We start from the raw sequence: 56648 nt of genomic DNA, 5'->3' as shown, positions 1-56648 counted from the left end.
GAATTCGATCCGCCTCGTCGTTTACGAACGCGCGAGCCGCGCGCCGTTGCCGGTCTTCAACGAGAAGGTGCTGTGCGGGTTGGCACGTGGCCTCGATGCCACCGGGCGTCTCAATCCCGAAGGCGTCGAGATGGCCCTGGCCAACATCGACCGCTTCGCGACCCTGGCGCACAACATGAAGGTCAGTTCGCTCGACTTGCTGGCGACCGCCGCCGTGCGCGACGCCGCCGATGGCGCCGATTTCATGCGCGAGCTGGCCAGCCGTCCCGGGATCGTGGCCCATACGGTGAGTGGCCAGGACGAGGCGCGCTTCGCGGGTTATGGCGTGATGTGCGGCATGCCCGATGCGGATGGCGTGATGGGCGATCTGGGCGGGGGCAGTCTCGAACTCGCTTCGCTCTCCCAGGGTCGTCTAGGCTCCTCCAGCACGCTGCCGGTCGGTCCTCTGCGCCTGATGTCTTCGGGCAGAGGCGATCCCCGCAAGACCGTCGTCGATGCCATCGAGGGCGTGCGCTGGTTGCGCGAGGAGCAGGGCAAGACCTTCTATGCGGTCGGCGGCGCGTGGCGCGCCTTCGCGCGCCTGCACATGGAGCAGGCAGGATATCCGCTGCACATCATCCATCAGTACGAAATCCCGGCCGACGAGGCACGCGCGGTGGCGCGACTGATCGCCGTTCAGAGCCCCAAGTCGCTGGAGAAGATGCCGGGAGTGTCGCGCCGCCGCGTCGACACGCTGCCGCTTGCGTGCCTTGCCCTCGACAGGCTGCTGGCGGTTCTGAAGCCCAAGACCATCGTCTTCTCGGCCTTCGGTCTGCGAGAGGGCTTCTACTATTCGCGGCTGAGCGAGCAGGAGAGGGCGCGTCATCCGCTGATCGCTTTCGCCGAGGAGCAGGGCGAGAGCTGGCACCGTTTCGACCTCTCGCCGAATGAAATCTTCGACTGGCTGTCGCCTGCGTTCGCCGGCGAAACCGACAGCGAGCAGATCCTGCGCAGGGCCGCCTGCCATCTCAGTGACATCTCGTGGGACGACCATCCCGACTATCGTGCCGACCAGGCGTATTTCCGCGTGTTGCACCTGCCCGCGCCGGGGATGAATCACCGCGAGCGCGCCGTCCTCGCGATGACGCTAACCTATCGCTACAAGAGCGAGCCCAAGGCGGCGATGATCGACACGGCCTTGCGCCTGACCGACACCAAGGGGCGCAGTTTTGCCCGATGCCTCGGCGCCTGCCTGCGGCTTGCCTACAATCTGAGCGGTGGCGCTCCGGGCCTCCTGCCACAGCTGCAGCTTCGCCGGACCGAGCGGGAACTTCGGCTGCTGGTGCCGACGGCGCTCAAGAGGAGCCTTGGCGATGTCACCGCACGGCGGCTCGAGGCCGCTGCGCAGGCCTTCGAACTCAAGCCGGTGATCGTATCCGCCTAGCCAGGGGCGACTATGAGCTCGGCGTCAGCTGGACGAGTTTCGGTTGATCGCCGTTCAGCGCCAGCGCCAGACGACCCTCGATCAGGTCCACTGCGTCCGCCCCGAACACTTCGTGACGCCAGCCCTTCAGGGCTGCGATGTCGCGCTTTCCCGCGGCCAGCCGGTCGAGTTCGTCGGCGCTCGCCACCAGGCGGCCTGCCACGCCGGCCTGCTCGGCCTTGAGCCGCAGCAGGGTGCGTAGAAGGTCGACGATCGCGCCGGGCGCCCGGATCTGCTCGGGGGTCTTGTCGCGGACCGGCAGCTCCGCTTCCGGCAAGGCCCGCGCCCGCTCGATGGCTTCCATCAGCTCCCGGCCCTGCCAGCCTTCGGCAAAGCCGCGACCGAGGCCGCGCGTCCCGGCGAGTTCCTCGATCGACTTGGGCGCGTGGGCCGCGATCTCCAGCAGCTGCTCGTCCCGGATCAGGCGCTGACGGGGAATGTCGATGCGCTGCGCCGTGCGCTCGCGCCAGGCCGCGGCCTCCTTGAGGATCGCCATCACCCGCGGGGAGGCCCCCCGCGGCTTCAGCCGGCGCCAGGCCTGCTCGGGATCGGCGCGATAGATCGCGGGATCGTTCAGAACCGACATTTCCTCCGCAATCCAGGAGAAACGGCCGGTCTTGTCGAGCTGGCGCTTCAGCTTCTCGTAGACGACGCGCAGGTGGGTGACGTCGGACAGGGCGTAGGTGATCTGGCGCTCGCTGAGTGGCCGGCGGCTCCAGTCGGTGAACCGGCTGGACTTGTCGATCTTTGCCTTGGCCAGTTTGGTGGCAAGCGATTCGTAGGAAGCGGCCTCCCCGTGACCGCAGACCATGGCGGCGACCTGGGTGTCGAACAGGGGCCCCGGCACCTTCTGGAGGCGCAAGTAGAAGATTTCCAGATCCTGGCGGGCGGCGTGGAAGACCTTGAGGACCTTGGGATTGAGCATCAGCTCGTCGAGTGGGGCGAGGTCAATGCCCTCGGCCAGCGTGTCGATCGCGGCCGCGTCTTCGGGACCGGCAACCTGGGCCAGGCAGAGCTTGGGCCAATAGGTCCGCTCACGCATGAACTCGGTGTCGACTGCAATAAATTCAGTATCGGCGAGGGGCTTGCAGAACGCCGCCAACTCGTCAGTCGTTGTGATGAGCTTCATTGGGGACGATCTATAGACCCCGCAGCGGCTCCGGCAAAGTTGCCGTGAACGGAAAGCGGCCATTCCCTTGACTTGCCTCGGCTTTCGGTGCCTTTTGCCGGGCCTCCAAACCCGGAAAATACGTAATGTCTTCAGTCTACCGAACCCATACGTGCGGCCAGCTGCGGCCCGAACATGTCGGCCAGCAGGCCCGTCTTTCAGGCTGGGTGCAGCGCAAGCGCGACCACGGCAACCTGCTGTTCATCGACCTGCGCGACCACTATGGGGTGACCCAGGTGGTGGTGGACGTCTCGAGCCCGGTCTTCAAGACCGCCGAGGCCGTGCGGACCGAGAGCGTGATCACCGTTTCGGGCAAGGTCGTGGCCCGCGAGGCCTCGACGGTCAACCCCAGGCTGGCGACCGGCGCTGTCGAGCTCGATGCCGCCGAGATGGTCGTCCAGTCGATGGCTGATCCGCTGCCGATCCCGGTCTACCAGGAAAACGACACCACGCCGGAGGAGCTGCGGCTCAAGTACCGGTTCCTCGACCTGCGCAAGGACAAGCTGCACAAGAACATCATGCTGCGCAGCCAGGTGATCGCCAGCCTGCGCCGGCGCATGATCGACCAGGGCTTCACGGAGTTCCAGACGCCGATCCTGACCGCCGACAGCCCCGAGGGCGCGCGCTCCTACCTCGTGCCGAGCCGCCTGCATCCCGGCAAGTTCTACGCGCTGCCGCAGGCGCCGCAGATGTTCAAGCAGCTCCTGATGGTGTCGGGTTTCGACCGCTATTTCCAGATCGCGCCCTGCTTCCGCGACGAGGATGCCCGCGCCGACCGTTCGCCCGGCGAGTTCTACCAGCTCGATTTCGAGATGAGCTTCGTCACCCAGGACGACGTGTTCGAGGCGATCGAGCCGGTTCTGGGCGGCGTGTTCCAGGAATTCGCCTCGTTCAACCGCGATACGCCGCGCAAGGTTTCGGCCTTCCCGTTTCCGCGGATTCCCTTCGCCGAGGCGCTGCTCAGCTTCGGTACCGACAAGCCAGACCTGCGCAACCCGCTGCGCATCTTCGAGGTAGGCGAGGTCTTCGCCGGCTCCGACTTCAAGGTGTTCGCCGGCATCGTCGCCAAGGGCGGCGTGGTGCGCGCCATCCGGGCGCCCAAGGCGGCCAGCCAGCCGCGCAGCTTCTTCGACAAGTTGAACAGCTGGGCCCAGGGCGAGGGCAAGCCGGGCCTGGGATACATCACGCTGGAGAACGGCGCGGGGAAGGGGCCGATCGCCAAGTTCGTGGCCGACGAGCGGCTGGCCAGGCTGAAGGCGGTGACCGGCGCCGAGGACGGCGATTCACTGTTCTTCGTGGCCGACGCGGCCGAGACCGCGTGGAAGTTCGCGGGCCAGGCGCGGACCAAGATCGGCCAGGAGCTGGGCGTGATCGCCGAGGACGAGTTCGCCCTGTGCTGGGTCGTCGACTTCCCGATGTTCGAGTACGACGACAAGCTGAAGAAGATCGACTTCAGCCACAATCCGTTCTCGATGCCCCAGGGCGGCCTCGAGGCGCTGGAGACGCAGGACCCGCTCACCATCAAGGCGTGGCAGTACGACATCGTCTGCAACGGCATCGAGCTGTGCTCCGGCGCGATCCGGAACCACAAGCCGGAGATCATGTACAAGGCGTTCGGGATTGCGGGCTACAGCAAGGAAGAGGTCGAGGCACGCTTCGGCGGCATGCTGAATGCCTTCAAGTTCGGCGCGCCGCCGCACGGTGGTGCGGCCCCGGGCGTCGACCGCATCGTCATGCTTCTCGCCGACGAGCCGAACATCCGCGAGATCATCACCTTCCCGATGAACCAGTCCGCGGTCGACCTGATGATGGATGCACCCGCCGAGGTGCCGGTGGAGAAGCTTCGCGAACTCCACATCGGGCTGCGCCTGCCTCCCAAGAAGGACTGACTCAGACAGGAAGAGTGCAAATTGACTGGACCTACAAGGTCCAGTACTCTCAATGGGTTATAGTCTTTTTATAAAGAAGATTATGAGCTCATTTCAGCTCTCTTCCTGGCTCCTGCTGCCGCTGGTGGCGGGACTGGCGCTCCTGACAAGTGCCTGCGGTGTGCCCGTTGCCGTTTCGGCGGCGAGCTACGCCGCCGATGGAGGGCTGCTGGCGACCTCCAACAAGACGTCGACCGACCATATCGCTTCCGTGGTGACCAAGAAGGATTGCGCGATCTGGCGAGTCTTCCGCGGCCGCCAGATGTGCACGCAACGTGCGGACGGCGAGGACCCCTATGACACCGACTATACCGAGCCCCAGCGCTCGGTGTCGGAGAGCGGCGTTTCCTATTCCTCGCCGCTCCGGCCCACGGCCGACAGCCCGGCCGTGAGCTGGAATGCCGCGGCCTACGACACGCCCGCGCCTCCGGTGCCCGCGCCTGCCGCACGGCAAGCCCCCAGGACGGCGACCGTCGAGCCGGTCCCGGAGAGGTCCGCGCCCGCGCCGGCCGTCTCGTCGGCTCCGGCCAAGTCCAAGAAGGCGAAGACGGTTCAGCGTTCGGCTAAGAAGCCTTCACGAGGTCCGGTGGCGTCTGCCCCCTGAGCAGGAAGGCCTCGAGATTGTCGAGCGCCTTGAAGCCCATCGCATTGCGGGTCTCGACCGTGGCCGAGCCCATGTGCGGCAGCAGGAACGCGTTCTCGAGACCGTAGTAGCCCTGATGGATGCGCGGCTCGCCGTCGAACACGTCGAGGCCCGCAGAGGCGAGGTGGCCGCTCTTGAGGGCCGCGATCAGGGCCTCGTCGTCCACCACCCCGCCGCGGGCTGTGTTCACCACGATGGCGCCCTTGGGCAGCTTGGCGATGCGTTCGGCGTTCACCCACTTGGCCGTCGCTGGCGTCATCGGCGCGTTGATCGACAGGAAGTCGCAATGGGGCAGCATGTCGTCGGGATTGGCGTGGAAAACGGCACCCTTCTCGAGATCCGGCGCGAGGCGGCTTCGGTTGGAGTAGTGGATCTGCATGCGGAAGGCGCGGGCGCGGTCGGCCGTGGCCTGGCCGATGCGGCCCATGCCGAGAATGCCCAGTCTCTTGCCTGTGACATGGGTGCCCATGAGCTGCGTGGGCGTCCAGCCGACCCAGTTGTGGGTCCGCAGCATGGTCGCGCCCTCGTGCGCCCGGCGGGCCGCGCCCAGCAGGCAGAGCATGGTGATGTCGGCAGTGGCGTCGGTCAGCACGTCGGGCGTATTGCTCACGACGATGTTGCGCCTGGCTGCAGCCGCCACGTCGACATGCTCGTAGCCGACCGAGAAGGTGGCGATCATGCGCACCGAGGCGGGCAGGGTGGCGATCGTCGCGGCATTCAGCGCGTCGCCGGCGGCGCACATTATGGCGTCGAAACCAGCCGAAGCCTCGGCCAGTGCCGGTCCGTCATAGAGCCGGTCGTCCGGGTTGAGCTGGGCGTCGAAGTTGGCCGCCAGACGGGCCTCGACGTCGGGCGGGAAGTGACGGGTGGCGATGACCCTGGGCTTGCCCTTGTTCATTGACGATTTCCTCCCTGTGCAGCCCTGACGCAGGCGATCATTCTGGTATTCCGCGCGCATGGATATTACGCTTGCCAGCCCGGCTACAAGGCCTGGCCCTTCAAGCCATCGTCAGTTGACCACGTATAGTATTCGCCGTTCTCGCATCCAAACAGCGGTCGTCCTCGCCACCGTCGGCGTTCTCCTGTTGCTGGGTCTGTGGATAAACCACGCCGACGCGCAACAGAAGGACCAGCCGCTGGCGCCGCATCGGGCGACCTACGACATGAAGCTGGCTGTGTCGCGCCCCAACAGCGGGATTGTCGAGGTCGGGGGCCGCATGGTGCTGGAGACCGTCGAGGCCTGTGAGGGCTGGGAGGTCAAGCAGCGGATCAAGCTCACCTTCCTGCGCAACGATGGCGACGAGTTCACGACCGATTCGAGCTTCACCAGCTACGAGACCAAGGACGGCCTCTCCCTGCGGTTCAGTGTCCGCAACATTCAGGACGACGAAGTCGAAGAGGAATTGCGCGGCCATGCCGATCTCGAGGCGCCGGGGGCGAAGGGCCGGGCAAGCTTCACGCTTCCGGAGGCGCGCAGTTTCGAGCTTCCGGCCGGAACGCTGTTTCCGACGACGCACCTCACCCTGGTTCTTCGCCATGCCCGCGACGGCGACAAGTCGGCCTCCTATCTGGTGTTCGATGGCGCCCGCCTCGACGGGGCCTTCCAGGTGAATGCCGTGATCGGCCGGCCGCCGCGGCAGACCGGAGCGCCTGTGGTGCGCGGAGACGTGGCGCTCCTGCGCAATCAACCCGCATGGAGCGTGCGGTTCGCCTTCTTCGCCACCGGTGACCAGGGGGCCCCTCCGGAGTACGAATTGGCCCTCGACTTGCTGGGCAACGGTATCGCCCGTTCGATGCTGTTGGACTACGGTGACTTCGCCGTGGATTCCCGTCTCGTTCAACTCCAAGCCCTGCCGAGGCCACGATGCTGATTCGCCGCCTGCTTGTGCCCGTTGCCGGCCCTCTCGTCCTCGCCGCCCAGGCGTCGGCGCAGGAGATGGTGCCCCATCGTGCCGTCTACGAAGTCGGCGCGATCGAAAATGGCAAGCCGACCGGCGGCACGCCCGGCACCTACGCCTACGAGTTGAAGCTCACGTGCGACGGCTACGTCATCAACCAGCGCCTGCGCCTGGAGACTGCCGGCCAGCGTTCCGCGGTGGTGAGCGAGCAGCAGACGCAGATGACCGAGAGCAAGGATGGCCGGAAGCTGACCTTCGAGCATCGGTCCGTCACCGGCGGCAAGCAGACCAGCCTGATGAAGGGCGAGGCGACCATGTCCGACGACGGCACCGGGGAGGCACGTTTCAGCGATCCGCCGAACCAGACGGTGGCGCTTCCGAAGGGCACGATGTTTCCGGTCGCAATCGCGCGCGCGACCATCCGCGCCGCCAAGGCGGGCGACAACGGCATCGATGCGCGGTTCTTCTTCGGCGACAAGGTGAAGCCGCCCCAGCAGGTCAATGCCATCATCGGCAAGGTGCCGAGGCGGCTGGCCGACGTGAAGATTCCGGAGGGAGCCGAGGAACTGGTCGACGGCCGCAGCCGCATCTACTACCGGGCTGGGTTCTTCGATACCGAGGCGAAGGGCGCGGGCGAACCGGCTTTCGAGATGAGCAGCGTCACGCTGGACAACGGCATCGAACTCTACGGCACGCACGAGCAGGGCGAGGGCGGTATCGAATACCGCATCACCCGCCTTGAGCCGATCCCCAAGCCCGTGTGCAAGTAGGCAGGCGGGGACCCTAGAAGCGGACGCTGAAACCGATCAGCGGGCCATGCAGGATCAGGTCGGTGCCCCTGGTCTCCAGGCCCGAGCCGGTCGTATAGCTTGTCGAGAGCGCGCGGTAGCCCAAGGTAGCGCCCAGGGCATAACCCTGACGCTGCCACGAGTAGGTGTAGGCCGCGATGGCCTGCCAGGCGAAGACGCTGCCCAAGCCGAACCCGCCGACGTCGCCACGGACGAAGGCGTTCTGACCCGGTGCAAACTGGTGACGCAAGCGCAGGCCGACGACCGGATCGATCCAGTCGAGAGTGCCGGAGCGGGCGGTGGCCAGTCCGAACGACCGCTCGAAGCCCATGTTGTAGAGATCGGCGGTGAGCGTCGCGCCGACGTTGGCGGTGACGGAGTTGTTCCAGTATCGGAATCCCAGCAGGGCATCCAAGGCCGTGAAGGAGCCCTCGCTGGGCGCCCAGCGCTTGAGTTCGTAGAGCCCGCCCACCTCGACGATGGTCATCGTATAGCTGGCCTGGGCGTTGGCGACGCCGGAGACGGTGAGCTGCGGCAGCGGATTGCGATAGCGCGCCGCGGACTTGGAGAAGCCGAGACTCGACCAGACGAGATCGCCATAGACGCCGACCGGTCCCTTGCGGGCCTCCAGGTAGCCGTTGAAGGCCGCCACGGAGCTGCTGTTGTTGATGACGTCGACGAAGCCGGCATTGATATCGAAGGTCTGGCCCTTGGCCGTTACGTTTCCGCTTACGCTCGTCAGCCAGCCATAGGCGGTGGCATTGAACTGCCACCCGTCAACTTCAGCATCGTCGGCCTGCGCCCCGCCTGACGGGAGCAGACCGAAAAGGACCCCGGCAAGCGCCATGGCAGCGCAACGCCGGAGGTCCGGCAGTGCGCGGCGCTCTGTTGCTGTGATCATTCGAGACACCTTCTCTGGAAGAAAGTAGCCTACCTGGGTCGGCCTCCGCCTCAGTCCCTGCCGCGTCGTGGACATCGCCCCTGCGCCCGCCTCAGCTTGCGGCAACCTTCGGGGTGTCCGAGGCCATTGCGTCGGCGGGGGCGTCGGAACCCGGCTGGACGACCTGGCCCGGGTTGACGGTGGCGGTCGTCGTGTGGAGGACCACCGCAGCGCCGTCCGTGGCGAACTCGATCCCCAGGCTCGGCAGGGTATTGAACATGCGCTTGATCGCTTCGCGTTGTATGGCGGCCGGATTGCCCGGCCTGGCCGTGAACTTGAAGCGAATCAGCAGGGCGCTGCCGGTGATGTCGGCCACGCCCTGCATCTTGAAGGGCGCAAGGACCTCCGACTTGATCGCCGGCATCTCCATCATGTCGGTTCCGATCTTCTTCGCCGCCTTGCGCAGCTTCTCGATATCGGTGTCGCGGGCAAAGCGGAGGTTGAACTTCACCGTGATCCAGTCGCGGCTGAAGTTGGTGATCTGGCCGAGCTGGCCGAACGGGATGGTGTGGACCTGACCGTTCTGGTGGCGCAGCTTGAGCGAGCGCAGGGTGAAGCCTTCGACCGTGCCCTTGGCTTTGCCGCAGTCGATGTACTCGCCGACCCGGAAGGCATCGTCGGTCAGGTAGAAGATGCCCGAGACGATGTCCTTCACCAGCGTCTGGCTGCCGAACGAGATGGCGATGCCGAACACAGAGGCGCCGGCGATCAGCGGCGTGATGTTCACGCCGAAATCGTCGAGCGCGATCATGACCGCCACCAGGGCGATCAGGACGGCCGCGCTCCGGCGCAGCAGCGGCATCATCGTGCTGATGCGCGAGGCGGGCGAGGCGGCCGCGTCTCCGTCGGTGATGGCTTGGGCCGCGCTCTTGTTCTTCAGACCCATGTAGGGGTCGGTCACGAACTTGAGCAGTTCCCACAACACGAAGGCGAAGAAAAGGGTGAAGCCCGCGGTGCGCGAGGAGGTCGTTATGTGGGCCCACTCGTCTTCGCTCACGAGGGCGAACACTTCGACGACCCAGCTCTGGGCGATCACCACTGCGGCGGCGATGATGACGGCCACGCGGACGCAGCGCGCCACGATGTCGGGCAGGGTGGTCGTCGTTCTGCCCGCCTTGTGGCTCGCGATGAGCGAATCGAGCCGCCGCACGACGGCCTGCATGAATGTCTCGAAGATCAGGATGCCGACCACGACGGTGAGCGTCAGCAGCATCGCGCCGGCAACGTGCGCCCGTTCCGCGATGGCGCCATAGATCTGCGTGGCGCCGAGCGCCAGGAAGAACGCCGTAGCGAGGGGCACCCACTTGCGCCCGATGGCGCCGATCAGCGGTGCGAGCGCGCCGAGGCCGACGAACCATTGCCGCGCGGCCTCGCGGGATCGCAGGACCAGCCAGAGGAACGCGCAAAGATAAGCCGCGGCCCCGACGACCTGATAGGCAGTCATCGCTTCGTGCGGCGTGCCGATCGCAACCAGGACCTGGCCGAGAATGCGGCCGAGGATGATCAGCAGCATGACAGCCGCGATCCGCAGGTACATACCCCGTGCGTCCTGGTCCAGAACGTCACAGAGCCGCGCCGCCTTCAGGTTCGGCTGCAGGATGATGCGGAACACCAGCATATACAGGCGCCAGGAGAAGATTCCCGTCAGCACCGCCGCCGCGAGCTTGTCCTGGCCGGTCGGACCGGTGAACCAGGCACCGACGGCGCCATGGCAGATCACCCAGACGGCGAGGACACCGAGCCCGTCGATAAGGGCCAGGCCCGAGACATGCGCCAGCGAACGCAGCCCGAATTCGGGACCAGCATCGCTCGACAACCTGGTCCGAAGCCCTTGCGTCAGCAGCCTAAGGACGGCCTCCGCAGCGAGCGCGGCGACCGCGACAGCTCCCAGCAGGAGCAGGAAGACGGATGCTCCTCGGCCGCCGTGAGCGCTGCGATCGAGCAGGGTGGGAATACTCGCGATCTTCGCCCCGAGCACGGGCAGGGCGGCCGGCAGGTGGCTGGCTTTTTCGAGGAAGATGCCGAATTCGTCTGGCCGATCCTTGATCGGTGTCACGATGACCTTGGGGCCGGGCGGCGGGCCCTTGCTCGACTTGGGCTTGCTGGCGGCGGGAGGGGGCGCCGCGGCAGGCGGTGCGGCCGGAGGGCTCGTCACGCCTTCTGCCTTCAGCTTCTCCGTCACGGAATCGCTGATCGCGTCCACCAGGCTCTTGAACTGCTCCTGCGTCATTCCCGGCGGAGGCGCCGTTGGAGTCTGAGCACCAGCAATGGTGCAACTGGCGATCAGGGCAGCAAAGGCCAATCCAATGGAGCGAAACAGGTACATTGAAATACTCACGCGACGAAAAACAAAAGGCACGAGCCTATGTTCGGCCCATAACACTAAGGCGGCAGTAAATCAGTAGACTTTCGCCTTAAAGGTTGCACTCGTGTGGCAATATCCTGAGGCTTGCAAAGTCTTCATGCCCGATAGCCTGCGGACGACTGCAATGCTGGACCGATGAGACGAATTGGAATTCAGAGCGGCCAGAGCCAGGCGGCGCCGCGCACGCCGCTGGAATCGCCATGCCGCGGCGGTACCAATCTCGTCGCGATGCTATCTCGCTCGGAGAAGACGTAGTCCTTCCAGAGTTCGGGAACGCGCTCGTAGAGTTGCGGGATCTTGGAAAGTCCGCCGCCCAGCACGATGACGTCCGGATCGAGCAGGTTCACGACGCTGGCGAGCGCCCGGGCCAGACGATCACAGTAGATTTCGAGGCCTTCCAACGCGAGGGCATCGCCTGTCGCAGCGGCCTCGGCGATGCCGGTCGCCCGCAGGTCGCGGCCGGACGCCAGCGCGAACTGCTTCTGGAAGGCAGGGCCGCTCAGCCAGGCTTCGATGCAGCCATGCCTGCCGCAGTAGCAGCCAGGGCCGGGCCGCTCGTCGTCGCGCGGCAGGGGCAGGGCGTTGTGGCCCCACTCGCCTGCTATGGCATGGGCACCAATGAGTGGTTTTCCATTGATAACGATACCGCCGCCGACTCCCGTGCCCAGGATGACGCCGAAAACGACGGAACTGCCGGCCCCGGCGCCATCCGCGGCTTCGGAAACGGCAAAGCAGTTCGCGTCGTTCGAGAGGCGCACTTCGTCCCGGCCGAGGGCGCTTTTCAGGTCGAGGTCGAGCGGGTGGCCGTTCAGCCTGGTGGAATTGGCATTCTTTACGAGACCCGTGGCGGGCGAGATGGCGCCGGGATGCCCTATGCCGATCCGGCAACGGGCGCCGACCTCGCGCTCCAGGTCACGCACCACGGAAACGACGGCCGCAACCGTCGCCTCGTAGCTTTCACGCGGCGTCGGGACGCGCAGGCGTGCGCGTTCCGAGCCATCATCGTCCAGGACGAGGCCTTCGATCTTCGTTCCACCGAGATCAATGCCTATCCGCATCGCTTCAGGGCGTTGCCGGCAGGAACTTGAAGGGTTCGGCCGCCTTGAACGCGCCCGCCGTCTCGCCGGAGAAGACTTCGCCATCCTGGATGGTGAGCTTCTTCACCGGAGCACCCGCCTTGAGGTCGAGCTTGGAGAAGGACACCCAGAAGGTGTTGGGACGCGTAGCCGAATCGAAGAAATAAACCAGGTTCTTCTGATCGGACACGGTGCGCCAGATCGTCGACGAGATGTTGGGCTGGTCCGGGGTCGTGATGCCGAGGGGCACGCTGACCGAGCGCATCACACCCATGACACTCGCGACGGCTTGATTGGAGAACGACTGCTGGGGGACACTCTTGATGTAGGACGGGTCGGCCTTCCGCGGGATCGCGTCGAGGAGGAACGACGCCCGCGCGAAGCGGTCGGCCGCGCGATTGGTGCCCGGCAGAAAGACGAGACCACCGATGCTCTTCCAGTATTCGTTCAGTGCCAGCTGCTGGTCGTAGATCGGCGAGTTGGTCATCACCGTATATTGCTTGCCGTGATGCACCTGAAGCTTGCCGCCGACATATTCGAAGATCGCCGAATCGCCCGTGGCGTCGGAGATGGCGAGATGCAACGTGGAGGCCTTGCCGTTGGGCAGATCGGGGGCAAGCAGGTTGAACGGCGTCTTCTGCAGCGCGTCGACCGTTTCAGACACGGTGGCGTAGGTATCCAGAACGTACTGAACCCACGCCGAGATCGAGAGATAGGGCTTGCCCGGCACGGGCTTCGCATACTCCGACTCCGCCAGATAGAGCAGGTTCGCCACGAGGCCCTTTTCATTCATGCCGTCGGCGGTACCGACCTCATAGCTCGAGATGATGACGCTGCCGTACTTGGAGGTCCAGGTGATGGATTGCGGGCCAGCCGCACCGTTTCGTGCCATGCCGGCGGGAAAGGCCCAGAGGTTCGAGCCCATGTCCTCGGCCCAATCCATGTTTCGGCCGGTCAAGACGGTGTTGTCGGGGGCCACGTAGAGCGTGCGCGTACAGGCGAGCGCCGTGCCGGCGGCGGCAATGAGAGCGACGGAGAGCGCGAAGGTCGAAATCTTGGACAGGCGCAACTTCATGGCATTCCTTTCGAGGCTGAGACGTCCGTATAATCGCATTGCCTGTTCACATAAAGCGCGCGCGGATGTCGATGCTATTCTCGACGCCGACCTTGTCGAACGTCGCGGCCAGCCACGCGGTTGCAGAGGCGCGGCCGGCCTTGAACAGATGATCGAGGAATTCCGGCTCGATGTTGAACTTGCTGACCGCGCCGAGGGGCGCCAGAGTTGCGGGATCGCCGATCGAGTGGATGAGCAGCTTCTTCAGCCGGTCGCTGAACTCGCCGGTGACAGCGCCGTTGTCGATCAGTTCCTGCACGAAGGCGATGGCCCGCATCTCCGCCATCAGCGCGCCGCCGAAGGTGATCTCGTTCAGCCGGTCGGCGATCTCGGCATTGGAGCGCGGAACGCCTTCGCGGCCGGGCGGGTCGACCTCGACGATGACCACGTCGGCGCTCGCGCTGTTGTAGATGAACGGCCAAATCGGCGGGTTGCCGCGGAAGCCACCATCCCAATAGGGCTCACCGTCGATCACCACGGCTTCGTGGATGCTGGGCAGGCAGGCCGATGCCAGCAGCGCGTCGATCGACAGCTCCTCGCGCGTGAAGATGCGCACCTTGCCGGTCGCCACGTTGGTCGCGGCGATGAACGCCTTGATCTGGTGGCAGGCCCGGACGGACTCCTGATCGAAGTGCCGGGTGAGGAGGTCGCGCAGCGGATCGAACTTGAGTGGATTGCGCTGCCAGGGTGTGAATGTGCGCTGGATCAGGTCGGCCCACAGGGCGCCGGGTGAATCGTCGAGGTTCCAGTTGCCCTGCAGGCGATCGAGCGGCGTGCGGCGGATCGGGCTGGCGATCGACATCTGGCCGAGTTCGCCCCAGAAGGCGGCCAATGCGGCGCGCGCGCCGGCCGGGCCACCCCTGGCCCAACCCTGCAACAGGATCGCGGCGTTCATCGCGCCGGCGCTGGTGCCGCTGACCGCTTCGATTTCGAGGCGGCCGTCCTCGATCAGCGCGTCGAGCACGCCCCAGGTGTAGGCGCCGTGGCTGCCGCCGCCCTGCAGAGCGAGGTTGATGCGTTTGCTGTCGGTCATGCGTCTATCCTCGCGGCCCGTGTGGCGTTAGGGTCATCGTTCTGTAAGGAAGTGGGTAGAGCAGGCGGCATTATGGCGAAGGACGCAGCAGGAGGAGCGTGGCGAAAACGCCCGTCGACCATCTTGTGGATGCTCTCGCTGGGCCAGCTCGTGACCTGGGGCATCGTCTACTACACCTTTCCGCTGTTCGTCGTGCCGATGAGCGAGGAGCTTGGCTGGTCGCGAAGCGCGATGTTCGGCGCTCTCTCGGCGGGGCTGCTCACCGCCGGCCTCTGTTCCATCACCGTCGGCTCCTGGATCGATCGCGGCCACGGGCGCCTGCTGATGACCGGCGGGTCGCTGCTTGCGGCCGCGCTGCTGTTCTTGTGGTCGAGGGTCGAATCGCTGCCGGTCTTCTACGCAATGTGGATCGGTCTCGGCGCCTGCCAGGCGGTGACGCTCTATGAACCGGCCTTCGCGGTAATCACCCGCGTCTACGGTCCGCGCTACAAGCAGGCGATCCTGCTGATGACTTTTCTCGGCGGCCTGGCCAGCACCTTCGGCATTCCATTCACGCAGTTCCTCGTCGAATGGATCGGCTGGCGGCCCGCGCTCGATGTGCTGGCGGTCATCGTTCTGGGTGTCGCGCTGATGCACTGGCTGATCGTGCCGGGGCCCGAGGTGAAGCCCGTGCCGATCGCCGCAGCCAAGCCGCCCACCGAGGGCGTCGTGAACCGGAGTCCGCTGGCCACGGCGGTCCGCGTGCCGGCCTTCTGGGGGCTCGTCGTGGCTTTCGCAGGCTACGGGCTCGCCTTCTCGGCCATGAGCTTTCATCTCATCCCGCTGCTCGACGATCGCGGCGTATCGACGGGGGTGGTCATGGCAATCATCGCCCTGATCGGACCCATGCAGGTGGTGGGGCGGGTGCTGCTGATGGTCGGGCAGCGGCACATCACGACCATCCAGCTGGGTGCGCTGATCTACTTTGCCTTTCCCCTGGCGATGGGCTTCCTGGCGACCGGCATCACCGACGTCTATCCATTGATCCTGTTCGCCGTCGTCTACGGCGTTGCCAACGGCCTCGTGACCATCCTGCGAGGGATGGCCGTCCCCGAGTTCATCGGTCCCGAAGGCTACGGTGTCGTCTCGGGGGCCCTCACCATGCCGACCAACGTCATGCGCGCCGCCGGACCGGTCCTGGCGTCCCTCGCCTGGGGAGCGTTCGGCGGCTACGCACCCGTCCTGTGGGGGCTGGCCGGCATCATGCTGGTCGCGGCCCTGGGATTTGCGGCGGCAGCGTTTTTATCGAAACGACCCTGAAACTCCCGCTTTTGCCACAATTGCACATCATGTGACCTCGCAACTAAATCAATGAGGCGAGGCGTTATGTTCGATGCGAAGCGGTTGCTGGAACAGTTCATGGGTGGCCAGGGCGGTGGCCAGGGCGGTGGTCAGAGTGGCGGCCAGGGCGTTGGCCCAACCGGCAGCCAGGGCGGTCCTAGCGGCTTCCTGAGCGGGGCCGGCGGCGGAGTGCTCGCCGGTGGCCTGGCGGCGCTGCTGATGGGCAGCAAGACCGGCCGCAAGATCGGCGGCGAGGCTCTCAAGCTCGGCGGCATGGCCGCGGTCGGGGCGCTCGCCTACAAGGCGTACAACGACTGGCAGGCCGGCAAGCAGGCAGCCCCGGTCCCGCAGGCGCCGCAGGCTCCGGTACCGATGTTGCCGGCGCCCAGCGGAACCCCGTTCAACCCGTCGACCGAAGCCGGCCAGCAGGCGCTGGCGCGCCACTTGTTGCGCGCCATGATCGCCGCCGCGAAGGCCGACGGCCATGTCGATGCCCAGGAGCAGGCGCGAATCTTCGCGGAGATGGACAAGCTGCCGCTCGGCGCCGACGACAAGGTGTTCGTGATGGACGAGCTTCGCGCCAAGCTCGATGTCGACGCCGTCGCGGGCGCGGCGGCGACGCCGGAAGAGGCGGCCGAAATCTACACCGCTTCCCTGCTGGCCATCGACGTAGACAATGCCGCCGAGCGCGGCTACCTCGCGATGCTGGCCGCGCGCCTCAAGCTCGACGACGCCCTGGTGGCGCATCTTCACGGCAGCGTCGCCTCGGCGACCGGCAAGAGCGTGCCGGTCGCGGTATAGCAAGACGGCGGGCGGCAGAGTTACTCTGCCGCCAGTTTCGCCATCCCGGGCTTGAGGTGCTGCACCTTGGGCATGACTTCCTTCGAGAGCAGCTTGAGGGAGCGGCGCCAGGCCTGCGGGTTTTCGACATAGTCGAAACCGAAGACGAGGAGCTGGCCGAAGCCGCCGACCTCGTCATAGATTTTCTCGATCTTCTCGACGACCGTCTTCGGCGAGCCGACGATCCAGTTGTGCTTGGCGCAGTATTCCGGCGTGACGTCGGAGTCCGCCGCGCCGGCATCGTGCTTCAGGTATTCGAAGAAGCCGAACTGCGAGAGCAGGGGCAGGAAGTACTCCCGCATCATGCGACCCATGTGCGAGCCGACCGACAGGCGCATCGCCTCTTCGTCGGTGTCGGCCACAAACACCTCGCGCACCAGGCGCCAGTCATTGCGGTCGGGTGTGCGGCCCGACTTGGCGGCGCCGGTCTCGACCGATTCCCAGTGGCTCTTCACGTAGGCCGGATTGAGGTTGAGGCTCATCGGGATGTAGCCCTTCTCGCCCGCGAGCTTCAGCGTGTCGGAGCCCTTGGAGAGACCGGCGACGCCGATTGGCGGATGAGGGGCCTGCAGCGGCTTGATGTGCGGCTTCAGGAACCCGAACATCGTATCGGGCTTGGTGACGTGCCAGTACTTGCCCTTGTAGTCGAAAGGTTCGGTCGAGGACCAGAGCTTGAGGATGATGTCGAGCGCCTCGCGCGTCATGTCGCGGTTGGCACCCGACATGCCGTCGACGTTGAACATCGCCCAGTCGCTCGGCAGGCCCGACGCGGCAATGCCGAAGTTCAGGCGCCCGCCGGAAATGTGGTCGAGCATGGCGACCCGGTTCGCGAGCTCGGCCGGGTGGTGATAGGGCAGCAGGAAGCCGCCGGGCCCGAGGCGGATGTTCTTGGTCTGCATCAGCGCCTGCGCCACCAGCAGGTCGGGCGAGGGATGGGGCTCCCATGGCGCAGTGTGATGTTCGCCGATCCAGGCCTCCGAGAAGCCGAGTTCGTCGAGCCAGCGGATCACCTGGAGATCCCATTCGTGTCCGTCCTTGAGGGAACGCTCGGGCGGATGGGAGGGCATGGTGAAATAGCCGAACTGCATCGTTTCCTCCTGTTCTGGTTGAGGACAAGTCCACTACCATTGCGCGTACGGCGCAAGAGGCTAGGAACGCATGGCTAACGACGTTCTGGTCGTGATCGACCAGCAGAAGGCGATGGATCATCCCAAGTGGGGACCCCGCAACAATCCGGGCGCCGAGGCCAACATCGCACGGCTGCTGACCGAGTGGCGCCGCCGCGGCGCGCCGATCGTCCATGTGAAGCATGACAGTACCAGCCCCGACTCGCCCTTCCGGCCGGGGCAGGAGGGCAACGACTTCCTGCCGTTGACGGCACCGCTCGAGGGCGAGCTGGTGGTGGCGAAGAAGGTCCACAGTGCCTTCATCGGCACCGACCTCACGGCCGGGCTGCAGGCGATGGCCGGGGGCGACGGCGTGAAGCCGCCTCTGGTGATCTGCGGCGTGCTGCTTGCCAACTCGGTCGAAGCCACGGTGCGGGTGGCGGCCAACCTCGGTTTTGCGGTCAGGCTGCCGGGAGATGCCTGCTGGTCGTGTGACAAGCGCGACCTGACGGGACGGCTATGGCCGGCGGAAGACGTCCATCAGCTCACTTTGGCGCTTCTCGACGGCGAGTATGCCGAGGTCACGACCGTCGACGCGATACTGCGTCGCTGAGTCATGAGTCGTCTGCGGTGGTCCGGGCCGGTGACGAAGCTGGCCGCGCATGGAACATGAGTCGCCAGAGCTTGCCTTCGCCGAGGATATGCCCGATCTCCCGCAGGGCGAAGAACGGCAGCAGCGAGATGGTCAGGATGGCCCACACCGTCAGCCTGCCCTCCCAGGTGACGCCGCCGATATGAGGCATGCTGGCGGCGAAGGACTTGCCCGCCACCATGCCGAGGCCAATTCGCTCGGCGGCGTGGAAAAGCATGAAGACAAGGGCGAACAGCCCGGCCTTGTAGGCCACGGGCCAGATCAAAGGCATGTGGTCGAACCGGCGGCCGATCCGGAGGTGCTCGGCGATCAACATGACCTTGGCCATGACGGCGGCGTTGATCAGGGCGAATCCTTGCGGTGCGAAGGACAGGTTCCGCTCCGAGAGGACCAGGCTTTCGTTCAGGACGAACAGGCCGAAGACCACGTAGAGATAGACGAACATGAGGAGGAAGCGGCGCATCTCGTCGAGGCCGCGTTCCTTCAGCCGGCGCAAGCCTTCACTCTTCATGGGCGACCTCAGGCGAGCCGTGTGTTCGACAGTGGCATGAGATTTGGGGCAGAAAAAAGCCGCGCCGGCGTGATTGACGGCGCGGCTTGCTTTTCGTCGAGCCGAATCAGCCGAGCTGGATCCAGGTCGTCTTCATCTGCGTGAACTTGTCGAAGGCGTGCAGCGACTTGTCGCGACCGTTGCCCGACTGCTTGTAGCCGCCGAACGGGGTGGTGATGTCGCCGCCGTCATAGGTGTTCACCCACACCGAGCCGGCGCGCAGGGCCTTGGAGAACTTGAACGCCTTGTTGATGTCGGAGGTGAAGATCGCCGAGGCCAGGCCGTAGATCGTGTCGTTGGCGACGGTGAGGGCCTGTTCGGCATCCTTGACCGGGATGACCGAGAGGACCGGCCCGAAGATCTCCTCCTGGGCGATCTTCATCTTGTTGTCGACATTGTCGAACACGGTCGGCTCGATGAACGAGCCGGCGTTGTCGATGTGTACCTGCTTGCCGCCCATGGCGAGCTTGGCGCCTTCCTTCTGGCCGGCGTCGATGTAGCCCATGACCCGCTTGGTCTGGGTTTCGTCGACCATGGCGCCCATCTGGGTCTTCGGGTCGAGCGGGTCGCCCGGCATCATCTTCTGGCCGATCGCCATGACCTTGGCGAGGAACTCGTCCTTGATCTTGTCCTCGACGATCAGGCGCGAGCCGGCGGTGCAGACCTCACCCTGGTTGAACCAGATGCCGAACGCCGTGCGGCGGGCGGCGATGTCGAGGTTGGGTGCGTCGGCCAGCACGATGTTCGGCGACTTGCCGCCGCACTCGAGCCAGACCTGCTTCATGTTGGATTCGCCGGAGTAGCGGAGGAAGTACTTGCCGACCTCCGTCGAGCCGGTGAAGGCCAGCACGTCGACATCCATGTGACGGCCGAGCGCCTGGCCGGCGGTCTCGCCGAAGCCCGGCAGCACGTTGAACACGCCCTCGGGCATGCCGGCCTCGGCCGCGAGTTCGCCGAGGCGAAGCGCGGTGAGGGGAGACTGCTCGGCGGGCTTCAGGATCACCGAGTTGCCTGCGGCCAGCGCCGGCGAGATCTTCCAGCAGGCCATCAGCAGCGGGAAGTTCCACGGCACGACGCAGGCCACGACGCCGGCGGCCTCGCGCGTGATCATGGCGATGACGTTGCCCGGGGTCGGGGCGACCTCGTCATAGATCTTGTCGATCGCCTCGCCGAACCACTGGACCGTGTTGGCCGAGCCCGGAACGTCGACCGTGGTCGAGAAGGCGATCGGCTTGCCCATGTCGAGCGTCTCGAGAAGCGCCAGCTCCTCGCGGTTCTTCATCATGAGGTCGGCGAGCTTCAGCATGATGCGCTTGCGCTGGGCCGGCGCCATGTTGGCCCAGGTGCCCTTCTCGAAGGCGGCGCGCGCGGCCTTCACGGCGGCGTCGACGTCGGCCTGCTCGCAGGCCGCGACCTTGGTCAGGACCTGGCCGGTCGCCGGATTCACGCAGTCGAAGGTCTTGCCGGTCAGCGAGGGGACGAACTTGCCACCGATGAAGGCCTGGTTGCGGTAGCTCAGGCCGCCGATGCGGCCTTTCCAGTCGTCGCGCGAAAGCTGGGCGCTCATCTTCTCTCTCCTCCATGTTCGATTGCGCGGGAGCCTATCCCACGAAAAAGCCGCCCGGAAGGGCGGCTTGGTCGTCGAGCGTGCGATGCGGCAGGCTACTTGATCTTCGATTCCTTGAACACGACGTGCTTGCGCGCGACCGGGTCGTACTTCTTGAGTTCGAGCTTCTCGGTCTTGGTGCGCGGGTTCTTCTTGGTCACGTAGAAGAAGCCGGTGTCGGCGCTGGAAATCATCTTGATCAGGATCGAGGTCGGCTTGGCCATGGCAATTGTCCTTATGCCCTGGGGGGCGAATTCGCTGAGGGGCGCAAAGTAGTCAGCAGGGCTGCCGTGTCAAGCGCCGAGCCCAGGAAAAGGCTAGGGGCGGGCGGCCGCCTGGAAGGTCGCGGATTGCACGGCGTGGGCATAAAGAGCCCGGTCGCGCAGCAGTTGGACGGCGAGATCGACATCGGCCTCCGGGGCGGCTTCGCCCGGCGGGCAGATCTTGCGCAGGTCGGTCACTTCCTGGGGCGTCGGATTGCGCAGTGCGTGCCAGCGCATCAGCGAGCTCTGGTTCGAATCGACCGACGCGACGCCCAGCTTGCTCGCGCCGCCGACCTTGGAAGTGCAGATGTTGGGCAGGACCCCCAGCTCGTTCCAGGTGTAGCCGGACGGTGCCTGCAGACGTGACCAGGTGAGGATCAGCTCGCCTTCGTTGGCAAGGCGGACGACGGTCTGGACGGTGCCTTTGCCGTAGCTCGTGGTGCCGATCACGACGGCGCGGCCACGATCCTGCAGCGCGGCGGCCACGATCTCGGCCGCCGAGGCCGAGCCGCCGTTCATGAGAACGACGATCGGGAGTTGTCCGGTGGCGGGGCGGCCGTTGGAGCTGCGATAGGTGCGCTTGCTGTCGGGGTGGCGGCCATTGGTCGAGAAGATCATGCCGTCCGCGATGAACACTTCCGAAACCGACTGCGCCTGGTCGAGCAGGCCGCCGCGGTTCGAACGCATGTCGATGATGATGCCGACGAGATCCTTGCCGATGTCGGCCTTGGCCTTGTCGAGGGCGGCGCGGAGGTTGTCGGTCGTCGCCGTGTTGAAGCCGGTGAGATGGATCAGGGCGACGTCGCCGCGGCGTTCATAGACCACCGTGGTCGGAACGATGCGTCCGCGCTTCATCGGCAGGGTGAGTTCGGCGCCTTGGGAGGGACGCAGCACCGTCATGGTCACCGGCGCGCCGACCGCGCCGCGCAGCTTGGCGACGACGTCGGACAGGGGCCGGTCGATCATCGAGTCGGAGTCGATCGCCAGGATCTGGTCGCCGATCTGGATTCCGGCCTTGGCGGCGGGTGCCCCTTCCTGGACGGCACGGATCAGGATCTTCTTGTCCTCGGTGCGCTCGACCGTGATACCGACGCCGCCGCCGCCGTCGCGCTGGAAGCGGTTGTCCCTCGCTTCGTCGGGGTCGGCGTAGCGGCTGTTGCGGTCGAGTTGCTTGGTCGTGGCGGTCATCGCCTGGCGGATGAGCATCTGCCGGTCGACCTGCTGCAGAGCAGGTGACGCGTCGATGGACCCGGCCATGAGTTCGGTCAGGGTGCTGCCCCAGGCGCGGCCGTCCGTCGGATCGGAAGGGGCGGGGCGGCTCACGATTTCCTTGCCGTCGCGTTTCACCGTGAGGGTGGTCTCGCTGGCCTCCAGCATGAGTGTGGAATCGTTGCTTGCGAAGCCGCGATAGGCCTCGACCGACAGGTTGCGGAAATTAGGCTCATAGAGATGACGGTCGCCGATGGCACGGTAGGCCTGGAGGACGACGCGTTCGATGCCGACATCACCGGCGGCGGGGCTGCGACCGTCGGCCTGGCTGCTCGGCGTATCGGGGAAGGTCGCGCAGGACACGACCAGGCACGCAGCCACGAGCGATGCGGCCGCACGTGGCAGCATCAAACGAAGGAAAGGGAATTGTGGCACTTCCATACGCGGCAGTCATTACACTAGCACAGGCCGTCGGCGGGCGGCCACGTCGTTCAGGCCGACGGGTCGAAGCCCCCGGTCACAGCCTTGGGAGCGGCCACCTTCTGGGCCCAAAGCAGCGCAATTACGGCACCCTTTATCCGCGGCAACAGGACCAGGGCGAGCGCGACGGAGAGCGGCAGCCAGAGAAGGGCATGAACCCAGAGGGGCGGCTCGGCTCCCCAGCGCTCGACCAGGAGGACCAGCGGCACGACGATATGGCCGACGACGAAGATGGTGAAATAGGCCGGCGCATCGTCCGCGCGATAGGGCTCGAGCGCCAGGTCGCAAACCTCGCAATGGCCCTTCATCTTGAGATAGGAACTGAACAGGCGGCCCTTGTTGCAGCGCGGGCAACGGCCGTGCCAGCCCCTCATCAGGGCGGTCCAGAAATCGACCGGTGCGTGATCGTCATCCATGGCGGGCAGGATGCGCTCCGCATCTACTTGCGTCGGCGTGACCCTTTGTCCCGTGGCGGCCCGCGATGCGCGACCGGACGCCGCGGCGGCCCGTTGCTCTCCCGGCTGTAGGGCGAGCGGGAATGCCGGGGTGCCGGCTGCCGCTCGACCCGCTCGATCACGTCGACGATCTCGAACAGCAGGCCCCCCGTGGCCGTATCAGCCTCGACCAGCTTTATCTGCAACCGGTCGCCCAGACCGAAGGTCTCGCCGGTGCGTTCCCCGATCAGGACCTGCCGGCCTTCGTCGTGGCGGAAGAATTCCTGGCCGAGGGAGCGGATGGGGATCAGCCCGTCGGCGCCAGTGCCCTCGAGCGTGGCGAAGAGGCCGAAGCGGGTCACACCGTTGACGCGGCCCGGGAAGACGGCCCCGACGTGGCCGGCCATGAACGCAGCGACGTAGCGATCCATGGCGCCGCGTTCGGCGGCGACGGCGCGACGCTCGCACATCGACAGATGCTCGCCGAACTCGGTGAACCGGCCCTTGTCCTCGGAGGAAAGCCCCCCTTCGCCCAGTCCGTAGGCAGCGATCAGGGCCCGATGCACGATCAGGTCGGGGAAGCGCCGGATCGGCGAGGTGAAGTGGGCGTAGCGGGCAAGGGCGAGGCCGAAATGGCCGAGATTGTCCGGGCTGTAGACCGCCTGGCTCTGGCTGCGCAGGACGGTCTGGCTGACGAGCTGGGAGACCGGCTTGTCGGCGACCTCGTGCAGGACGCGGTTGAGATCGGCGGGACGTAGCCGCTGGCCGGTCGGCACCTTGATGCCGAGCGTGCCGAGAAATTCACGCAGCGCCTCGAGCTTGGCGAGATCGGGCTGGTCGTGGACGCGATAGAGGCAGGGAGCCTGGCGCTGTTCGAGGGCCTGCGCCGCGGCCACGTTGGCCAGCACCATGAACTCCTCGATCAGCTTGTGGCTGTCGAGACGCTCGCGCACGCCGATCGTGGCGATATGGCCGTCCTTGCCCAGCGTCACCTGGCGCTCCGGCAGGTCGAGGTCGAGCGCACCGCGGGCCTCGCGCGCCGCCAGCAGGACGCGGTAGGCGCCATAGAGGGGGCGGACGACCTCGTCCATCAGCGGCTCGATCTCGGCATCCGGCGTGCCGTTCATGGCGCGCTGCACGCGGTTGTAGGTGAGGCGCGCGGCCGAGCGCATCATGGCGCGGTGGAACTTGTGGCGCTTGAGATGGCCTTCGCCGTCGATCCACATCTCGGCCACCAGCACGGGCCGATCCTCGCGCGGGACCAGTGAGCACCAGTGGTTGGAGAGCTGTTCGGGCAGCATCGGCACGACGCGATCGGGGAAATAGACCGAGGTGCCGCGACGATAGGCGGCGCGGTCGAGCGGCCGATCGTGGCGCACGTACCAGGCGACGTCGGCGATGGCCACGAGGATGCGCCAGCCGCCCGCATGGCCGGGATCGGGCTCGGCGAAGACGGCATCGTCGAAGTCGCGGGCATCCTCGCCGTCGATCGTGACCAGCGGCACGTCGCGCAGGTCGAGGCGGTGGACCATCGGAGCGGCCTTGGCCTTGTCGGCTTCCTCGATCGCGGCCTCGGGGAAGTCGACCGGAATGTCGTTGGCGGCGATCGAGATCAGGCTGACGGTGCGCGGATCGCTCATCGGACCGATGCGCTCGACGATGCGGGCACGTCGCGCCAGCGCGCCGCCGGTCTCCTCGATCCAGACGATGTCGCCGGGCAGCGCGCCGTTCTTGTCTGTGGGCCGCACGTCGAATTCGCGGCGCAGCTTGCGGTCGGTCGGCGTGACGAGGCCGAGCCCGTTCCGGCCGGGTGGTTCTTCGTAGAGGCCGAGGATCTTCTTCGGTCCGCTGCCGAGCCGGCGAACGACCTTTGCCTCGTAGGTATTCTTGCCGCGGCGCTTCATGCTCGCCAGCACGCGGTCACCGACCGCCGGGGCAGGGACGGTGCGCGAGGCCGGCGCGGAGACCTCGATGCGCGGTGGCGGACCGTCCTTGTCGTCGTCGTGACGGCGCGGCACGGCCAGCAGGTGGCCGTCGTCGTCGACCGAGACGATCTCGAGCACGACCATGTCGCTCAGGGACTCGGGGTGACGGAAGGTCTTGGCGCGGTCCGGCGCGATCTCTCCCGTGTCGCGCAGGTCGCGCAGAAGTTCCTTGAGCTCGATGCGCTGGTCGCCCTTCAGCCCGTAGGCTTTTGCGATCTCGCGCTTGCCGACAGGCGTTTCGCTGTCGCGGATGAAGGCCAGCAGTTCGTCGCGGGTCGGGACCTTGCCCTTAGCCATCGGTGCCTGTGCGGGGCGGGGCGTCGTCCTTGTCCTTCGTCTTGGCCGCCTTCTTCTTTGTGGCCGGCTTCTTCTTCGCCGTCGCCTTCTTCGGCTTGGGCTTGGCGCCGCCATCATTGGCGGCCTCGGGCGCCGCCTTCTTCGCTCGCGCCGTCTTCGGCTTCTTGGTCCCGCCCTTGGCGGCGCGTTCGGCCAGAAGCGCCACCGCCTGGTCGAGCGTCAGCTCCTCCGGCTTGATGTCGCGCGGGACGGTGGCATTGACGCCACCGTGCTTCACGTAGGGGCCGTAGCGCCCGTCGTAGAGTTCGACCGGCGCCTCGTCGGAGGGATGGTTGCCGATGCTGCGGATCGGCTTGGCGGCGGCACGGCCGCGCGGGGTCTTTGCCTCGGCGAGCAGAGCCACGGCGCGATTCATGCCGATGTCGAGCACACTCTCGTCGGACGGGACGGATTTGTATTTCGGCCCGTGCTTCACGTAGGGACCGAAGCGGCCGACACCGGCCAGGATGACTTCGCCATCCTCGGGATGAGGCCCCAGCTCGCGCGGCAGTGACAGCAGCGCCAGCGCCTGCTCCAGGGTCAGGTCGCCCGGCGTCATGTCACGCAGCAACGACTGGCGCTTGGGCTTCTCCTTGCCCTCGGGCTCGCCGAGCTGGACGTAGAGACCGTAGGGGCCCTTGCGCAGCGTGACTTGCTTGCCCGTCACCGGATCGATTCCCAGGATCTTGGGGCCGTCAAGATTTTCGCCGCTGGCCGAGTCGGCGTCTGCATCGACGATCCCGAGCTTCCGCGTGAAGCGGCATTCGGGATAGTTCGAGCAGCCGATGAAGGCGCCGAACTTGCCGAGCTTGAGGCCGAGGCGGCCATTGGCGCAGGACGGGCAGTCGCGCGGATTCTTGCCGCCATTGTCGTTGGCCGGGAAGAAGTGCGGGCCGAGCTCCTCGTCGAGCTTGTCGAGCACTTCCTTGACCCGCAGATCCTTGGTCTCGCCGACGGCGGCTGAGAAGGCCTTCCAGAACTCGCGCAGGACCTCGTGCCAGTCGATCTTGCCGCTGGAAATATCGTCGAGTTCTTCCTCGAGATGGGCGGTGAAGCCGTATTCGACGTAGCGCGGGAAATAGGTCTGCAGGAACGCCGTGACGATGCGACCGCGATCTTCGGGAATGAAGCGCTTGCGGTCGAGGCGCACGTAGTTGCGGCGCTGCAGCACCTCGATGATGCTGGCATAGGTCGAGGGACGGCCGATGCCGAGTTCCTCGAGCTTCTTGACCAGACTGGCTTCCGAATAACGCGGCGGTGGCTCGGTGAAATGCTGCTCCGGCACGACCTCGCGCCGGTCCATCGCCTCGTTCTCGGTCACGTCGGGCAGGATGGCGCCGGTCTCTTCGTCGTCGTTCTTGTCGTCCTGGCCTTCGTCGTACAGGGCGAGGAAGCCGTTGAACCTCACGACCGAGCCGGTGGCGCGGAGCTGCACCGTTTTGTCGCCGCTCGCGATATCGACCGAGACCTGGTCGAGAACGGCGCTTTCCATCTGGCTGGCGACGGTTCGCTTCCAGACCAGTTCGTAGAGGCCGAGTTGGTCCTTGTCCAAATAGGCCGCGACGTCCTGCGGTGTGCGGAACAGATCCGTCGGGCGGATCGCCTCGTGCGCCTCCTGGGCGTTCTTGGCCTTGGAGGTATAGATGCGCGGACTGGAGGGCACATAGGCGGCGCCGTACTTCGTCTCGATCAGGCGGCGGGTCTGGCCGATCGCCTCGGGCGCGAGCTGCACGCCGTCGGTCCGCATGTAGGTGATCAGGCCGACCGTCTCGCCGCCGATGTCGACACCTTCATAGAGGCGCTGAGCGAGCCGCATGGCAGTGGCGGCCCCGAGCCCGAGCTTGCGCGACGCTTCCTGCTGCAGGGTCGAGGTGATGAAGGGCGGCGGCGGGTTGCGGCGGACCTGGCGGCGGTCGATCGAGGAGACGGCGAAGGCGCGGCGCTCGATCTCGCGCTTGGCCTGCTCGGCGCGCTCCTTCGTGCCGAGATCGAACTTCTCGAGCTTGCGCCCGTCGAGATGGGTGAGGCGGGCTTTCAGCACCTGCTTCTTGGCGGTGCCGAAATGGGTATCGACCGTCCAGTACTCGCGGCTCTTGAAGACCTCGATCTCGGATTCGCGCTCGCAGATCAGCCGGAGCGCCACCGACTGGACGCGGCCGGCGGAGCGGCTGCCGGGCAGCTTGCGCCACAGGACGGGCGACAGGGTGAAGCCCACCAGATAGTCGAGCGCGCGGCGCGCCAGGTAGGCATCGATCAGCGGCTGGTCGAGGTCGCGCGGGTTGGCGACGGCGTCGAGGACCGACTTCTTGGTGATGGCGTTGAAGGTGACGCGCTTCACGTCGACATCCTGCAAGGCCTTCTTGCGCTGCAGGATGTCGAGAACATGCCACGAAATGGCTTCGCCTTCGCGATCCGGGTCGGTGGCGAGGTAGAGCTTGCCGCCCTTGGTGACGGCCTGGGCTATGGCGTCGAGGCGCTTCTGAGACTGGGGGTCGACCTCCCAATCCATCGCGAAATCTTCGTCCGGCCGGACCGAACCATCCTTGGGCGGCAGGTCGCGGACATGACCGTACGAGGCCAGCACGGTGTAGCCGGGGCCCAGATACTTACCAATGGTCTTCGCCTTGGCCGGGGACTCGACGACCAGTACGTCCATCGCCGAATAATGCTCCAGTTCGATATCAGTTTCCGGAGCTAAATCACTGAACTAAATCAGAGATACGCGGTTACCCCGGTGCCTCTCCAGGCGGCCCTCCAGCTCGAGAGCCATGAGGACCTCCGCGACGGAGGCGGCGGACACTTGGCACCGGCGCACCAATTCGTCAACCGCAGTGGGGACGGAACCCAAGGCTTGCACAATGCGTGCGGTATCTGATTCAACGGGTATTTGGGCTGGTTTTTCAAGACGTTGCGCCGCCGCCTTGGGCTGGCCCAGAACACTCAGAATATCGTTCGCATCCCGTACCAGAATGGCCCCATCGCGGATGAGGCTATTGGATCCTGCATAGCGAGGGTCCATGGGCGAGCCCGGCACGACGAATACCTCGCGGCCCTGTTCAGCCGCCCGCTGGGCGGTGATCAGGGAGCCGGACCGGGCGGCCGCCTCGATGACGACGATGCCGGCCGAGAGACCGCTCACGATCCGGTTGCGCCGCGGGAAGGCGCGGGCGATGGGCGGCGCCCCAAGGACCACCTCGCTCAGGATCAGGCCGCGCGCGGCGATGGTTTCCTGAAGGGCAGCGTTCTGCGGCGGGTATGCCTGATCCACGCCGCAGGCCAGTACGGCGACCGTCCCGCTGTCGAGCGCTGCCTCATGCGCGGCCGTATCGATGCCCCGGGCGAGACCCGAGGCGATCACGAAGCCGGCCGTGCCCAGCGCAGCGGCGAGCTTGGCGGCAAAATGTCGACCCGCCAGCGATGCCTCGCGGGCACCGACGATCGCCAGGGCCGGCCGGTCGAGAAGGTTGGGATCGCCGAGCATCGACAGGACTGGCGGAGCATCGGGAAGGGCGGCCAGCGCGGCCGGGTAGTGGGCGTCGCCCACCACCAGGAAGCGCCCTCCAAGCGCCGCGAGCGCCCGTTCTTCGCGTTCGATCGCGGCATCGGCGACGGTCGCTAGCGTGGCGCAGGCCACGCGGGCCGATCCAAAATGGGCCAGCGCTTCGTGGAAGGTGATGGGGCCCACCCGCGCGCTGCGTGCCAGCCTCAGCCGGGCCCTGCGTTCCGCCGGGGCGATGTCGATAGGGTCAGAACCGTCGAACATGCGGTCGACCTTATGCGAGTGATAGAACTCTGTAAAACAACCGATAGTAGCAATCTACTGTCAGGACCGGCTGCGGCGGCTGAGCAGGGCGCCCCCTGCCCCGAGCAGCGCCAGCAAGCCAATGAGGGGGCCGAAGCCTTCGAAGCCGCCCCAGCTGATCATGACGGCGCCCAAGGCGGCGGCGCCGATCCAGCCCACGCTGGCCGAGGTGCCGTTGAGCCCGAGCACCGTGCCCCGGACATCCTCCGGCACCGACGCGAGCGACGCCATGTACGAGGGCCGCCCCAAGGCGTTGAGCAGCACGTAGACAAAGCCCACGGCCACAGTGACGGCCGGGTCGGGATGCCATGTGAACAGGACCAGGGCCGCCACGGCAGACAGCGCCATGGCCACGGCGAAGGTGAGGAGACGGTCGCGCAGCCGGTCGGCGAGCTGGCCGCCCAGGAGCGTGCCTGCGATGTTGCCCAGCGCGAACACCGCCAGGGGAATGGCGAGTTCGATCAGGGACATGTGATAGGTGACCTGCATGAAGGTGGCGAAGTAGACCACCGCGAGCCCGTAGCAGATGCGTTCGGCGACGCCGGTCCCGAGCAGGCCCAGAACCTTCGGTGAAAGCGCCGCTCGCATCGAGGGCCGTACACCGGCGGGGCGGGTGTGGCCGGCACTGCCGCGCCCCAGGGTGAGGAACAGGCTGATCACGGCGGCGATCGACAGGCCTGCCACGCAGAGCAGCCAGCCCCTCCAGCCGAAGACCGATCCAAGGGCCGCCGCCAAGGGAACGCCGACGACCAGGGTCAGTGATTGGCCGCTCATGACCCAGCCGAGCGCCCGGCCGCGCTGGCTGTCCGGCACGCGCGCCGAGACTTCGGCGAACACGACACCGGTGAAGGCGCCGGCGCAGCCGCCGCCGACGGCCGCCCAGACCGCAACCCAGAAGAAGGACCCGGCCGCAGCCTGCGCGACCAATGTCAGCGCAAGCGCGAAGGGCGCGGCGATCAGGATCGGCCGGCGCCCGATCACGTCGGACATCCAGCCGCCGAACGCGGAGGTCAGGCCCCAGGCCGTTGCCGTCAGGGAAACCAGGTTGGCGACCAGCGGCATCGCGACATCGAGGTCGTGCGCCATTTCCAGCAGGAAAGGAGCGCGCGTGGTCCCGCTCGACGTCGCGGCAAACGACCCCAGGCAGGCGGCACCGATCAATGCCCAGGGCAGGCTGCGGGACGGGGAAACGCTCATGCAGCCGCTGCTATGACAGGAACGGCGGCATGCCGCATCGGCCGGATCGACATCCGACCCATGCTGCGGACGTCAGGCCGCCCGCTTCTTGCCCTGGCCGATCTTGGGTTCGGTCCCTTTGAGCAGGCGCGCGATGTTCTCGTGGTGGCGCACCCACACAAGCGGCACGAGCAGCGTGAGCAGCATCGCGGCGCGCGGATCGGTCAGGAACCATGAGGCGATGGCGGCGATCACCACGCTGAGCAGCGCAGCCAGCGAAGAGTAGCGAAAGACCGCGGCCATCAGCAGCCAGGCGGCGCAGGCGATGGCGCCGACCGGCCAGGACAGGCCCCACATGACCCCGAGGGTGGTGGCGACGCCCTTGCCGCCCTTGAAGCCCAGCCATACCGGGAACATGTGGCCCAGCACCGCGCCCGCAGCGGCGCCGACGGCGGGCAGCTGTCCCACCTGGTCGGCGATCAGCACGGCCGCGACGCCCTTCAGCGCATCGAAGAGCAGAGTCGCGGCAGCGAGGCCTTTCCGCCCGGTGCGCAGGACGTTGGTGGCGCCGATGTTGCCCGAGCCGACGTTGCGGATGTCGCCCAGTCCTGCCGCACGCGTCAGCAGCAACCCGAACGGGATCGAGCCCATCAGGTAGCCCATCAGGAACGGGCCAGCCATCAGGATCAGGGTCGAGATCATCGCTGCGTCCTAGGGGCTCAGGAGCCTGCAGTTCGTCGAATCGACATAGGCCGTGGTGGGCGGCCCGATGAGCTCGGTGGTGATCTGTTCGCCGGGCTGGATCGACACCGGGCCGTAATAGGCGTCCTCCAGAGCGCGACTGCCATTCATGAAAGTGCAGACCGCCTGCGTATCAATCGGGCGCTGGATGTTGGACTTCAGCACGATCGTGACCTGCCAGTAGCGCGAGGGCCCGTAGGTCAGGTTGTTGGCGCCGATGGTGACCAACGGCTGCGGCGTCGCGAAGTTCGGCACCGGTCGCGGGCCGGTGCGGCGGGCCTGCGGCTGTGGCTTCGGGCCCATGGCCTCCGGCGGCCGGTAGGTGGACCTGCTCGGATCGAACGCCGCGTTGGGATCATATGGAGCCGCCCCGGGAGTGCCGAGCGGCTGGGGGCTGCCCAGGGTCGCCGTGCCGCCGCCGGGCACGCCCAGAGGCTGGGGCGTCAGAGGGGCGGCGCTGATCGAGGAGCCGGTGCTCGGCATCGGCGAAAGCGGTGTTGGGGTCGCCTGCAGCGGCGTGGGTGTCGGTGGGGTTACGGGGGCGGGGGCTGCCATCGTGGGGGCCGCGGCAGGAGCCTGCACGCCGCCGACCTGGGTCTGCAGGCGATCGTAGCAGGAGAGTCGCGCCTGAGTTTCGGTGATTTCGCTGCAGATCTGGATGTGGCGCGTCAAAGCGTCAAGAAGGTCGTCGCGCGAGCCGCCGCGCGGCTGGGCGTGCGCGGTGCCGGCGAGCGCGACGGTCGCGACGCCGAGAAGAAGTGAGTGCCGGAGCATCATCGGTTCCCCGTTGAGAGACGAAACGACCATATCAGACCAGATGGCCGTTTGAAGGCATCGGTTAGGCGGCGGTTGCCGCCATTGCGAAGCTGTCGTCGCGGTAGATCGTCCGGCCGCCGACGATCGTTGCCAGGACGCGGCCTTGCACCGGGCGCTCGTCGAACGGCGAGTTCTTGGTCTTGCTCCAGAGGTCGGTGCGATCGATCTTCCAGGCATAATCGGCATCGAACAGGACGAGATCCGCCGGTGCGCCCTTGGCCAGCTTGCCGGCGGGCAGGCCGAACAGCGACGCAGGCGTGCTGGACAGGCGCTGGAAGAGTCGGGGCAGCGTGATATGGCCGCCGTGAACAAGCTCGAGCGAGATCGGCAGCAGGGTCTCCAGCCCGATGCCGCCCGGCTCCGCCTGGGCGAAGGGCACGCGCTTGCTGTCCTGATCCTGCGGCCGGTGATCGGACACGATGGCGTCGATCGTGCCGTCCTTCAGCCCCTCGACGACGGCCACACGGTCCTTCTCGGCGCGCAACGGCGGCACGAGCTTGCAGAAGGTGCGGTAGTCCCCGACGGCGAGATCGTTCAGCGCAAAGTAGGGCGCGGCCGTATCGCAGGTGATCCGGAGGCCGCGGGCCTTGGCGGCGGCGATCACCGCCACCGACTCCGCGGTCGAGATCTTGGTGAAGTGCATGCGGCCGCCGGTCATCTCGGCCAGCCTGATGTCGCGCTCGACCATCATCACCTCGGCGAGCGGCGGACAGCCGGACAGGCCGAGGCGCGTCGCCATCGCGCCGCTCGTCATGGTGCCGCCGGACAGCGCCGGCTCCTGGGGCATGTGGACGATCAGCGCATCGAAGGTCTTGGCGTAGTAGAGGGCGCGGCGCATGACCTGCGCACTGGCAACGGCATGGTCGGCATCCGTGAAGGCCACGGCGCCGGCCTCTGCGAGCAGGCCGATCTCCGCGAGTTCCTTGCCTTCGAGGCCCACTGTCAGCGCGCCGTAGGCATACATGTTGGCGAGCTTGACCTGGCGGGCGCGACGGGCAACGAACTCGATCAGCGAAGCGTCGTCGAAGGGTGGCTCGGTGTCGGGCAGCAGCACCATCGAGGTGATGCCGCCCACGGCGGCGGCGGTGCCGGCGCTTTCCAGCGTCTCCTTGTGCTCCTCGCCGGGCTCGCCCGTGTGCACGCGCGTGTCGACCAGACCGGGCGCGAGATAGTAGCCGCGGCAGTCGACCGACCGGATGCCGTAGGGCGCGCCCGAGGCGAAGAGGTTGGGGCCGAAGTCGGCGATCTTGCCGTCGCTGATCAGGACGGCGCCGAGATACTCGGCGTCGCCGGTGGGGTCGACGATGCGGGCATTGATGTAGGCGGTCGAACCGGCATGCGGCGGCGCGGCCTTGTCGATCTTTCCGCTCACGCCACGGCTCCGAACTGGTTGCGTTGGCCGCCGATCAGGGCATCGAGACAGGCCATCCGGACCGTGACGCCCATCTCGACCTGCTCGTGGATGACGCTGCGATCGAGATCGTCGGCCACCTCCGAGTCGATCTCGACACCGCGGTTCATCGGGCCGGGATGCATGATCAGGGCGTCGGGCTTGGCATATTCCAGCTTGACCCGGTCGAGACCGAAGAAATGGAAATACTCGCTGATCGAGGGAACGAACGAGCCCTGCATCCGCTCGGTCTGCAGCCGCAGCATCATCACGATGTCGACGTCCTTCAGGCCCGTCTTCATGCTGTAGTGGACCTCGACGCCCAGCCTGTCGACGTCGGTCGGCATCAGGGTGGGCGGGCCGACCACGCGCACACGTGCGCCCATGATCTGCAGCAGGTGGATGTTCGAGCGGGCGACGCGGCTGTGCATGATGTCGCCGCAGATCGCCACCAGAAGACCCTCGAGATTGCCCCGTCGTCGGCGGATGGTGAGCGCGTCGAGCAGCGCCTGCGTCGGATGTTCGTGCTGCCCGTCGCCGGCGTTGATGACGGCGCAGTTGACCTTCTGCGACAGGAGATTGACGGCGCCCGACTCGTGGTGGCGCACGACAATGGCGTCGGGCCGCATGGCGTTGAGCGTCATCGCCGTATCGAGCAGGGTCTCGCCCTTGCGCACGGAGGAGGTGGCGACGTCCATGTTGATGACGTCGGCCCCGAGCCGCTTGGCGGCGACCTCGAAACTCGTCCGCGTGCGCGTCGAGTTCTCGAAGAACAGGTTCATGATCGTCCGGCCGGCGAGCCTGTCGCGCCGTTTGTCGACGGATCTGTTCTGGTCGATGTAGGTTTCAGATAGGTCGAGCAAGCCCGAAATCGTTTCAGGCGAAAGACCTTCGATGCCGAGAAGGTGGGGCAACCTCGGCACGCCCGCGCGATTGTTTGTCACTAAAGCGCGACGTTAAGCACGCACGCGCGGCCCTCGCAAGAAAGCGTTTTGGTGGATAACCGGTGCGGCGCGGATCAGGCCGGCGGACGCGGTCCGGTGTAACGCGCACGAGGCCTTATCAGCGCACCGTGTGCGGCTTGCTCGATGGCGTGCGCGATCCATCCGACGGTGCGTCCGAGGAGGAACAGGGCCAGAGCCGACTCCTTCGGCAGGCCGAGGACGCGGGCGAGGGTGACCGTCGCGAAATCGACGGTCGGCTTGCGGTCGATCTGCTGCTCGACGGCGCTTGCCACGCGCTGGGCGAAAGCCAGCTCTGCAGAGCCGGGGACGAACTCGCGCATCATCGAGAAGAGGACGAGAGCGCGGACGTCGCCGTCCGGATAGAGCTGGTGGCCGAATCCCGGGATGTAGATGCGCTCGCTCACCCGGCGCGCGATCTCGGCGTCGATGTCGGGTACTTGCGCAAGATCGGCGAGGAGACCCGCCACGCGGCGCGTCAGTCCGCCGTGACGGGGGCCATTGATCGCCACCAGTCCCGCCATCGTGGAGGCATAGAGATTGGCGCCGGTCGAAGCCACGACGCGGGCGGCGAAGGCAGAGGCGTTGAACTCGTGATCGGCCGACAGGACGAGGGCGGCACGGATCAGCGGCGCGAGCTCGGGCGGAACATTCCAGGCCGTGGCCACCTGCTCATGGATCGGGCGATCGGAGAGGGGCTGGCCGGTTACCGCGGCTGCCAGCAGCCGCAGGATGCGCGCGCCCGTCTCGAGCATGGCGGGGCGATCTTCCACCCAGCTCGGATGATCCCAGCGCGATGCGGCCGGCAGCAGCACGAGGCAGGCATCGACCGGGGGCAGGGCCGAGGCGGCCTGCCAGGCACTGCGCAGGGCGGCGGACAGGGGCGGCAGGTTACGCGCGGCGAAGGGCCGGTCGTCGCAGTCCCAGAGGAGCTGGGCGACCTGTTCCAGGGAGCTGTTGCGTGCCAGCCGCGCCGCGTCCTGGCCGCGATAGAAGAGGCGGCCGTTCTCGATCAGCGTCAGCGAGGACTCGAGAACCGGCGTGCCGAAGTCGAGGGCGTTCGCGGCGATCGACTCGGCCTTGCGGCCGACCTCGCGGCGACGCTTGAGCTGGGCGACGTCGTCGGCCCTGTAGCGCCGCTCACGCTGGCCGTTCGTGGCTTCCGAGCGCAGCAGGCCGCGGCTCACATAGGCGTAGAGCGTGGCGGCCGAAACGCCCAGACGTCGCGCCGCTTCCTTGGAGGTGAGCCATTCGATTGCCATTTCTTATTATGGATTAATACAGTCAATATTGACAATACATAGGCTGGATCGAATGTTGAGCCCGGAACAGCAAGGGGATTGCGATGCTGCAGACACGGGTGGACAGCGGGCTCGACGGCGTGATCGTGGCCGACACGGTGATGAGCGAGGTGGACGGGGAGGCCGGCAGGCTGATCGTCCGCGGCCAGGCGATCGAGGACCTCGTGAAGACGTGCGGCTTCGAGGGCGTCGCCGCACGGCTCTGGGAAGGCTTCGCCGAGGGCGGCGGCGATGAGGCGGCGGTGCGGGCCGGACTGGCCGCGGCGCGCCAGCGTGCCTTCGCGGACGTCCCGAAGCTGCTGGGCGCCGCCAAGGGGCTCAGCCCTGTGGAGGGGTTGCGTGTCGGCCTCGGCATGCTGCCGGATTCCGATCCCACGCCGCATCACTACCTGGTGTGCGGCGCGCTCCCGGTCTTCCTCGCCGCGCTGCTGCGGGCGGCCGACTCAAAGCCGGCGCTCGCGCCGGATACGGCCCTCACGACGGCGCAGGATCTCCTGCGCATGATCCGCGGCAAGCGCGCCGACGAGGCTTTCGAGAAGGGGCTCGATATCTATCTCGCGACCGTCACCGACCATGGCTTCAACGCCTCGACCTTCACCGCGAGGGTTGTCGCCTCGACCCGCGCCGGGCTCATCTCGTCGGTGCTGGCGGCGCTCTGCGCCCTCAAGGGGCCGCTGCACGGCGGGGCGCCCGGCCCGGTGCTCGACATGTTCGACGAGATCGGATCGCCCGAGCGCGCCGAGGCGTGGCTGGACAATGCCTTCGCCAACGGTACGCGCCTGATGGGCTTCGGTCACCGAATCTACAAGAAGCGCGATCCCCGGGCGGACGTGCTGAAGAACGCCGTGGCGACGCTGCCGCAGACGGCGGGCCGGCTGGCCTTCGCGGTCGAGGTCGAACGCAGCGCCATTGCCTCGTTGCGCAAGCACAAGCCGAAGCAGCGGCTCGACACCAACGTCGAATACTACACCGCGCTGCTGCTGGAGGCGCTCGAGGTGCCGCGTAGCGCCTTCACCGCCTTGTTCGCCGTCGGCCGCGCCGCCGGGTGGTGCGCCCACATCTTCGAGCAGGAGAAGGGCGGGCGCCTCATCCGGCCGCAGTCGACTTACGTCGGACCGCGGTCCGACTGAGCCTCAGGCTCGACGGGTCGTCGAGCCGCGCCAGGTTCGGGCCCGCGTCCCGGCGGCGTCGAAGACCCAGAGGATCACGTCGGCGCCGGCCGACGTGAAGGTGGCGGTGAAATACCGCCGCCAGAAGCTGCCGTCGGCGTGGGTGAACAGCGCCGACGTCCCGAGCTGGTTCGGCCGCGCCGTCAGGCTCGCGGAACGCGGCATCGCGCGCGCATCAGCCAATTGCAGCAAGGCCACACCGTCCGTCACCGGCCCGAAAAACATCGTCTCGCCGACCTCGTCCGTCTGCATGGGCCCGCCATCGATGCGCAGCCAGACGGCGGGCTTGCCGTCGACCGTACGAACCGCGAACTGAAGAGCGAAAGGCATGCCGTCATCGTATTGCTCGCGCGGCGACTTCGGCGGCGGGACGATGTCCTCCAGCGGAATCGAACGATAATAGCGCGCGGTGCCGGCATAGGTGCCGAGCCATTCGGCCCATTGAACGCGTTGGGCGTGCGCGGACGGCGCGGCAAGCAGCATGCCCGCGGCCGCCAGCGCGCGCCGCCGCGTGATCATGGGCGGGTGGCCCTAATCGGCAAGGGCGGGCCGCTCTTCGTAGGTGTCGAAGAAGCGCCGACCCGAGCCGCGCTGGTTTTCATAGATCGAGCCCTGGTGATCGGCCGGTGGCAGGGGCATGCGGACCGGGGCCGGCCGGACGCGCGGCTCGATCGTCGGCTCGCCCAGCACCATGCGGCTGTTGAATTCGTCGAAGTCGGCGACTCCCATCAGCGGCCAGGCATCGGCGGCGGCATATTCGTGCAGCAGGAGCCGGCGCTGGCGATTGGACCGGTTGAGCGCCGAACCGTGGACCAGCCGCGCATGATGGATGGTCATTGAGCCGGCCGGACCCATGAGCGGGACGGCCTTCGTGACATCGACCCCGCTCGCCTCTGGATCGAACGCGCCGCAGAAGCGGCCGTTGGCATGGTGGTCGTGGACCGGCCCGCGATGCGAGCCCGGGACCACCATGAGAGGCCCGTTGGCCTCGTCGCAATCGTCGAGATAGATGCCGGTCGCCAGCACGTCGTCGTTGCTGTGCGGATAGAAGGCCCAGTCCTGGTGCCACTCGACCGGCGAGCCATAGCCCGCCGACTTCATGTTGAGCTTGCCGCCATGCAGGCGGAGGGCGGGGCCTATGAGCTGCGCAAGCAGGGACGTGATCTTCGGGTCGCGGGCGAGGTCGCGGAAGAAGGCGTGGCGCTTGAAGATGGCGGGCTTCAGCCGGCGCACCCTCGGCATCGTGGCGCTGTGGGTGGGCTCGAGATCGTAGAGATCGTCATTGGCCGATACGCCGCGCGCTTCGGCGACCAGCCGGTCGGTCAGCGTGCGGAGCTCGGCGAGCTGCGCCCCCTCGATCAGGCGCGGGATCACGAGATAGCCGTCGCGGCGGTAGGTCTCGATTTGATGATCGGTCAGCATGCGGAAAACATAGCACGTGAAGCCCGCATCATCGATAATCGCGACATGACGAGCCGTGCTCTTTTCCCGACCCTTATCTATCGCGAGTCGCTCGTCGACCGGCGCTGGCGGCGCTTCAACCAGGATCTCGCCGACGAATGCCAGTCGCTGGCGGCCTCGGATGCGGCGGGACAGCGCTGGTCGGCCAAGCACTATCTCGGCGGCTATACGTCCTATGGTTCCCTCGACCGTCTGCACCTCGTTTCCTCGCTGTTCGACCGGCTGCGCCGCCGAATAGATGTGCACGTGAAGAGCTTCGCGCGCGACCTCCATTACGATCTGGCCAGCCGGACTCTCGCGATGACGGATTGCTGGGCCAACCTCATGCCGGCCGGCACGGTCCATTCAATGCACATCCATCCGACCTCCTTCATTAGCGGGACCTATTACGTGTCGGTGCCGAAGGGGGCGGGCGCGATCAAGTTCGAGGACCCGCGGCTCGGCTACCAGATGGCCGCGCCGCCGCGTCGCGCCGATGCCCCGGAAGCCTATCGTGCCTTCGTAAGCGTGGCGGCGCATGACGGCGATCTGGTGCTGTTCGAAAGCTGGCTGCGCCACGAGGTGCCGCCGGCGCACTTCTCCGGCGAACGCATCTCGATTAGCTTCAACTACGCCTGCCCGCCGAAGACCGGCCGCTGAAGGATCGACGATGCGCCTCTTCTCCCTCGTGCTTTTCCTGGTGTTTGCCACCGGCGTCTCCACCGCGCGGGCGGCCGACGAGCTGCCGATCTTCGATGCCCACATGCATTACAGCCACGACGCTTGGTCGGTCGTGCCGCCGAATGAAGTGGTCGAGATCCTGAAGAAGGCCGGCATAAAGCGCGCCATGGTGTCGAGCTCCAACAACGAGGGCACCAAAATGCTGCAGGACGTGGCGCCGGGCATGATCGTGCCCGAGTTGCGGCCCTATCGTTCGCGCGGCGAGATCTCGACCTGGGCGAAGGATCCGACGGTGATCCCGTATCTCGAGGACCTGCTGTCGAAGCGCAGGTACAGGGCGATCGGCGAGTTCCACATCTACGGCGCCGATGCCGACCTGCCCAACGTGCGTCGCGTCGTCGAGTTGGCAAAGCAGTACGGGCTCTTCCTGCATTCGCATTCCGATGCCGATGCCGTGACGCGGCATTTCCAGCAGGACCCGAACGCCAAGGTCCTGTGGGCGCATTCGGGCTTCGAGCGGCCGGAGACGGTGCGCGAGATGCTGCGCCGGTATCCGACCCTGTGGTGCGATCTCGCCTTCCTCACCGCGCACGTCTCGAACGGCAAGGTGGCGCCAGGCTGGCGCGAACTCTTCATCGAGTTTCCCGACCGCTTCGTGCTGGGCAGCGACACCTTCACGCCGGAGCGCTGGCACTATGTGATCGAGAATGCCCGCTGGTCGCGGCAGTGGCTTTCGGACCTGCCGCCGGACGTCGCGCGCAAGATCGCGTACGAAAATGGCGACCGGCTGTTCGGAGGCGCGCCGTGAGGCTTGCCGCGGCATTGCTGGGAGTTCTCCTGGCGACGCCGGCCTGGGCCGACGACTGCCCGCTAGACCTGGGACGCGGCACCGGATGGGTCGTCTTTTCCGATCATTACCTGATGGCGTTCCGGTCCGATCCGCTGCGCATCGAAGTGGGCGAGCCGTTCGCCCTGCTCGTCAATGTCTGCACCAGGCGCAGCGGTGCCGCCGAGCTGCTGGCAGTGGATGCCAACATGCCCGAGCATCGACATGGCATGAACTACCGGGCCACCATCGTGGCGAAGGGTAACGGTCGCTTCAGGGCCGAGGGGCTCTTGTTCCACATGCCCGGCCGTTGGGAAATCACCTTCGACGTACGTGCGGGCAGCGAGAGCGAGCGCCTGACGCACGATATCATCCTCAAGTGATCCGACTGCTGCTGCTGGTTTCTTTGCTGGCGGCAGGGGCCGTCGGCGTCCGTGCGCAGCATCTGCTCGACTGGTCGGCCGAGGAAATCAGGGCAGTCGGGCAGCACGGCCCCTGGCCCCCGCCGCCTGTGCAAGACCCCTCGAACAAAGTGTCCGGCACGCCCGCCGGCATCGCGCTGGGCGAGCATCTGTTCAACGAGCCGCGCCTGTCGGGAGATGGACGCATGAGCTGCGCCACGTGCCATCAGGCTGGCCGCGAATGGAGCGACGGTCTCGCCAAAGCGCGCGGCGCGGTCGAACTCGATCGCCGCACACCATCGCTGTGGAACATCGGGTATCTGCACTGGTTCGGCTGGGACGGGGCGGGCGACTCGCTGTGGGCCCAGAGCATCCGTCCGTTGCTCGATCCCCGAGAGATGAACGGCGGCCCGACGCGCGCCGGCGAACTGCTGCGAAGCGATGCCGCGTTCGCCTGCGGCTATGAACGAGCATTCGGAAGCAGGCCCGGAAGCGATGACGAGCGGCTGCTGGTCGACACGGCCAAGGCGTTGGCGGCCTTCCAGGCGACACTGGTCAGCCCGCGCACAGGCTTCGATGACTTCCGCGATGCTTTGCTGGCCGGTGATCGCGAAAGCGCGTCACGCTATCCGCTCGCGGCGCAACGCGGGCTGAAGCTGTTCATCGGCGAGGCCAGCTGCAACCTCTGCCATCTCGGGCCACGCTTCACGAGCGGCGAGTTCGGCGACATCGGCATCCCGTTCTTCGTCCGACCGGGCGAGGTCGATCCTGGCCGACACGGCGGGCTGGGCCGACTGGCGGCCAGCCCCTTCAACCTGCTCGGCAAGTACAATGACGATGCGTCCGGCAGCAACGCCCGGCGTACGCGGCATGTCCAGCGTCAGCATACGAACTTCGGGGAGTTTCGTGTCCCCGGCCTGCGCCAGGTGGGCCGCGGCGGCCCGTACATGCACAATGGCAGCCTCGCAACGCTCGAAGACGTCATAAGGCACTATTCCGAGGTTAGTCCCGATCGCCTCCACAGCGATGGCATACCCCTGGTCCGGCCGCTGGGCCTGACGGTGGAGCAGAGCGCCGATCTCGTGGCCTTCCTCCGCTCGCTGGATGCCGAAGCGCTGGCTCGCCCATCGCCGGCACCGCTCTGCCCTTGAAGCGCCTTCGACGCCGCGATGCGAGGTATAGGGTTCGGCTCTACTTGATCAGGAAGCTTTCCAGCTTCTTTCCGCTCTTGAGCGCGGCCGTCAGCCACCTCGGGCGATTGCCGCGACCGGCCCATGTTTCCTCGGCATTCTTCGGATTGCGATAGAGCGGCGGCAGCTCTCTTCCCTTGAGCGGATGCGATTTGCCGCGACGCTCCGAGCCGCCCTTCGCAGGGATCGTTCCACGAAGTTCTGCAATAGCTTCGATCAACTTCATGCGCTGCTTTGAAATACGCGTCTCGATCTCGGCTTCGATCTGCGCCCGCATCACCACCAAGTCATCAAAGGCCATCGACTTGATCTTCATGCTGCCAATCCTCGTTGTTCGTGTAAGTCCCGACTGAAGTACGCGCGAAGCTGCAATAGCGCAACATGGTTGCATAGTACGAAAGCATGCGTTCGTCGTGCAGACTTCGACGAACAGCTTGCTCGAACACCGCACTCGCGGTGCGCGATTAAGGTTAACGCAACCGCGCGATCACGCTTTCAAGGATCCAGGCCGCCGCGGCCGCATCGACACGTTCGGCGCGCTTGGCGCGTGTCATGTCGTAATCGTCGATCATGCCGCGTGTCACCGCCGCGGTGCTGAGTCTTTCGTCCTGGAAGACGATCGGCAGGGCGGCGAGCGTCGGCGCACCATGGTTCTGAATGTTCGTCACGAACTGCCGCACCGACTGGCAGCGCGGACCTTCGGTGCCATCCATGTTGAGGGGCAGGCCGACCACCAAAGCCTTTACCTCGTGCTTGCGCGCGAGCTCGGCGAGCGCGGCGAGATCCGCCGCCAGCTTGGTGCGCTTCACAGTGGTGAGGGGCGTTGCCAGCATTCTCATCACGTCGGATGTCGCCACGCCGATGGTCTTGCTGCCGAGATCGAGCGCCATCAACCGGCCGTCGCGCACGAGCAGCGCCTTGAATTCGGGAAAGTCCATGACGGGCATTCAGGGCGCCTTGCCCGTCAGCCAGGCTTCGGCGTGATCCGCAACGCGCTTCCACCCGGGTTGTCCGAGCACCCAGTGTCCCTGGTCTTCATACTCGACATAATCGGACACGTGGGCGAAGTGCTTCGCGGTGCGGCGCACGACGCCGGGCGGTACGAGCTTGTCCTTTTCGGCGGCGACGAAGAGCAGGGGCACAGTCACGCGTCGTGGATCGACCGTCGCGGCCTTTGCCCAATCGAGCCAGGGCAAGGCGATTTCGAGCAGCGCACGTCCCGACTCGTGAACGAAGGACGAATGCTCTTTCTCGCCCATGGCGTGGCCTGCCGTATTGAAAGTGTACGAAAGCGCCTCGCCGAGTGTTGCCCTGTGCGGCTTTCGCCACCACCCCCAGCGCGCCTGGATCCGGGCGAAGGCCAGCAGGTTGGAGGGCCTGATCGCGAGGATGCTCGAGGGTGGAGCAGGGGTGAGCAGCACGCCGGCCCGTGCGAGGCCCTTGGCGCACAACAGCAGCGCCAGCAATCCTCCCATCGAATGGCCGATGACCACCGGCTTCTCCGGGAGAGCCAGAATCGTCTTCTCCAGATCGGCGACATAGTCGAGCAGGCTGGTTTCACCCAGTGCACCAGGCGGTGCATCCGGCGGCACGTCGTGATGTCTCAGCGGGTGTGCAATTGTTTGCCACCCACGCTCGTCGAGGAACGGGCGCCAACGATGCCAGACGCCGGGTGTTCCCCACATGCCGTGAATCAGGACTGCCAAGCGAGCCATTGCCGAGGTTATAAGGCGTGCAGCGGACTGGGTCGACACGGCCCGCGAGAAAGGCGTTCAGACAAGGTGACAGATACTCTCTATGCCCTGCTGGCGATTGCGATCGTCCTCACCGTCGTAAGCGTGCTGGTGCCCCTCGCCGAGCGATTCCGGCTGCCGCATACCGTGCTGCTGGCGATTACCGGCATGGGCATGGGCTTTCTCGGGTCGTGGATCATCAGTCGCGGCATAGACCTCGGAGTTCTTTCCGACGCTTTCGTCGGTCTCGATAAGCTCGAGGTCGGGACCGAGGTGTTCCTGCCGCTTTTCCTTCCGCCGCTGCTGTTTACCGCCGGCCTGACGATCGACGTCCGGCGCCTGATGGACGAGATTCACGCGGTCCTCCTGCTGGCGGTCGTTGCCGTGCTCGTCTGCATCGCCTGCGTTGCGGGGGTCGTCCATTTTGCGACCGGTATCGACATCGTGGTCTGCCTCCTGCTCGGCGCGGTCGTCTCGACGACCGATCCGGCGGCGGTCATCGGCATCTTCCGAGACGTTGGCGCCCCCAAGAGGCTGTCGATCCTGGCCGAGGGCGAGTCTCTGCTCAATGACGCAGTGGCGATCGCGGCCTTCGGCCTTTTCATGAGCATCCTGGTGGCGCGCGCATCCGGCGATTCCGCCATGCCCGCGGATCCGACGGCGGCGGTCGGCGTGTTCCTGCGCGAATTCGTCGGCGGCCTGATGCTGGGTTTCGCCATGGCACGAGTTGCCATGATGATTCTTCCCCGGCTGGGCGATTCCGATGCTGCCATCGCCTCGGTCACGGTCAGTCTCAGCTATCTCTGCTTCATCGTCGCCGACCACTATATCCACGTCTCCGGAGTGGTTTCGGTCGTCATGGCAGCGCTCACCGTGGCGGCCTATGGGCCGACCCACCTGCATCCCCGGCAATGGACGGCGTTGCGTCAGGTCTGGGCGCAGCTCGAGTTCTGGGCGAACTGCCTGATCTTCGTGTTGGCTTCGATGATCGCGGCCGATGTGCTGCTCAAGATCGACTGGCTCTATATCTGGGGTGTCGCGGCCGTTGCGATAGGCGCCTTCTTGGCGCGGGCGCTGGTTGTGTTCGGCATGCTGCCGGTGCTCGAAACCTCTAAGCTCGTTCAACCCGTGAACCGCCGCTACAAGGCGATCCTGGTATGGGGCGGCCTGCGCGGCGCAGTGACGATCGTGCTGGCCATGGTTGCCGCCGGCAACCTGCGCCTCCCCGAGGCAACGCGCGACTTCATCGCCATCTCGGCCGTCCTGTTCGTGCTGTTCACCCTGTTCGTGAATGCAACGACCCTTGGACTGGTGATGCGTCTGTTTGGTCTCGACAAGCTCAGCCGCCTCGAGCTGGCTCTGCGCGACCGGGTGCTTGCGCTGTCGCGTATCAACGTCGACCGACATCTTCGGGAAATCCTCCGGCAGCACAATGAACGCACGGAGGGCTTCGCCGTCGATCCCGCGTCGGCGGGGGATCCCGCGGTGGAGCCCGTGCCGGCGGAGCTGGCGCTAGATCTCGACGAACGGATCAAGATCGGCCTGGTGACTCTCTGCACCCGCGAAAAGGAACTCTATCTCGAGCTGTTCCAGCAGCAGATCCTGTCGCGGCGCATGGTGGCCATCCTGGCGGCGAACGCCGACCGCCTGATCGATACGGTGCGCGACAAGGGGGTCGAGGGTTACGGGGAGTGGCTGGAGGAAATATCGAAGCCGAATTACGGCTTTCGAGTCGCGCTGTGGCTGCATCGCCGTTTCGGCTTCGAACGCATGTTGACAGAGCGTCTGGCCGATCGATTCGAGATCCTGATGGTGTCGCTCAGCGTGCTCGGGGAACTCGCGGTGTTCAACGCGAATTCCGTCGCCGACCTCCTCGGGCACGATGCCGAACAGCGGCTCGCGGCGTTGATCGCCAGTCGCCAGTCAGGTGTGGAAGGCGCACTCAAGGCGCTCTCGCTGCAATACCCCGGCTACTCTGAATCGGTGCAGCAGCGCCAGCTCGAGCGGGCCGCGATCCGCTTCGAAGCGGAGGAGTATGTCCGTCGGTTGCACGAGGGCATCATCAGCCGCGAGGTCTACAACGACCTCCGGGACAAGCTTGCCGAGCGGCGCAGTGCCGTGAGCCAGCGTCCGCCTCTCGACCTCGGCCTCGAACTGCAGGCCATGATCGGCCGTGTGTCGCTGTTTGCAGCGCTGGACCGTGAGACCATCGTTCAGGTCGGCAAGCGGCTGCGTGCCCTGGTCGCCTTCCCCGGAGAGAAGATCATCCGGGTCGGCGGACCGTCCGATGCCATGTACTTCGTTGCCGCGGGCGAGGTGACCGTCCATGCCCGCACCGTTACGGTGACCCTCAAGGAGGGCGACTTCTTCGGTGAGATGGGACTTTTGAGCTCCCAGCCGCGCAACGCCGACGTCGTCGCCAACGGCTACTGCCACCTGCTGGTCCTCTACAAGAAGGATTTCAACCAGCTCCTGTCGCGCAAGCCCGAGGTGCGGGCAGCGATCGAGGAAGTGGCGGCCCGGCGCGCCTGAGGCAGCCACGACGGTTCGGTTGCCCACGAAGGGCAAACCGGCTACCAACCGCGATTAATGCTTTGTTTCTGGGCGTTTTGGAGTGCTGGAATGTCGCTCGACAAGGAGACCGTGGCGCGCATCGCGCGGCTGGCCCGTCTGAAGGTTCCCGAGGAAGAACTGGCGCCGCTGGCCGGCGAGCTTTCAGGCATTTTTGCCTGGATCGAGCAGTTGAACGAGGTCGACACCAACAATGTAGAGCCGATGTCGTCGGTCTCCGATGTCACTCTCCCGATGCGTGCCGACAAGGTCACAGATGGCGGCATCGCGGCCAAGGTGCTGGCCAATGCGCCGGACGGCGCGGTGTACATCGACCCGTCCGACAGGAATGCCGGCGGCTTCTTCACCGTTCCGAAGGTGGTGGAGTAGACGATGGCGGCTCTTACCGACCTGACGATCGCCCAGCTTTCCGCAGCGCTGGCGAAGAAGGAAGCGAGCGCGGTCGAGGTTGCCGATGCGCACCTCGCGAAGCTCGACGAGCATCGCGCGCTGAACGCCTTCATCACCGAGACGCCGGACAAGGCGCGCGAGATGGCCAAGGCCTCCGACGCACGGCGGGCCAAGGGTGAGGCCGGCCTGCTCGAGGGCGTGCCGCTCGCGATCAAGGACCTGTTCTGCACCGAAGGCGTACAGACGACCGCTGCGTCGAAGATCCTCGAAGGATTCGTGCCGCAATACGAGAGCACGGTGACGGCGAACCTGTGGAAGTCGGGCGCGGTGATGGTCGGCAAGACCAACCTCGACGAGTTCGCCATGGGCTCCTCGAACATGACCAGCCATTTCGGCGGCGTCGAGAATCCGTGGAAGCGCAAGGGCGACAACCGCAAGCTGGTTCCGGGCGGTTCCTCCGGCGGCTCGGCGGCGGCGGTCGCTGCCTACATGGTTCCTGGCAGCACGGGGACGGATACCGGCGGCTCGATCCGCCAGCCGGCGGCGTTCTGCGGCATCGTCGGCCTGAAGCCGACCTACGGCCGCTGCTCGCGCTGGGGCGTCGTGGCTTTCGCCAGTTCGCTCGACCAGCCCGGGCCTTTCGCCCGCACGGTCGAGGACACGGCGTTGCTGTTGCAGGCCATGTCCGGACACGATCCGAAGGACTCGACGTCGGCGCCGCTGCCGGTGCCGGATTTCGCCGCCGCGGCGCGCAACCCCGACATCAGGGGCATGAAGGTCGGCATTCCTAAGGAATACCGGGTCGACGGGACGTCCGAGGAGATCGTGGCCCTGTGGTCGAAAGGCATGGAGATGCTGAAGGCGGCCGGCGCCGACCCGGTCGAAGTCTCGCTGCCGCACACTAAGTACGCCTTGCCGGCTTATTACATCGTGGCGCCGGCGGAATGTTCGTCCAACCTCGCGCGCTACGACGGCGTTCGCTTCGGCCTGCGCGTTCCGGGCAAGGACCTGACCGAACTTTATGAGAACACGCGCGGCGCCGGCTTCGGCAAGGAAACCCGTCGCCGCATCCTGATCGGGACCTACGTGCTGTCGGCCGGCTACTACGACGCCTACTACACGAAGGCGCAGCAAATCCGGGCGCTGATCGCGCGCGATTTCAAGCAGGCCTTCGAGAAGTGCGATGTCCTGCTGACACCGACGGCGCCGACGGCGGCCTTCGCCGCGGGCGAACAGATGGATGATCCGGTGGCCATGTACCTCAACGACATGTTCACGATCCCCGCGTCGATGGCGGGCCTGCCTGGCATCTCGGTGCCGGCCGGCCTCGACAAGGACGGGCTGCCGCTCGGCCTGCAGCTGATCGGCCGGTCCTTCGACGAGGAGACGCTGCTGCGCGCGGCCGCCGCCATGGAGAAGGCGGCGGACTTCAGCGCTCGCGCCGCGGGGTACTGAAGAAGAAACGTCGTATCGCGAAACGATGCGCTCGTTCTGCAATTCGTCTCGCGTGAGCCGTGGAGACGGGTCCGCCCCGAAGGCGTAAGCTTTCGGGAACCCCGGAGGAAACGAATATGGCGGATTTCGATCTCGTAGTGCGCGGCGGCAACGTGGCGGATGGCACGGGTGCTGCGATCACGGAAGCCGACGTCGCGATGAAGGACGGCAAGATCGCTGCCGTCGGCAAGGTGAGCGGTCAGGGCACGGAAGAGATCGACGGCAAGGGCATGCTGGTCACGCCCGGCTTCGTCGACATCCATACCCACTATGACGGTCAGGCCACCTGGGATTCCTACCTGCAGCCGTCGAGCTGGCACGGCGTCACCACGGCCGTGATGGGCAATTGCGGCGTCGGTTTCGCGCCGGTGAAGATCGAGGACCGGCAGCGCCTCATCGAGCTGATGGAAGGCGTCGAGGACATTCCCGGCGCCGCCCTCGACGAGGGCCTCAACTGGTCCTGGGAATCGTTCGGCCAGTATCTCGACGCGCTCGACGCCAAGCCTCGCGACATGGATCTCGGCGCGCAGCTGCCTCACGGGGCGCTACGCGTCTTCGTGATGGGCGAGCGCGCCGCGCGCCTCGAAGAGGCGACGACCGAGGAAGTGGCGCAGATGCGTGCGCTGACCGCGCAGGCGATGCGCGACGGCGCCATCGGCTTTTCGACCTCGCGGACACTGAACCATCGCACCGTGAAGGGCGATCCGACGCCGTCGCTGCGCGCCTCGGAGGAGGAGCTTCTGGGTATCGCGCTCGGCATGAAGGATGCGGGCCGCGGCGTCATCGAATTCATCTCGGACTTCAACACGCCAAACGCAGAGAGCGAGTTCGAGATGCTCGACCGGCTGCTCACCGCCTCGGGCCGGCCGTTCTCGGTGTCGCTGGCGCAGGCCCACTCGCGGCCCGACGGCTGGCGCAGACTGCTCGGGCTGGTCGAAGGCCTAGTCGCCAAGGGCCATAGCGCCAAGGCGCAAGTGGCGCCACGCCCGATCGGCGTCCTGCAGGGACTGCAGGCGAGCCGAATCCCGTTCTCGATGTGCGCCTCCTACAAGGCGATCCAGAACAAGACGGTCGCGGAGCGCCTCGCAATCATGCGCGATCCCACGTTCCGCGCTCAGATCCTCAAGGAGAGCCAGGAGCCGCTGCGCTCGGCCATGGCGGCGCGCCTCACCGATTTCGATCGCATGTTCCCGCTGGGCGATCCGCCGGACTACGAGCCGCCGCAGGAAAGCTCGCTGGGCGCGCGCGCGCGTCGCGAGAACCGCGATCCGCGCGAGGTCGTGTACGACTACCTGATCGAAGGTGAGGGCAAGAACTTCATCTTTGCACCCTTCGCCAACTACGCCGCCTACAACCTCGACTGCTGCAGCGAGATGATGCAGAGCCCGCACACGCTGATCGGGCTGGGCGACGGCGGCGCGCATGTCGGCCTGATCTCCGACGGCTCGTTCCCGACCTCGCTGCTCTCGCATTGGGGCCGCGACCGCAAGAGCGGCCGGCTCGACGTGTCGTGGCTGGTGAAGCGCCACACGCAGGACAATGCGAAGGCGGTCGGCCTCGGCGACCGAGGCGTCGTGGCGGTCGGCAAGAAGGCCGACCTCAACGTCATCGATTTCGACAGGCTCCGCGTCGAGGCGCCGATCATGAAGTGGGACTTGCCGGCCGGCGGCAAGCGCCTGCTGCAGCGCGCGACCGGCTATCGCGCGACCATCGTGTCGGGGCAGGTCACGTATCGCGACGGTGAGGCGACGGGCGCGTTGCCGGGCCGTCTGGTGCGCGGCGCGCGGACCGCCTGAGCGGCCCGCGCGCAGTCGGCATCGAGGGCGGTCAGTCGCCCTTGATGTCGTTGTCCTTGATGACCTTGAACCAGCGCTCCTGTTCGCTCTTCTGGTAGGCGGCGAACTCCTCGGGCGAAGTCGTCAGGATCTCCATGTTGAACTGGTCGACGAACTTCTGCGTCACGTCGGGCGCCAGGACCGCCTTCTTGATCTCCGCATGCATGCGGTCGACGATCGGACGCGGGGTGCCGGTCGGCGCGTAGACGCCCCACCAGGAGTAGGAGGGGAAGGCCTTGACGCCCTGCTCGATGAGCGTGGACGTGTCGGGGAGCGCCGGTGTGCGCTTCTCGCCGGTCACGGCCAGCGCCCGGACCTTGTTGGCGCGGACATGCGGGCTGAAGGACGTCAGGCTGCCGATGGCGACGTCGGTGACGCCCGCCAGGATGTCCTGGTTGAGCGGCCCGCCGCCCTTGTACGGGATCAGATTGAGGTCGACGCCATTCTCCTTCTTGATGAGGGTCATCAGCACCAGCGCCTGGCTGGCGCCGAGTACGCCGACATTGACCTTGCCCGGCCGCGCCTTGGCGTCGGTGATCACCTCGGCGAAGGTCTTGTAGGGCCGGTCGGGGTGCGCGCAGATCGCCTGCGGCGTACGCCCGATCTGCATGACGTTGAACAGCTCGGAATCCTTGTAGGGCAGGCCTGACGCAAAGGCGGGATTGAGGATGTGGCTGTCGAAGGTCAGCATCCAGGTCTGGCCGTCGGGCGCGGCCTTGGCAGCGATCGCCGAACCGACCGCACCGGTGCCGCCCGGCTTGTTGTCGACCAGGATGTTCCAGCCCGTGTTCTCGATCATCTTGGCCTGGATGATGCGTGCCACCGGGTCGGTCGAGCCGCCCGGCGGGAAGGGAACGATGATCTTGAGGGCCCCCTTGGGCCAGTCGGGGGCGGCCTGGGCGCGAACGAGGGCCGGCGCCCCCAGCGTCGCGGCGGCGGCGCCGACGAGCAGCGTACGGCGATTGAATGTCGTCATTGAAATCCTCCCTGCGGATACGTCTTGTTGTGGGCGCGCCGAAAGCGGCCGCTCCTTACCCAAGCTTTTACTTCAGCCTCTTCGGCATCGGGTAGTGTGATCTTGTGCCGAAAATGTGGCGTAACGCGACGTCGCAGACCGATCTTTTTGCCAAGCGGGTCGCTATTGGCTATCTAACCGCCATGTCGCTCATCAAAGGTGAAACCGGCGAGTGGGAGATCGTGCTGGGGCTGGAAGTCCACGCTCAAGTGATTTCCGACGCCAAGCTCTTCTCAGGCGCGCCGACGGCGTTCGGCGCCGATCCCAACACGCAGGTGTCGCTGGTCGACGCCGCCATGCCCGGCATGCTGCCCGTGATCAACGAGCGCTGTGTGGAGCAGGCGATCCGGACCGGTCTCGGACTCAACGCCAGGATCAACCTGCGCTCCATCTTCGACCGCAAGAATTACTTCTACCAGGACCTGCCGCAGGGCTACCAGATCTCGCAGTACAAGGATCCGATCGTGGGCGAGGGCGTGGTCGAGATCGATCTCGACGGCGGCGTCACCAAGAAGATCGGTATCGAGCGGCTGCACCTCGAGCAGGATGCGGGCAAGAGTATGCACGATCAGCATCCCAGCCAGACCTATGTCGACCTGAACCGGTCGGGCGTGGCACTGATGGAGATCGTCAGCAAGCCCGACATGCGCACCGCCGACGAAGCGGCGGCCTATCTCACCAAACTGCGCTCGATCGTGCGCTATCTCGGCACCTGCGACGGCAACATGGACGAGGGCTCCATGCGCTGCGACGTCAACGTGTCGGTGCGCAGGCCGGGCGGCGAGCTGGGCACGCGCTGCGAGATCAAGAACGTGAACTCGATCCGCTTCGTGAAGCAGGCGATCGAATACGAGGCGCGCCGCCAGGTCGAGGTGATCGAAGGTGGCGGCACGATCAAGCAGGAAACCCGGAACTTCGATCCGGGGCGCGGCGAGACGCGTTCGTCGCGTTCGAAGGAAGACGCGCAGGACTATCGCTACTTTCCCGATCCCGACCTCCTGCCGCTGATCTTCACGCAGGACTATGTCGACCAGATCCGGGCCACCCTGCCGGAGCTGCCCGACGCGCGGAAGAACCGTTACATCAAGGATTTCGGTCTCTCGCCCTATGACGCGGGCGTACTGACGGCCGAAAAGTCGACGGCGGAGTTCTTCGAGGCTGTCGCCAAGGGCCGCGACGCCAAGCAGGCCGCCAACCTGGTAACCGGCGATTTCTTCGCCATGCTGAACCGGCGCGGCGCCACCTTCGAGACCTCGCCGATCAGCGCCGCCCATCTCGGTAAGCTGCTCGACCTTCAGGCGGACGGCACCATCTCCGGCCGCATCGCCAAGGACCTGTTCGCCGCCATGGAGGAGACGGGCAAGGACCCGGCCGTCCTGGTGGAGGAACGCGGCCTGAAGCAGGTGACGGATACCGGCGCCATTGAAGCCGCCATCAAGGCGGTGATCGACGCCAACCCCGGCCAGCTCGCGGCCTACAAGGCCAAGCCCACACTGTTCGGCTGGTTCGTCGGCCAGGTCATGAAGTCGACCGGAGGCAAGGCCAACCCGAAGGTCGTCAACGAGCTGCTGAAAAAAGCGCTCGACGCCTGACGATGGCCGTCAAGCTCTACGCCATGACCTGCGGCCGCCTGGTCGGCCGCCTCAAGGACATGATCGAGGGCGAGGACGGGCAGGTGACGCTGCCCATTCCCTCCTACCTGATCGAACACCCGAAGGGACGGGCGGTGTTCGACACCGGCATGCACCCGCAGTGCCGCACCGACGCGGCCGGCCGCATGGGCGCTGGCGTGGCGCGGATCTTCGGCTTCGAGCAGTACGGTCCCGAGGACGACGTCAAGTCGCGACTTGAAGCGATCGACCGCGATCCCGGCAAGGTCGACTTCATCGTGAACAGCCACCTGCATTTCGATCATGCCGGCGGCAACGAGCTGGTGCCCAACGCCACGATGGTGGTGCAGAAGCGCGAATGGCAGGCGGCGCAGGACCCGGAGACGGCGGCCAAGGTCGGCTTCTTCCGCGCCGACTTCGACCATGGCCATCCGGTGAAGCAGGTCGAGGGCGAGCACGACCTGTTCGGCGACGGCTCCGTGGTCTGTATACCGACCTACGGCCATACGCCGGGTCATCAATCGCTCAAGGTGCGCACCGAGGCGGGCGAGATCGTGATCACCGGCGACGCCTGCTACTTCTGCCGGACCCTGCGCGAACGCCGCCTGCCGCGCTTCGTCTATGACCGCGAGCAGATGCTGGCCTCGCTCGACCGGCTCGAAGCTCTCGAGAAGAGCGGTGCACGGCTCTTCTTCGGACATGATCCGGACTTCTGGAAGAACGTGCCTCAGGCCCCGGTGCCGGCGTTCTAAAAGCGTCCGTGTCAGTTCTGCGGGATGAACTCGATCATCAGGCCGCCGGTCTGCTCGGGCGCGACCAGAACGCGATCACCTTCGGCCAGGGCGAAGGGCACGTTGTTGGCGCTGAGCAGTCCCTGCAGCGGGCGCGCCCGCTCGATGGCAATGGCGGCGCCGACGACCGCCGGCAACTCGCTCGGTGGCATCATCTCGAGCGCCTTATACTCGAGCTGGAAAGCGAGAGGCGACCAGATCAGCAGTTCGACGGAGCCCGCTTTCACCATGGTGCAACCGTCGAAGATCTCCTCGACGTTGGCGCCCCAGGCCGCCTTGAGCGCCTTGGCAGTGTCCTTGGGCTTTTCGGCAATGGCGTGGATGGCCATCATGCCCAGCGCGCCATTGGGATGGACGATCCATTCAGGTTCCATGAAGGCATCGGGCGTCTCGTGCTTCACCGGGAACCAGGGAAGGGGGCCTGCACTCTCGCCGACCACGACCCCGGCATCGACCTCGAAACCGTCCTCGGTCTCCCAGGCATGCGTGCGCTCCTCGCCCTCGAGTTCGGCGACGTTCAGTGCCAGTGCAATCTGAGGCGGGTGGCCCTGCAGCAACTCGATGTAATTCGGCACGTCGTCCCGGTCGGGCTGGAAGCAGATGCAGCGAGGCTCGACCCCGTCGGGTGTCAGATTGAAGCCAATCTGGCCCAGTCGGGCGGCGGTATCCGCGGGGTCCGACGCGGTCAAGGAAAGGTGATCGATATCGCGTGCTGAAATCTTCATGCCCGCTCATACAGGCTTACCCCGGCCCGCCTCAAGTGCGATGCTTGGAAGCCTGAATTTGAGGGAGATATCGATGTCCAAGATGACGCTATACGGAATTTGGCTGAGCGGCCCGACCTACAAGGCAGGGCTCGCACTCTCGCTTATGGGCCAGCCCTTCGCCTACAAGCATGTCGACCTTCGCGCCGGCGCGCACAAGCAGCCGGAGTATCTCGCCATCAACCGCTTCGGCCAGGTGCCGGCGCTGGTCGACGGCGATCTCAAGCTCTGCCAGTCGGGCTCGATCCTGCTCTATCTCGCCGACAAGTTCGGCAAGATGGGCGGCAAGACGCCCGAGGAGAAGGCGCGGGTGCGCGAGTGGCTGTTCTGGGAGTTCGACCGGCTGGCCTCCAACATCTATCGCCCGCGCGCGATCAAGCGCGGCTTCATGAAGGCCGACGACAACGTCCATCAGATGTACGTCAACCAGGCGAACGACGCCCTCAAGGTGCTCGATGCCGCGCTGGCCAAGTCGGATTTTCTGGTCGGCGGCGAGGCGACCATCGCCGATGTCGCGGCCTACGGCGACGTGGCCTATGCCGAGGAAGGCGCAATCGATCTCGCCCCCTATACCAACGTGACGGCTTGGATGGGCCGGGTCGAGAAGCTTCCCGGCTTCAAGAAGTACGAGGATGTCCTGCCCAAGCAGGATGCCGCCTAGGGCCTGACGGCCTCCTTCATCTCCGCCCAGCTCGCCTCGACCGCAGCGCGGTCGAGGTCCCGGGTGATGAAAACCAGCCGCGAGCGCCGCTCGGCATCCGGCCAGCGGGCGAGCAGGGTGGGCGGATGGAAGGTACTGTGCACGCCGTGGATCACCAGTGGCTGGCTCTTACCTGAGACGTTGAGCACCCCCTTCACGCGCAGAAGCCGGTCGCCCCACGAGGCGCGGACGGCCATGAGCCAGCGATTGAAGAGGTCCCAGTCGAGCGGCTCGTCGAATGTAAGGCAGAAAGAGGCGATGTGCGCATCGTGCCGTGACCGGTCTTGGTCGTGGGCATGGGGCGCATGATTGTGAGCCTCCGCGTTCAGCCATGCCTGCACCTTGTCGCTCTTGCCCAACGGGTCGAAGGGGCCTGAGTCGAACAGAAGAGCCGGATCGACGTCGCCCTGCACGATCTCGAAGAGGGAAGCGCCCGGATTCATCCCAGCCAGCCTGGCGCGTAGCCCGGCGCTGGCGGCGATCTCCGCGAGGTCGGTCTTGCTGATCAGCAGACGGTCGGCGACCGCCGCCTGCTTCAGCGCTTCGGGGTGCTCGTCGAGCTGGCGCGCACCGTTCACGGCGTCGACCGTCGTCACGACACCGTCGAGCCGGTAGTCGTGACTGATCATCGGGTGGTTGAGCAGGAGCTGCAGGATCGGCGCGGGATCGGCAAGGCCCGTCGTCTCCAGCAGCACTCGGTCGAAGGGCGGCATCTCGTCCTTTGCGCGGCGGCGGGCGATGTCGCGCAGGGTGTTGTCCAGATCGCCCTGGATGGTGCAGCACACGCAGCCCGATTGCAGCAGCACCATGTCTCCACCGACCTGCTCCATGAACAGATGGTCGAGTCCGACCTCACCGAATTCGTTCACCAGCACCAGGCTGCGGGCCATGCGCGGGTCGCCGAGCACGCGGTTGAGAAGCGTGGTCTTGCCGCTGCCGAGGAAGCCGGTGATCAGCGTCACCGGCAGGCGCTCGGCCGACTTGTCGGGATCGAACAGGCTCATCGGTGACACCCTCACATACGCATATGTAACAAAGTAACGATGACGCTTCCGCTTGACGATGCAACGTGAGGGTATGACGCTTTCGATATCAATAAGGAAAAGGAGGAGCGTCCATGGACTCGAGGTATCTTCAGGACAAGGAACACTTCAAGCAGGTGCAGCAGGGGATCGATGAGGATCGTCGCTCGTTCCTGACGGCGGGTCTGATCGGCGGCGCCGTCGCCGCCGGCACGCTGGCGGCTGGCGTCGCGCACGCACAGCAGGTCGCGCAGGCTCCTGCGGCGACCGACAAAGCATGGTGGCCGCATCCGAAGTGGGGCAAGGACGACCAGGCCGGCGCCTCCAACTACATGACGCCCGCGAAGGTCCTCGACACGGTGAAGCTGATCAAGGACGGCAAGGTCTATCGCATCGGCCGCATCTATGAATCGGCCATGCCCAAGTTCGGCGAGCGCGCGTTCACGTTGCGCATTCCCGGTGGTCCGACCGGCGGCCCGTTCGGCGCCAACAAGCTGATCTACAACGACGAGTATCTGTCGACCGAGATCGGCCAGACGGGAACGCAGTTCGACGGGTTGGCGCACATCGGCATCCAGATGGGCAAGGACGGTGACAAGAACGAAATGCGCTACTACAACGGCGTCACCGAGCAGGAGATGGGCAGCGCCTACGGTATGAAGAAGCTCGGCATCGAGCAGGTGAAGCCATTCTTCACGCGAGGTCACCTGTTCGACGTCGAGGCGGTCAAGGGCGGCATGATGGAGGCCGGGCAGGAGATCTCCATCGCCGACCTGAAGGCGGCGCTGCAGAAGCAGAACATGCAGGAAGCCGACATCAAGGAGGGCGACGCCGTGTTCTTCAATACCGGCTGGGGCAAGCTCTGGATGAAGAACAACGACAAGTTCAACGGTGGTGAACCCGGCATCGGGATGGAAGCCGCCAAGTGGTTCATCGACAAGGGCATCGCGCTCACCGGTGCAGATACCTGGGCGACCGAGGTGGTGCCAAACCCCAACAAGGACCTGGCCTTTCCGGTCCATGCCGAGCTGATCACCAAGAACGGCATCTTCAACCACGAGAACCTGGATTTCACGGGGCTCATCGCCGACCGCAAGTACCAGTTCGCCTACATCTTCTCGCCGGCACCGATCAGGGGCGCGACGGGATCGAACGGCGGCCCCATCGCGGTGACCTGATCGGGAGCTGGAATTGTGCGCCAGAGTCCGTACCAAATAGGATCTCGCGTCGGATTTTGGTTGATCATTCATGGCTCCAGGAGGGAGCCTTGATGTGAGCAAACGGCTTCAGTGGCTTGCCGACGAGGAGGGGGCTCGGATCGAGCTGTAGCTGCTACATGGTCGCAACGGCGAATGGACGATCGGCGGGTGCTTCAACTGCTGGAGTCGTGAGGGTCTGTGGCTGCAGATGTTCGAGGCCCTGTCGGAGTCTCGGTAGGTGCGGGTCCCCGCAACGAACACAAAGACGCCGTTATCAAGAGAGGCAGCGCTTTTCGTAAATTTCCCGTTGACGGTGTTGGGGGGTACCCATATAAGCCCGGCTCCCGACGACGAGCGGGGCCGCCGGAACCGCCTCAGAGACTGAGGCGCGAGGATCGAGAGATCCAGGGGGCACCGTCGACGAAGGTCCCGA

General features: G+C 66.1%; 51 protein-coding genes (1 of these 51 running past the window's edge). 21 read left to right on the top strand and 30 right to left on the bottom strand.

Going from position 1 to position 56648, the window contains the following annotated elements; translation table 11 throughout:
* Nucleotides 1-1423, top strand: the 3' portion of a protein-coding gene (locus tag Q7V45_RS22145) for a Ppx/GppA phosphatase family protein (protein WP_304856176.1). Its footprint begins 23 nt before the window's first position; only the last 1423 of its 1446 coding nucleotides appear in the window; its start codon lies off the left edge, out of view; its stop codon occupies nt 1421-1423.
* Nucleotides 1424-1433: 10 nt separating this feature from the next.
* Here the strand turns inward: Q7V45_RS22145 and rnd are convergent, their stop codons facing one another.
* A complete protein-coding gene (rnd, locus tag Q7V45_RS22140; protein ID WP_304856174.1) occupies nt 1434-2591 on the bottom strand; it encodes a ribonuclease D in 1158 nt (385 codons plus the stop codon).
* Nucleotides 2592-2716: 125 nt separating this feature from the next.
* Between rnd and aspS the strand changes: the two genes are divergently transcribed.
* Entirely contained in the window at nt 2717-4519 is a 1803-nt protein-coding gene (gene aspS, locus Q7V45_RS22135) for an aspartate--tRNA ligase (protein ID WP_304856172.1), read from the top strand.
* A gap of 82 nt (nt 4520-4601) precedes the next feature.
* Nucleotides 4602-5162, top strand: coding sequence for a hypothetical protein (locus Q7V45_RS22130; protein ID WP_304856171.1), 561 nt, complete (start codon nt 4602-4604; stop codon nt 5160-5162).
* Here Q7V45_RS22130 and Q7V45_RS22125 read toward each other — a convergent pair.
* Nucleotides 5122-6099, bottom strand: a complete 978-nt coding sequence (locus Q7V45_RS22125; RefSeq protein WP_304856169.1) for a D-glycerate dehydrogenase — start codon at nt 6097-6099, stop codon at nt 5122-5124. The genes Q7V45_RS22130 and Q7V45_RS22125 overlap by 41 nt on opposite strands.
* Before the next feature lie 58 nt (nt 6100-6157).
* Here Q7V45_RS22125 and Q7V45_RS22120 point away from each other — a divergent pair, with 58 nt between their 5' ends.
* Together Q7V45_RS22120 and Q7V45_RS22115 are read left to right on the top strand one after the other, a co-directional pair.
* Nucleotides 6158-7072: an EipB family protein gene (locus Q7V45_RS22120; protein WP_304856166.1), complete on the top strand. Its 915-nt coding sequence runs from the start codon at nt 6158-6160 to the stop codon at nt 7070-7072.
* Nucleotides 7066-7869, top strand: a complete 804-nt coding sequence (locus Q7V45_RS22115; RefSeq protein ID WP_304856165.1) for an EipB family protein — start codon at nt 7066-7068, stop codon at nt 7867-7869. The genes Q7V45_RS22120 and Q7V45_RS22115 overlap by 7 nt, the downstream gene beginning before the upstream one ends.
* Before the next feature lie 13 nt (nt 7870-7882).
* Here the strand turns inward: Q7V45_RS22115 and Q7V45_RS22110 are convergent, their stop codons facing one another.
* From Q7V45_RS22110 to Q7V45_RS22090, 5 genes are all read right to left on the bottom strand, one after another.
* The gene (locus tag Q7V45_RS22110) at nt 7883-8788 is read right to left on the bottom strand and encodes a hypothetical protein (RefSeq protein ID WP_304856163.1); all 906 of its coding nucleotides are present in this window, start codon (nt 8786-8788) and stop codon (nt 7883-7885) included.
* 91 nt (nt 8789-8879) lie between these two features.
* Entirely contained in the window at nt 8880-11057 is a 2178-nt protein-coding gene (locus tag Q7V45_RS22105) for a mechanosensitive ion channel family protein (protein ID WP_304856160.1), read from the bottom strand.
* 287 nt (nt 11058-11344) lie between these two features.
* Entirely contained in the window at nt 11345-12250 is a 906-nt protein-coding gene (locus tag Q7V45_RS22100) for an ROK family protein (RefSeq protein WP_304856158.1), read from the bottom strand.
* Nucleotides 12251-12254: 4 nt separating this feature from the next.
* Nucleotides 12255-13343 (bottom strand): linear amide C-N hydrolase, encoded by a 1089-nt coding sequence (locus tag Q7V45_RS22095; protein ID WP_304856155.1) that lies wholly within the window; start codon nt 13341-13343, stop codon nt 12255-12257.
* 46 nt (nt 13344-13389) lie between these two features.
* Nucleotides 13390-14415 carry a patatin-like phospholipase family protein gene (locus tag Q7V45_RS22090; protein ID WP_304856154.1) on the bottom strand — a complete coding sequence of 342 codons (1026 nt, stop codon included), beginning with the start codon at nt 14413-14415 and terminating at the stop codon, nt 13390-13392.
* A 72-nt stretch (nt 14416-14487) separates the two neighbouring features.
* Here Q7V45_RS22090 and Q7V45_RS22085 point away from each other — a divergent pair, with 72 nt between their 5' ends.
* Complete coding sequence (locus Q7V45_RS22085; protein WP_304856153.1) at nt 14488-15714, top strand: MFS transporter; 1227 nt, start codon at nt 14488-14490, stop codon at nt 15712-15714.
* A 66-nt stretch (nt 15715-15780) separates the two neighbouring features.
* Entirely contained in the window at nt 15781-16536 is a 756-nt protein-coding gene (locus Q7V45_RS22080) for a tellurite resistance TerB family protein (RefSeq protein WP_304856150.1), read from the top strand.
* 20 nt (nt 16537-16556) lie between these two features.
* Here the strand turns inward: Q7V45_RS22080 and Q7V45_RS22075 are convergent, their stop codons facing one another.
* Nucleotides 16557-17663 carry an LLM class flavin-dependent oxidoreductase gene (locus Q7V45_RS22075; RefSeq protein WP_304856149.1) on the bottom strand — a complete coding sequence of 369 codons (1107 nt, stop codon included), beginning with the start codon at nt 17661-17663 and terminating at the stop codon, nt 16557-16559.
* Nucleotides 17664-17733: 70 nt separating this feature from the next.
* Here Q7V45_RS22075 and Q7V45_RS22070 point away from each other — a divergent pair, with 70 nt between their 5' ends.
* A complete protein-coding gene (locus Q7V45_RS22070) occupies nt 17734-18294 on the top strand; it encodes a cysteine hydrolase family protein (protein WP_304856147.1) in 561 nt (186 codons plus the stop codon).
* Nucleotide 18295: 1 nt separating this feature from the next.
* Here the strand turns inward: Q7V45_RS22070 and Q7V45_RS22065 are convergent, their stop codons facing one another.
* From Q7V45_RS22065 to Q7V45_RS22000, 14 genes are all read right to left on the bottom strand, one after another.
* A complete protein-coding gene (locus tag Q7V45_RS22065) occupies nt 18296-18844 on the bottom strand; it encodes a hypothetical protein (RefSeq protein ID WP_304856145.1) in 549 nt (182 codons plus the stop codon).
* A 106-nt stretch (nt 18845-18950) separates the two neighbouring features.
* Nucleotides 18951-20450, bottom strand: a complete 1500-nt coding sequence (locus Q7V45_RS22060; RefSeq protein WP_304856144.1) for an aldehyde dehydrogenase — start codon at nt 20448-20450, stop codon at nt 18951-18953.
* Nucleotides 20451-20545: 95 nt separating this feature from the next.
* A complete protein-coding gene (gene rpmG / locus Q7V45_RS22055) occupies nt 20546-20713 on the bottom strand; it encodes a 50S ribosomal protein L33 (RefSeq protein WP_020696277.1) in 168 nt (55 codons plus the stop codon).
* Between the two features lie 93 nt (nt 20714-20806).
* On the bottom strand, nt 20807-22342 hold the full coding sequence (locus Q7V45_RS22050) for a S41 family peptidase (RefSeq protein WP_304856133.1): 1536 nt from the start codon (nt 22340-22342) through the stop codon (nt 20807-20809).
* Nucleotides 22343-22452: 110 nt separating this feature from the next.
* The gene (locus tag Q7V45_RS22045) at nt 22453-22857 is read right to left on the bottom strand and encodes a DUF983 domain-containing protein (protein WP_304856131.1); all 405 of its coding nucleotides are present in this window, start codon (nt 22855-22857) and stop codon (nt 22453-22455) included.
* Nucleotides 22858-22880: 23 nt separating this feature from the next.
* Nucleotides 22881-25157, bottom strand: a complete 2277-nt coding sequence (rnr, locus tag Q7V45_RS22040) for a ribonuclease R (RefSeq protein WP_304856129.1) — start codon at nt 25155-25157, stop codon at nt 22881-22883.
* Nucleotides 25150-27852 carry a type I DNA topoisomerase gene (topA, locus tag Q7V45_RS22035; protein ID WP_304856127.1) on the bottom strand — a complete coding sequence of 901 codons (2703 nt, stop codon included), beginning with the start codon at nt 27850-27852 and terminating at the stop codon, nt 25150-25152. The genes rnr and topA overlap by 8 nt, the downstream gene beginning before the upstream one ends.
* Nucleotides 27853-27903: 51 nt before the next feature.
* On the bottom strand, nt 27904-28959 hold the full coding sequence (gene dprA, locus Q7V45_RS22030) for a DNA-processing protein DprA (protein ID WP_304856125.1): 1056 nt from the start codon (nt 28957-28959) through the stop codon (nt 27904-27906).
* A gap of 60 nt (nt 28960-29019) precedes the next feature.
* Nucleotides 29020-30195 carry an MFS transporter gene (locus Q7V45_RS22025; RefSeq protein ID WP_304856122.1) on the bottom strand — a complete coding sequence of 392 codons (1176 nt, stop codon included), beginning with the start codon at nt 30193-30195 and terminating at the stop codon, nt 29020-29022.
* Between the two features lie 72 nt (nt 30196-30267).
* Complete coding sequence (gene plsY, locus Q7V45_RS22020) at nt 30268-30876, bottom strand: glycerol-3-phosphate 1-O-acyltransferase PlsY (RefSeq protein WP_304856121.1); 609 nt, start codon at nt 30874-30876, stop codon at nt 30268-30270.
* 9 nt (nt 30877-30885) lie between these two features.
* Nucleotides 30886-31692 (bottom strand): hypothetical protein, encoded by an 807-nt coding sequence (locus tag Q7V45_RS22015; protein WP_304856119.1) that lies wholly within the window; start codon nt 31690-31692, stop codon nt 30886-30888.
* Between the two features lie 61 nt (nt 31693-31753).
* Nucleotides 31754-33103 carry a dihydroorotase gene (gene pyrC / locus Q7V45_RS22010; protein ID WP_304856116.1) on the bottom strand — a complete coding sequence of 450 codons (1350 nt, stop codon included), beginning with the start codon at nt 33101-33103 and terminating at the stop codon, nt 31754-31756.
* A complete protein-coding gene (locus Q7V45_RS22005; RefSeq protein WP_304856114.1) occupies nt 33100-34065 on the bottom strand; it encodes an aspartate carbamoyltransferase catalytic subunit in 966 nt (321 codons plus the stop codon). The genes pyrC and Q7V45_RS22005 overlap by 4 nt, the downstream gene beginning before the upstream one ends.
* A 74-nt stretch (nt 34066-34139) precedes the next feature.
* Entirely contained in the window at nt 34140-35345 is a 1206-nt protein-coding gene (locus Q7V45_RS22000; RefSeq protein ID WP_304856111.1) for a citrate synthase family protein, read from the bottom strand.
* A gap of 83 nt (nt 35346-35428) precedes the next feature.
* Between Q7V45_RS22000 and Q7V45_RS21995 the strand changes: the two genes are divergently transcribed.
* Nucleotides 35429-36514 (top strand): citrate synthase/methylcitrate synthase, encoded by a 1086-nt coding sequence (locus Q7V45_RS21995; protein ID WP_304856109.1) that lies wholly within the window; start codon nt 35429-35431, stop codon nt 36512-36514.
* Nucleotides 36515-36517: 3 nt separating this feature from the next.
* On the opposite strand, the gene Q7V45_RS21990 is transcribed toward Q7V45_RS21995, so the two are convergent.
* Together Q7V45_RS21990 and Q7V45_RS21985 are read right to left on the bottom strand one after the other, a co-directional pair.
* The gene (locus Q7V45_RS21990; RefSeq protein ID WP_304856107.1) at nt 36518-37072 is read right to left on the bottom strand and encodes a hypothetical protein; all 555 of its coding nucleotides are present in this window, start codon (nt 37070-37072) and stop codon (nt 36518-36520) included.
* Nucleotides 37073-37084: 12 nt separating this feature from the next.
* Nucleotides 37085-37975 carry a phytanoyl-CoA dioxygenase family protein gene (locus Q7V45_RS21985; protein WP_304856105.1) on the bottom strand — a complete coding sequence of 297 codons (891 nt, stop codon included), beginning with the start codon at nt 37973-37975 and terminating at the stop codon, nt 37085-37087.
* A gap of 45 nt (nt 37976-38020) precedes the next feature.
* Here Q7V45_RS21985 and Q7V45_RS21980 point away from each other — a divergent pair, with 45 nt between their 5' ends.
* From Q7V45_RS21980 to Q7V45_RS21965, 4 genes are read left to right on the top strand one after another with little or no spacing between them, the layout of a single operon-like run.
* Nucleotides 38021-38653 carry a TIGR02466 family protein gene (locus Q7V45_RS21980; RefSeq protein ID WP_304856104.1) on the top strand — a complete coding sequence of 211 codons (633 nt, stop codon included), beginning with the start codon at nt 38021-38023 and terminating at the stop codon, nt 38651-38653.
* Nucleotides 38654-38663: 10 nt separating this feature from the next.
* Nucleotides 38664-39482 (top strand): amidohydrolase family protein, encoded by an 819-nt coding sequence (locus tag Q7V45_RS21975; RefSeq protein ID WP_304856102.1) that lies wholly within the window; start codon nt 38664-38666, stop codon nt 39480-39482.
* A complete protein-coding gene (locus tag Q7V45_RS21970; RefSeq protein WP_304856101.1) occupies nt 39479-39883 on the top strand; it encodes a hypothetical protein in 405 nt (134 codons plus the stop codon). The genes Q7V45_RS21975 and Q7V45_RS21970 overlap by 4 nt, the downstream gene beginning before the upstream one ends.
* On the top strand, nt 39880-41052 hold the full coding sequence (locus Q7V45_RS21965) for a cytochrome-c peroxidase (RefSeq protein WP_304856099.1): 1173 nt from the start codon (nt 39880-39882) through the stop codon (nt 41050-41052). Before Q7V45_RS21970 ends, Q7V45_RS21965 begins: the two co-directional genes overlap by 4 nt.
* A 40-nt stretch (nt 41053-41092) precedes the next feature.
* Here Q7V45_RS21965 and Q7V45_RS21960 read toward each other — a convergent pair whose 3' ends face one another.
* From Q7V45_RS21960 to Q7V45_RS21950, 3 genes are all read right to left on the bottom strand, one after another.
* On the bottom strand, nt 41093-41407 hold the full coding sequence (locus Q7V45_RS21960) for an H-NS histone family protein (RefSeq protein WP_304856096.1): 315 nt from the start codon (nt 41405-41407) through the stop codon (nt 41093-41095).
* Nucleotides 41408-41561: 154 nt separating this feature from the next.
* A complete protein-coding gene (gene ruvX / locus Q7V45_RS21955; RefSeq protein WP_304856094.1) occupies nt 41562-42038 on the bottom strand; it encodes a Holliday junction resolvase RuvX in 477 nt (158 codons plus the stop codon).
* Complete coding sequence (locus Q7V45_RS21950) at nt 42039-42806, bottom strand: alpha/beta hydrolase (protein WP_304856091.1); 768 nt, start codon at nt 42804-42806, stop codon at nt 42039-42041.
* A 66-nt stretch (nt 42807-42872) separates the two neighbouring features.
* Here Q7V45_RS21950 and Q7V45_RS21945 point away from each other — a divergent pair, with 66 nt between their 5' ends.
* From Q7V45_RS21945 to Q7V45_RS21930, 4 genes are all read left to right on the top strand, one after another.
* Nucleotides 42873-45356 carry a cation:proton antiporter gene (locus Q7V45_RS21945; RefSeq protein ID WP_304856088.1) on the top strand — a complete coding sequence of 828 codons (2484 nt, stop codon included), beginning with the start codon at nt 42873-42875 and terminating at the stop codon, nt 45354-45356.
* 90 nt (nt 45357-45446) lie between these two features.
* Nucleotides 45447-45764: an Asp-tRNA(Asn)/Glu-tRNA(Gln) amidotransferase subunit GatC gene (gene gatC, locus Q7V45_RS21940; protein WP_304856086.1), complete on the top strand. Its 318-nt coding sequence runs from the start codon at nt 45447-45449 to the stop codon at nt 45762-45764.
* A gap of 3 nt (nt 45765-45767) precedes the next feature.
* Nucleotides 45768-47240 carry an Asp-tRNA(Asn)/Glu-tRNA(Gln) amidotransferase subunit GatA gene (gene gatA, locus Q7V45_RS21935; RefSeq protein ID WP_304856084.1) on the top strand — a complete coding sequence of 491 codons (1473 nt, stop codon included), beginning with the start codon at nt 45768-45770 and terminating at the stop codon, nt 47238-47240.
* Between the two features lie 116 nt (nt 47241-47356).
* Nucleotides 47357-49075, top strand: coding sequence for an amidohydrolase family protein (locus Q7V45_RS21930; protein WP_304856081.1), 1719 nt, complete (start codon nt 47357-47359; stop codon nt 49073-49075).
* A 31-nt stretch (nt 49076-49106) separates the two neighbouring features.
* On the opposite strand, the gene Q7V45_RS21925 is transcribed toward Q7V45_RS21930, so the two are convergent.
* Entirely contained in the window at nt 49107-50090 is a 984-nt protein-coding gene (locus Q7V45_RS21925) for a tripartite tricarboxylate transporter substrate binding protein (RefSeq protein WP_304856078.1), read from the bottom strand.
* Between the two features lie 182 nt (nt 50091-50272).
* Between Q7V45_RS21925 and gatB the strand changes: the two genes are divergently transcribed.
* Nucleotides 50273-51721, top strand: a complete 1449-nt coding sequence (gene gatB / locus Q7V45_RS21920) for an Asp-tRNA(Asn)/Glu-tRNA(Gln) amidotransferase subunit GatB (RefSeq protein WP_304856077.1) — start codon at nt 50273-50275, stop codon at nt 51719-51721.
* A gap of 2 nt (nt 51722-51723) precedes the next feature.
* Nucleotides 51724-52491, top strand: a complete 768-nt coding sequence (locus Q7V45_RS21915; protein ID WP_304856074.1) for an N-acyl homoserine lactonase family protein — start codon at nt 51724-51726, stop codon at nt 52489-52491.
* Between the two features lie 11 nt (nt 52492-52502).
* Here Q7V45_RS21915 and Q7V45_RS21910 read toward each other — a convergent pair whose 3' ends face one another.
* Nucleotides 52503-53255 carry a VOC family protein gene (locus Q7V45_RS21910; protein ID WP_304856073.1) on the bottom strand — a complete coding sequence of 251 codons (753 nt, stop codon included), beginning with the start codon at nt 53253-53255 and terminating at the stop codon, nt 52503-52505.
* Between the two features lie 73 nt (nt 53256-53328).
* On the opposite strand from Q7V45_RS21910, the gene Q7V45_RS21905 reads away from it, so the two are divergent.
* Nucleotides 53329-53955 (top strand): glutathione S-transferase family protein, encoded by a 627-nt coding sequence (locus Q7V45_RS21905; RefSeq protein ID WP_304856071.1) that lies wholly within the window; start codon nt 53329-53331, stop codon nt 53953-53955.
* On the opposite strand, the gene Q7V45_RS21900 is transcribed toward Q7V45_RS21905, so the two are convergent.
* Complete coding sequence (locus Q7V45_RS21900; RefSeq protein ID WP_304856068.1) at nt 53952-54998, bottom strand: GTP-binding protein; 1047 nt, start codon at nt 54996-54998, stop codon at nt 53952-53954. The genes Q7V45_RS21905 and Q7V45_RS21900 overlap by 4 nt on opposite strands.
* A 113-nt stretch (nt 54999-55111) precedes the next feature.
* On the opposite strand from Q7V45_RS21900, the gene Q7V45_RS21895 reads away from it, so the two are divergent.
* Nucleotides 55112-56194, top strand: a complete 1083-nt coding sequence (locus tag Q7V45_RS21895; RefSeq protein ID WP_304856066.1) for a cyclase family protein — start codon at nt 55112-55114, stop codon at nt 56192-56194.
* Nucleotides 56195-56648: the final 454 nt, after the last annotated feature.

The sequence above is a fragment of the Reyranella sp. genome (assembly GCF_030651995.1).
Classification (GTDB): domain Bacteria; phylum Pseudomonadota; class Alphaproteobacteria; order Reyranellales; family Reyranellaceae; genus Reyranella.
This window is presented reverse-complemented; position numbering and strand designations above follow the sequence as displayed.

Bases quoted from the DNA above. Each gene is read 5' to 3' on its own strand.
- aspS (WP_304856172.1), top strand. From the start codon at position 2,717: ATGTCTTCAGTCTACCGAACCCATACGTGCGGCCAGCTGCGGCCCGAA.
- Q7V45_RS22115 (WP_304856165.1), top strand. From the start codon at position 7,066: ATGCTGATTCGCCGCCTGCTTGTGCCCGTTGCCGGCCCTCTCGTCCTC.
- ruvX (WP_304856094.1), bottom strand. From the start codon at position 42,038: ATGCCCGTCATGGACTTTCCCGAATTCAAGGCGCTGCTCGTGCGCGAC.
- Q7V45_RS21930 (WP_304856081.1), top strand. From the start codon at position 47,357: ATGGCGGATTTCGATCTCGTAGTGCGCGGCGGCAACGTGGCGGATGGC.
- Q7V45_RS21895 (WP_304856066.1), top strand. From the start codon at position 55,112: ATGGACTCGAGGTATCTTCAGGACAAGGAACACTTCAAGCAGGTGCAG.
- Q7V45_RS22060 (WP_304856144.1), bottom strand. From the start codon at position 20,450: ATGAGCGCCCAGCTTTCGCGCGACGACTGGAAAGGCCGCATCGGCGGC.
- Q7V45_RS22015 (WP_304856119.1), bottom strand. From the start codon at position 31,692: ATGATGCTCCGGCACTCACTTCTTCTCGGCGTCGCGACCGTCGCGCTC.
- rpmG (WP_020696277.1), bottom strand. From the start codon at position 20,713: ATGGCCAAGCCGACCTCGATCCTGATCAAGATGATTTCCAGCGCCGAC.
- Q7V45_RS21975 (WP_304856102.1), top strand. From the start codon at position 38,664: ATGCGCCTCTTCTCCCTCGTGCTTTTCCTGGTGTTTGCCACCGGCGTC.
- Q7V45_RS21915 (WP_304856074.1), top strand. From the start codon at position 51,724: ATGGCCGTCAAGCTCTACGCCATGACCTGCGGCCGCCTGGTCGGCCGC.
- Q7V45_RS21985 (WP_304856105.1), bottom strand. From the start codon at position 37,975: ATGCTGACCGATCATCAAATCGAGACCTACCGCCGCGACGGCTATCTC.
- Q7V45_RS22000 (WP_304856111.1), bottom strand. From the start codon at position 35,345: ATGGCAATCGAATGGCTCACCTCCAAGGAAGCGGCGCGACGTCTGGGC.
- Q7V45_RS22125 (WP_304856169.1), bottom strand. From the start codon at position 6,099: ATGAACAAGGGCAAGCCCAGGGTCATCGCCACCCGTCACTTCCCGCCC.
- gatA (WP_304856084.1), top strand. From the start codon at position 45,768: ATGGCGGCTCTTACCGACCTGACGATCGCCCAGCTTTCCGCAGCGCTG.
- Q7V45_RS22075 (WP_304856149.1), bottom strand. From the start codon at position 17,663: ATGCAGTTCGGCTATTTCACCATGCCCTCCCATCCGCCCGAGCGTTCC.
- Q7V45_RS22100 (WP_304856158.1), bottom strand. From the start codon at position 12,250: ATGCGGATAGGCATTGATCTCGGTGGAACGAAGATCGAAGGCCTCGTC.
- rnd (WP_304856174.1), bottom strand. From the start codon at position 2,591: ATGAAGCTCATCACAACGACTGACGAGTTGGCGGCGTTCTGCAAGCCC.
- topA (WP_304856127.1), bottom strand. From the start codon at position 27,852: ATGGACGTACTGGTCGTCGAGTCCCCGGCCAAGGCGAAGACCATTGGT.
- Q7V45_RS22025 (WP_304856122.1), bottom strand. From the start codon at position 30,195: ATGAGCGTTTCCCCGTCCCGCAGCCTGCCCTGGGCATTGATCGGTGCC.
- Q7V45_RS22045 (WP_304856131.1), bottom strand. From the start codon at position 22,857: ATGGATGACGATCACGCACCGGTCGATTTCTGGACCGCCCTGATGAGG.
- Q7V45_RS22085 (WP_304856153.1), top strand. From the start codon at position 14,488: ATGGCGAAGGACGCAGCAGGAGGAGCGTGGCGAAAACGCCCGTCGACC.
- Q7V45_RS22095 (WP_304856155.1), bottom strand. From the start codon at position 13,343: ATGAAGTTGCGCCTGTCCAAGATTTCGACCTTCGCGCTCTCCGTCGCT.
- rnr (WP_304856129.1), bottom strand. From the start codon at position 25,157: ATGGCTAAGGGCAAGGTCCCGACCCGCGACGAACTGCTGGCCTTCATC.
- Q7V45_RS22110 (WP_304856163.1), bottom strand. From the start codon at position 8,788: ATGATCACAGCAACAGAGCGCCGCGCACTGCCGGACCTCCGGCGTTGC.
- Q7V45_RS22130 (WP_304856171.1), top strand. From the start codon at position 4,602: ATGAGCTCATTTCAGCTCTCTTCCTGGCTCCTGCTGCCGCTGGTGGCG.
- Q7V45_RS21980 (WP_304856104.1), top strand. From the start codon at position 38,021: ATGACGAGCCGTGCTCTTTTCCCGACCCTTATCTATCGCGAGTCGCTC.
- Q7V45_RS21995 (WP_304856109.1), top strand. From the start codon at position 35,429: ATGCTGCAGACACGGGTGGACAGCGGGCTCGACGGCGTGATCGTGGCC.
- gatB (WP_304856077.1), top strand. From the start codon at position 50,273: ATGTCGCTCATCAAAGGTGAAACCGGCGAGTGGGAGATCGTGCTGGGG.
- Q7V45_RS22080 (WP_304856150.1), top strand. From the start codon at position 15,781: ATGTTCGATGCGAAGCGGTTGCTGGAACAGTTCATGGGTGGCCAGGGC.
- Q7V45_RS22070 (WP_304856147.1), top strand. From the start codon at position 17,734: ATGGCTAACGACGTTCTGGTCGTGATCGACCAGCAGAAGGCGATGGAT.
- Q7V45_RS22065 (WP_304856145.1), bottom strand. From the start codon at position 18,844: ATGAAGAGTGAAGGCTTGCGCCGGCTGAAGGAACGCGGCCTCGACGAG.
- Q7V45_RS22120 (WP_304856166.1), top strand. From the start codon at position 6,158: ATGGATATTACGCTTGCCAGCCCGGCTACAAGGCCTGGCCCTTCAAGC.
- Q7V45_RS21910 (WP_304856073.1), bottom strand. From the start codon at position 53,255: ATGAAGATTTCAGCACGCGATATCGATCACCTTTCCTTGACCGCGTCG.
- Q7V45_RS22090 (WP_304856154.1), bottom strand. From the start codon at position 14,415: ATGACCGACAGCAAACGCATCAACCTCGCTCTGCAGGGCGGCGGCAGC.
- Q7V45_RS22105 (WP_304856160.1), bottom strand. From the start codon at position 11,057: ATGACGCAGGAGCAGTTCAAGAGCCTGGTGGACGCGATCAGCGATTCC.
- Q7V45_RS21960 (WP_304856096.1), bottom strand. From the start codon at position 41,407: ATGAAGATCAAGTCGATGGCCTTTGATGACTTGGTGGTGATGCGGGCG.
- Q7V45_RS21990 (WP_304856107.1), bottom strand. From the start codon at position 37,072: ATGATCACGCGGCGGCGCGCGCTGGCGGCCGCGGGCATGCTGCTTGCC.
- plsY (WP_304856121.1), bottom strand. From the start codon at position 30,876: ATGATCTCGACCCTGATCCTGATGGCTGGCCCGTTCCTGATGGGCTAC.
- Q7V45_RS21905 (WP_304856071.1), top strand. From the start codon at position 53,329: ATGTCCAAGATGACGCTATACGGAATTTGGCTGAGCGGCCCGACCTAC.
- dprA (WP_304856125.1), bottom strand. From the start codon at position 28,959: ATGTTCGACGGTTCTGACCCTATCGACATCGCCCCGGCGGAACGCAGG.
- Q7V45_RS21900 (WP_304856068.1), bottom strand. From the start codon at position 54,998: ATGAGCCTGTTCGATCCCGACAAGTCGGCCGAGCGCCTGCCGGTGACG.
- gatC (WP_304856086.1), top strand. From the start codon at position 45,447: ATGTCGCTCGACAAGGAGACCGTGGCGCGCATCGCGCGGCTGGCCCGT.
- Q7V45_RS21950 (WP_304856091.1), bottom strand. From the start codon at position 42,806: ATGGCTCGCTTGGCAGTCCTGATTCACGGCATGTGGGGAACACCCGGC.
- Q7V45_RS21925 (WP_304856078.1), bottom strand. From the start codon at position 50,090: ATGACGACATTCAATCGCCGTACGCTGCTCGTCGGCGCCGCCGCCGCG.